The following is a 54102-nucleotide window of genomic DNA, read 5'->3' as shown; positions in this document are numbered from 1 at the left end:
GCTATGCCGGCGGGTTACTTTTTTTTTTTGGGGTAAATAAGCAGAATATAGGGGGGATGCTACAAAATGTTGTAGATTTTATATTAAGCCATGATGAATAAAAAGAATTGCAAGGTCTTTTTTGTGTTGCCCTGGGCTTGATAGAACACCCGACTTTGAGAATTTCTCCGAGGAATACGTAAGCACGGGCGACGGAAACTATTGTACCAAGGGCGGGAGTACCAGTTGTGGCGACATGATTCTTGAGAAGGGTTATCTCCATTATGATGCCTACCGGCATGCCGACCTCGTTCCTTATCATTATACTTGTGGAAATTTCCGTTCCAAAACGGGAGCCAAGGGAGATTGGTCCAATCCGGTCTACTACACTCCGGGGATGGTTCAAAAGAATCTTGTGTTCGCTCCGACGCCCGATGGCCGTTTAGATATGTATGATGGTGTCTTTATCCAGAAGGCAAATGACCTCTGCGACAATTCCAACTTCCACCAGTGGTATTCGGCTTAGCCTGCCTGTCTCGGACAAGCCGGGGTATTTCCTGGTTGACTATGATTATGGCAACGGGGGGGGGCTTCCCGCTGGACTCCATCGTCGGTGAACGGCGTGTCGGTTTTGGTTTCTGCCACTCCGAAGCCAACAAGGAAACGAACCCGACCTGTTCGCAGTGGGGTCCGCAGACGCTTTCTATCTACTGTCCGCCGTATGATTACCAATATGCAAGTAGCCAGACGGACAGGTATGGAGCTTCTACGGCGAACTTATGCAAGAACGGCTCAATAATGGTGGGCCTAGGGCCACGGACGCCGCTGCTGTTGCGGCAACCGCTTCCCCCGAGGGTATTAGGTTCCTCCGCACGAACCTTGCCGAAATCGCCCCGCCAAGATATAGTCAGAAATAAACACGGCGTTCCATGTTGTAATTCCTTTTTTTGGACGAAAAAAAGGAATTTGTGCCGGCGAAATCACGCTTTTTTGCATTTTTTTGGTGTGCTTGTCATACAATGGATGGTAAATGTGTTCTCTTGTGGACAAATTTACTACAAATTACTATCTTTGCTCACTAGTATGTTTGAGAAGGGTTCAATTAAGTAAGGATATTTTTATGAAAATAGTTTTGCCTGTTGCTGGTAATGGACTCCGCCTTCGTCCCTACACGGAAGACCGCCCCAAGTGCCTTTTGCCGCTTGCTGGCAAGACCATCATCGACTGGATTGTCGAGGATGCTTCATGCCTTAAACCTTCCGAAACCATCTTTATTACGGGCTACAAGGCCGAAAAGATGGACGAATACCTAAAGACTAAACCCGAATGGGGGAACGTCCGCACGGTGCTCCAGTCAAATCCGCAGGGCCTGGGCGAGGCGATTAGCCTTGCGCTTCCTTACGTAAACGACGATGAGCCGCTCCTGATTATCTTGGGCGACACGCTTTTCGAGGCTGACCTCTCCATCTTGAACGGCGCTCAGGAAAACATCCTCTACACCTACAAGGTCGAAGACCCCAAGCGTTTCGGTGTCGCGGTGGTGGGCGAGAACGGCCTAATTGACCGTCTAGTCGAAAAACCGCAGGAATTCGTGAGCGACGAGGCGATTGTCGGCATCTACTACATCAAGGACGTGAAGGCCCTGAAGGATGCGCTCAAGTATTTGATGGACAACGATATCCGCACCAAGAACGAATTCCAGCTTACGGATGCGCTCGAAATGATGATCGAGCAGGGCTGCAAGTTCAGGACTGCCCCCGTTTCGCGCTGGCTCGACTGTGGCCTTGTCGAAACCTTGCTCGATACGAACGCGCATATCCTCAAGAGGAACGACAATTCCAAGGAAATGGCCGCTCCTGGTGTTGAAATCATTCCGCCCTGCTTTATCGGCAAGGGTGCGAAGATTCACGGCTGCAAGATTGGTCCGTTTGTCGCCATCGGCGAGGGCTGCGAGCTCTCGGGAGTCGAAATCCGCGATGCTATCGTCTGGAACGGCGTGAAGATTTCGAACGGAGTAGTCAAGAACACGGTCGTCCACAAGTAAAACGGCAAATTTTTGGAACAAAAGCCCCGGCTTTGAGCCGGGGCCTTTGCGTTCCGGAGTGTGTTTTTGATCATATTTTGACTTTTTTTCGTATAGGATGTCCCTATATCGGTCAGTGTGATATATATTTATATTAAACTTAAAAAAGGAGTTCTTTTATGGTGTGCAAAAAAATTGCATGTGCTCTTTCCCTCGCCGCGGCGTTCGCTTTCGTGGCATGTGATGACGAATCCACGTCATTCTCTCCGAGGACCGAAGGCGATGAACAGGAACTTTCCAGCGATTCGAAGGACGTGGATGGTTCCAGCGAGTCTAAGGATGTGAATGGGGATGACGGGAAGGCGGTCTCCAGTTCGTCTGTCGCGGGCGGATTCGACGTGGATGAGATGAAGTGCGACGAGGAAGGCGCGAAGAAGACGGAATCGTACATGGGCCAGGAAATACCCCTTGTTTGCGAAGAGGGCTTCTGGATGCCCGACGAAGAGGCTATGGACGAAATGTACACGTGCGACGAGGAAGGCGCCACCAAGACTGATACGGTAACGATGGGAAATAACAGCATGCAGGTTGCTTATGTCTGCGTGGATGGCGAGTGGGAAGTTGATTCCGCGGCCACGGCCAAATGCGACAAGGAAGGCGATGAAATGGAAATCGACTTTGGTGGCATGGTCATGAAGGCGACCTGTGTCAATGGCACTTGGGTTCCCGATGAGGGGGCCATGGAAGAACAGTTCGTTTGCACGGCGGAAGAAGAAGGCAAAACCAAGGAAATTATGGGTATGCCGTTTGTCTGTACGGATGGCGAGTATATGCCCGATATGGATTTCGACTTTGGTGATTTGCCGGTCGACACGCTTGGCGTAGTTAAAGACTAGTTCCTTCGCCAATACCTTTACGAATAAGCAAAGAGCCCCGCAAGGTCGCGGGGTTCTTTTTTGGGATAAAAAGCCCCGTGCGGGGTGTTTTGGATCGCTTTTTTATATGCGTTAAATTTGAATTTACTTTAAGTTACGCAGGTGTAAGTTTCTCGGGACGTATATTTAGGGCGTATGGGAGACCGTTAACCAAAAAAGGAGTAAAAATGAATCTCAAGAAACTTGCTTTGGCCCTCTCCCTTACGGTGGCCTTCACTTACATGGGATGCGACGATTCCGCAAGTGCCTCCACGACCGGTGGCGACGAACAGCCGGCACTCTCGAGCGCATCGACCGGCGATGAAGGTGGCGAACCGGCCGCTTCCAGTGATGCTAAGGCTGAATCTGCGGATTCGGACGATGTACCCCCGGCAAGTTCTGCCGATGTGGGCCCTGGCACGATTCCGGGGATGGACTCGTCCTTCGTTTTTGACAGCACGGCCATTGCCGACATGATGAAGTGCGATGAGGAAGGTGCCACGCAGAACCAGATGGGAATCAAGATGACGTGCACCGACGGTCAGTGGACTGTTGATTCCTCTTCTATCGCCGACATGATGAAGTGCGAGGCGGGGGAGACCATGGAACAGATGGGCATGGTGATGAAATGCGAAGACGGTCACTGGACGCTGGATTCGGCCGCGACTGCGGCGGCCAACACGTGCGACGAGGAAGGTGCGACGAAAACCGAAAGCATGTCGATGGGTGGTGAAAATGGCTTCGAAATGACATACATCTGCAAGGACGGCCAGTGGGAAATGCAGATGCCTGATTTCGGCGGTATGTTCGGTGGTGACAGCACCGGCGGATTCCCGGGTGGCAATTTTAATTTCGGTGATTCCAGCTTCACGATGCCCGGCGGAGGTACGGGGGGCTGGGGCGCGAGGGATTCCTCTAGTACGCAGCCTGCCGGCGAATAAGTTTCTTTCATAACCAACCCCAAAGGCCCGCACTCATCGTGCGGGCCTTTTTGTTATATAATCGTTTGTGCAATCGACCGTTCGCCTTATTAAACTTGGCGCTCTGTCGAGCGCAAGCCTTTCGGCTCGGTCATGGACAAGCAAACTTGTCCGCAACTCTCGCCTTATTAAGCTTTGATGATCGTGTCCTTCGCTAGCACCACGATGCCGGATTCGGTCACGTGGAAGAGCTTCCTGTCGCGTTCCAGGTCGTAGCCGATCTGGAATCCGGCGGGAATGTGTAGCCCTTTCTCGATAATCGCGCGACGGACTTTTGCGCCCGGGCCGATGGTCACGTTCGGGAAGAGAATGGATTCCTCGACGAGCGCGTCCTTCTGAATGGAGACCCCGGGGGAGAGGATGCTTTTCACGACGGTGCCGCCGCCGATGATGCAGCCCGAAGACACGATGGAGTCTATGGCCGCTCCCTGGTGGGCGCTGCCGTCACCCGCGAAGAACCTTGCTGGCGGCTGGTTCCAGTTGAACGTGCGGATGGGCCAGTAGTTGTTGTACAGGTCGAACGGCGGGTTTTCGGAGCAGAGGTCCATGTTCGCTTCGAAGAAGGCATCGAGCGTTCCTACGTCGCGCCAGTAGCCCTTGGTAGATGCCTGTTCTCCGCGCACGATGTTCGTGTTGAAGTTGTAGACGTAGACGGGGTAGTCCTTGTAGAGGCGCGGGATGATGTGCTTGCCGAAATCGGTCGCACCTTCGTTTGCGCCCTTCAGGAGCTCGCGCACCAGGAACTTGCTCGTGAAGATGTAGTTGCCCATGCTTGCAAGGCACCAGCCCGGATGCCCGGGCATTTCCTTCGGGTTTTGGGGCTTCTCCTCGAATCCGATCATGCGGTTGTCCTGGTCCACTTCGATAATGCCGAACTCGCGCGCATCCTTGATTGGCACGGGAATCGCCGCAATCGTAAGCAGTGCGGCGCGACTCAGGTGGAAGTCAATCATCTGGTTGATGTCCATCTTGTAGATATGGTCGCCGCCGAAGATGGCCACGAGATCCGGACGTTCGTCGGTAATGAGGTTGATATTCTGGAAAATGGCGTCGGCGGTGCCCTTGTACCAGTCGTCTCCGGTGCGCATCTGGGCAGGTACCAGGTCCACGTACTGGTCGAGGCTAGCATTCAGGTTCCATGCGGCGGAGATGTGCTTGTTCAGCGAATCGCTCTTGAACTGCGTCAGGACCTTGATTTTGAAGATGCCCGAGTTGATGAAGTTGTTCAAAACGAAGTCGATGATGCGGTAGGTTCCGCCAAAGTGCACGGCCGGCTTGGCGCGGTCGCGGGTGAGGGGCTGCAGACGGCTTCCCTGTCCGCCAGCCATGATCATGCAAAGGATGTTTTTCTGATGTTCTCTAGAATAAGACCAACTCATAAAACCTCAGTTCGTGCTTAAAGCTCTATTTCTTGTATACATGCGTAATTTATGTAATTTTTTTTTGAAAAATCATTTTTTTTTGCAAAAAAACACGAAAAAATCGAAAAAAGTGATACCGCTGACCTCAGGTGCCGGATTGGGCGGCTTTTATATGCATTTTTTTGGTGTTGCCCTGCTATTCCGATTTTATTTTTGTAGATTTTACCGCGTTCGAAATTATCGAAACTTAACGTTAAACCAAACAGGAGCTCATAATGAGTCTTACCCTTAACGATATCAAGCACCCGAAGATCAGTACTTGGGTGAATGAAATGATTGCCATGTGCGAACCGGACAACGTCGTTGTCGTTGACGGCTCCAAGGAAGAATACGATGCCCTTATGCAGAAGTGCGTCAAGGCTGGCCTCGCCACGAAGCTCGCCAAGAAGGAAAACTGCTACCTGTTCCGTTCTCTCCCGTCTGACGTGGCCCGCGTCGAATCCCGTACCTTCATTTCCTCTGTGAAGGAAGAAGATGCAGGTCCGACCAACCACTGGATCGACCCGTCTGAACTCAAGCAGACGATGCGTAAACTCTATAAGGGTTGTATGCACGGCCGTACCATGTACGTGATTCCGTTCTGCATGGGCCCGCTCGGCTCCCCGATTTCCAAGAACGGTATCGAAGTCACGGACTCCGAATACGTTGTTCTCAACATGGACATCATGACTCGCGCCGGTAAGAAGGTTCTCGACATCTTCAATGCAGACGTGAACGCTGAATTCGTTCCGTGCCTCCACTCCGTTGGTAAGCCGCTCCGCGAATGCGAAAGCGACAACGGCATCTGGCCCTGCGCTGACGTTGAATACAAGTACATCACTCAGTTCCCCGAAGAACGCCTCATTTGGTCCTACGGTTCGGGCTACGGTGGAAACGCTCTTCTCGGTAAGAAGTGCTTCGCTCTCCGTATCGCTACCGTTCTCGCTCGCGACGAAGGCTGGCTCGCTGAACACATGCTCATCCTCAAGCTCACCAACCCGAAGGGCGAAGTCAAGTACGTGACTGGCGCATTCCCGTCTGCTTGCGGTAAGACGAACCTCGCCATGCTCATCCCGACTATCCCGGGCTGGAAGGTCGAAACCATCGGTGACGACATTGCATGGATGAAGTTTGGTAAGGATGGCCGTCTCTACGCTATCAACCCGGAAGCCGGCTTCTTCGGCGTTGCCCCGGGTACTTCTGCAGAATCCAACAAGAACGCTCTTATCTCTGCTGAAAAGAACACTATCTACACGAACTGCGCTCTCACTGAAGACGGCGACGTGTGGTGGGAAGGCATCGGCTACCCGGCCAAGGGCAAGCTCGTTGACTGGAAGGGCAAGACCCGTGACGCTCTCCCGAAGGACAAGGCTCCTAAGGGCGAAGAAATGGCTCACCCGAACGCTCGCTTCACCGCTCCGGCCAAGCAGTGCCCGTGCATTGCCAAGGAATGGGAAGATCCGGCAGGCGTGCCTATCTCTGCAATCCTCTTCGGTGGCCGTCGTCCGTCCACCATTCCTCTGGTTCACCAGTCCCTCAGCTGGAACCACGGCGTGTTCCTCGGCTCCATCGTGGGTTCCGAAATCACGGCTGCCTCTACGATTGACGCCTCTCAGGTCGGTAAGATCCGTCGCGACCCGTTCGCAATCCTCCCGTTCTGCGGCTACAACATGGGTGACTACTTCAAGCACTGGATCGAAATCGGTAAGAAGTCTACCGAAGACAAGCTCCCGAAGATCTTCTACGTGAACTGGTTCCGCAAGGATGCCAACAACGAAAAGCTTCCGGGTGGCTTCATGTGGCCGGGTTACGGCGACAACAGCCGCGTGCTCGCTTGGATCTTCGACCGCTGCAACGGTGTTGACAACGCTGTCGAAACTCCGATCGGTTACATGCCGAAGGAAGGCGCCATCAATACTGATGGTCTCGCTGACTACTATAAGGAAACTCTCCCGCAGATCACGAAGGTTGACGTGGAAGGCTGGAAGAAGGAACTCGCCGACGTTAAGGAAAACCACTATCCGAAGTTCGGCAAGCACCTCCCGAAGGAACTCTCCGAAATCATCGACATGATCCAGGATCGTCTCAATAAGGCTTAATAGGCATAACAGCCTAGTTTGTTAAGTTCTCCTCCTAACAAACAAGTCCCCGTGGCCGCAAGGTCGCGGGGGCTTTCCTATTTATAGCGGATATGGCGGTTCGAACGGTTTTAGAATGCTTTTTTTACATTTTTTTTGAAAAAAATCGCTCTTTCCCATTTTTTTTGAGTATATTCCAAGTTGGAATAGAAAGAGGTATTGAATGAACCGATATGACTTGGTCCTTCTGGGGCTTATTCTCGAACACGAAAGCAGCGGCTACGATATCATTACAGAAATCCGCGACCGCGAACTGGACCGTTGGGCCAATTTGAGCACATCGACCGTCTACAACCGCCTGGCGACCCTCGAAAAGCATGGCTGCATCGTCGGCCGTTCCGAACGCGATGGCAACCGCCCCGAACGTGTTGTATTCAATATTACAGACAAGGGAAAGGACACGCTCCGAAAGGAAGTCCTCAAGCACTTGACGGGGTTCAACGACGACCCGCGCACGCTCGGTTTTGCATTCCTCTATGGAGCCGAAAACAAGGAGCTGATTCGCACCCTGGAGGCCCATGAACGCCACCTCGTTCTCGAAATCGAGAACCTGGAAAAGATGATTGCCGAAGAACCGCGCCCCACGCTCTATCCGGAAGGCCCGTTCCTCAACTGCATGAGCCGCGACCATATCCTCGTGGAACTCAAGTACGTGCGTGCCGCTATCGGCATCCTGCGTGACCCCATCCGCAACAAGAAACTCGACGGCTACTTCTACATCAACTTCGGCAACCGCGACTTCGAGAACTTTAACCAGAAAGGTTAGACGAAAGAACGGCTCTGCGAGCCTGTAGACTATAGACGATAGATTTAAAATGACGCTTCGCGTGAAATAGAAAAGCTTTTCACCACTTTCTTTCGTCTTTCGTCTATCGTCTTTCGTCTAAAAATCTATATTTACCGCGTTAAATTTAACAACCCCCTCTTACGGAGATACAATGGCTACAAAACAGAAGAAGAGTGTCAAGAAGGTCGCCTCCAAGAAGGCTCCGGCCGCCCAGTACGGCTACTTCGATGACGCTGCAAAAGAATACGTGCTCACCACGCCGGCAACCCCGATCAAGTGGTGCAACTACGTCGGTACCTTGAATTTCGGCGGTATCGTGGATACCACCGGCGGTACCCTGGTTTGCAAGGGCGACCCGGCCCTGAACCGTATCACCAAGTACATCGCCCAGATGCCGTGCTCTGACTTCAAGGCCAGCACCATCTACATCCGTATCAAGGAAGCCAAGGGCTACACGGTGTTCTCTCCGTTTGTCGTTCCCACCCTCACCAAGATGGACAAGTGGGAATGCCATGTGGGCCTTTCTTACATGCGCTGGATCGCCGAATGCTGCGGACTCCGCACCCAGGTCACGATTTTCGTGCCGACGGGCTCCAACACTCTCCTCCAGGACATCCAGGTGACGAACCTCGGTGGTGCCGCCAAGGAAGTGGACATTATCCCGGTCTATGAATTCAGCCACTTCGAAGCTGAAAAGCAGCTCACGAACGCCGACTGGGTCCCGCAGACCATGACCCTCAAGGGCCACTGGGAAAAGGACGGCCACGTCGTTCTCGAACAGTATGCCTACATGAAGCGCGACTACGCCGTGAACTACGTGACCGCTAACTGCAAGGTCGGTAGCTTCGACGGTGACCGCCGCGTGTTCCTCGGCGCGAACGAAATGGGCTCCTGGGCCGCTCCGCTTTCCTTGGGCAACAAGGAACTTTCCAACAGCGAATGCGACCGTGGCGACAACATCGCCGCCCTCATGATTCACGGTGGCAAGATTGCCGCCAAGAAGACTTTCCGTTGCTGCACCCAGCTCGGTCAGGAACAGAGCCTCAAGGTTGCTGCCAAGGCCATCGCCAAGTACCGCGACCTGAAGAACGTCGACAAGGCTTTCGACGAACTTGCCAAGTTCTGGGAGAACTACCTCTCCACGATCCAGGTGAAGACTCCGGACGCATCGTTCAACACGATGGTGAACGTCCACAACCCGCGCCAGTGCCACACCACCAAGAACTGGAGCCGCTACCTCTCCCTGTACCAGCTGGGCTACGGCACCAGCCGCGGTATCGGTTACCGTGACTCCACGCAGGACTTGATGGGTGTCATGAGCCACATGCCGGAAGAAGCCTTGGTCCTCACCAAGAACCTCATCTCCGTGCAGCGCCCCGAAGGTAACGCCATGCACCAGTACGCCCCGCTCGCCCTCGCCGAAGACAACGGCAACGAAGCGAACGCCGGTGACTCCCGCGAAAAGGCTGGCGTCAAGGATGCCAAGGGCAATCCGATGTATGCCGATTGGTACGGCGACGACCACCTCTGGATCATCCTCACCGTGGCTTCTTACCTCAAGGAAACCGGCAAGATGGATTTCCTCAAGGAAGAGATTCCGTTCTACGTCGCCGGCAAGAAGCGCAAGGACCGTCCGAAGGGCACTGTCCTCGAACATTTGAAGCGCGCCCTGAAGTTCACCCGTGAACACCTCGGCAAGCACAACCTCCCGCTCCTCGGCTTTGCTGACTGGAACGACTGCATGAACTTGCCCCTCGGTGCAGAATCCACGTTCAACACCGCCTTGTACGCCAAGGCCCTGCTCGAAATGATGGACATCGAAGAAGCCCTCGGCGACAAGAAGGCCGTCGAAATGTACAAGGGCTGGTACGAAGACGTCAAGGCCGCCTTCAACAAGAGCGCCTGGGACGGCAAGTGGTGGACCCGCTGGTTCGACAAGGACGGCAACGGCTACGGTGTCGCCAAGGCCAAGTACGGCAAGATCTACTGCAACGGCCAGTCCTGGCCGGTTATCGCCGGCATCGCTTACGGCGACCGCGCCAAGCAGGGCATGGACAGCCTGAACAAGCTCCTCAACACCAAGTACGGCGTGAAGAGCTCTACTCCGGGTTACCGCGGCTTTGAACCGGCCGTGGGTGGCATCTCCACCTATCCTCCCGGAGCCAAGGAAAACGGCGGTATCTTCCTCCACACCAACCCGTGGGTGATGATTGCCGAAACCATCCTCGGCCGTGGCGACAATGCTTTCCAGTACTACAACCAAATTAACCCGGCTTCCAAGAACGACATTCTCGACGTGTTCGAGTCCGAACCGTACTGCTACCCGCAGAACATCCTCGGTGACGAACACAAGCAGTTCGGTATGGGCCGTAACGCATGGCTCTCCGGTACTTCCACCTGGACGTACCAGGCTGCCACGCAGTTCATCATCGGTATCCGTGCCAACTACAAGGGCCTCGTGGTTGATCCTTGCATCCCGTCCAAGTGGGATGGCTTCGAAGCAACCCGTAAGTTCCGTGGTGCAACCTACCAGATTACGGTGAAGAACCCGAAGCACATTTGCAAGGGTGTCGCCAAGATGGTGGTTGACGGCAAGGAAATCGACTCGAATATTGCCCCCATTTTCACGAAGGGAATCCACAAAGTAGAGGTTACCCTCGGATAAAAACGCATATAGCCGGCGCGATAGTTCGTCACACTCGCCCTCACGTACGTTAGTACGCTACGGGCGAGCGTTCCTGCTCTCGCTTGGCTCTCTGCATTTCTAGAAAGAGAAATAATATTTTAAAAGGTTCGCTTCTTTAGAAGCGAACCTTTTTTCGTGATTCCCCTACGCGAGGAATGTTGGATTAAAAGCGATTACTTAATTGAACAACTTTTTATGAGGACGTTTCCGAATTTGCCATCACAGGTGCCTTGAACGACAATTTGTTGTCCTTTCTGAAGGTTTGCTGCTTTTCCTGTTTCAGATTTATTAAGCATACATTGTACACTTAAGATGGCGTTACTTGTTTTTAGTGTTACATAAGGAGTGCCGACGATGTCTTCACCTATAGATTCAACTGCACCTTGAACAGCAATGTATTTTCCTTTATAGGTTTGATTAGCGCTTAATTCGTTTTCCATAAAAGCATTAAATAGCTCAAATGCAGATACTGTTAATTCTGGTTTTACATTTGCTGCTTGCTTTGAAGAAGATGCATCATCTGATGAATTGCCGTTGCTGCAGAATCCAATCATAATTAATACAAGGAAAAGGATGCCTCCAATGAGGCACACTTTTTTTATCTTAGATGATTTGGGTGCTGGTTGTGTGTTCTGCGAATTTAGAGTGAATCCGCAGGAGGGGCAAGAACTTGCCTTGTCTGAGATTTCTTTCCCACATTCGGGGCATTTAATCATGCTCATATATTACCTTCTTGGAATGAATGTTGATTATACCGTTTTAATTGTTTTTCAACTATTCCAAACCAAAAAAGGCGTGGAGTCGTCGGAACGCTTACCTAACTTCGAGACTCGCCAAAGCCTTTACAACAGATAAACGCAAACGACCCACGCCCCTAGATGGGACGTGAGAAGTTTGCTCCATTCTCGTTGTAATTTGAAATTTGGCGATTTCGAAGTTGAGATTAGAGCAAAAACTCAAAAAACGGGCGTTCGAAATCGTTAAATCTCGAACTATGTCGCTAGAAATATATATAAAGCCTTTTTTAATGTCAATAGATTTTTACATGCTTTCTCTTATTAGGGATTGTTGCTTGTTTGGAAATGGTTTTGCTCGATTCTAATCAAAATTTAAAGTCCGCTCCATTTGGGGCGGATTTTTTGTATATATTTCGAATAAATGTAAGGAGAAACCCTTTGTCCAGGCTCGTTCGTGTAATCTTTGTGCTTGCGGTGCTTTGCGTGTGTGGTCATGCAGCCGAAGACCAGTTTTTTCGCATGAACGCCGATATTGAAAAACTCATTGCCCCGTATATCGAAAAGGCTAGGGCGACGTTCCCTGCGGTCAAGAAGAAATACATCGCGGGCGACTATGTGCGCGAAAAGCGAGTGCTGGATGTACAGATTAATCTTGTCGACAAGGACGGGACGAAGGAGATGGTTTTCGTTTTTGTCACCCAATGCCTGGGAAATCGGTTCCAGGGAATTGTTACTAACGAAATTGAGCTCCTTAAGGAATACAAGAAGGGCGATACGGTCTCGTTCACGCAGGACCAGGTGAAGAACTGGGTCGTCGTGGATTCTCAGGGCAACGAGGAAGGCAATTATGTGGGGAAGGCCATCGAGGCTTTTGATTCGGGAATTGTCGGCGTATTTTTCGAGGGGGTGTTCAGGAAGGGCAAGTTCGAGTTCAAGTACCAGGATGCCAAATCGGCGAAATACCAGAACAGCATAGACGGGATTGTATCGCAGGAAACCATTGCGGAACTAGCCAAGCAACTGAAGGCTTTATTTGAAAAGAAAAGGCGCGAAGGGCAGAAATTCGAGGAAGGGAAGCCGTTCTTCACATACGGGATTTATGACTTCCGAACAGGTGAGATAAAACCCTGATTCCCCGGTCTAGAATTCGTCTGGCCTGATGACGTAGATCGAATCCCTCTTTGTCGGTAGAGGTCTGTAGGATTCGAGTTCCTTCCGTATCTCGTAGAAAAGGTTCCCCTTGAAGAATTGGTCGAGGGTCTTTTGGGAATGGACCCTTGTGAAGATTGCGAACTTTGTCATCTCGTGGTTGCAGACGCTTGCCTTGAGGTCGTAATCGATGTAGGAGGTGTCCTGGTTGCGCAGGTTGTTGCAACTTTTCACGAATTTCTTCAGGATATAGTCGAACTTGGCGCCGATGTAGTTGTTGTCATAGATGAAATGCGCTTCCTTGAGGGAAGGGTTGAAAAGGTAGATATCCGAGTTCCATGTAAAGTAGTTGGAATCGATGGCAAGCTTGCGGTTGACGTAATTCTGGATGCTGGAATCCAGCTTGAGGTCGATTTCTTCCCGGTCTGCGGGGAGGACCAGCCAGCACATGATGGGGTATTTTGCGGTGAGCGCTATCTTGTCTGCGGTACTGTACGTGCCTTTGCTGGTGTCCCAGAACATGACAATCTTGCTTATGGCGGACGGGTAAGCAAACCAGTTGACCGCAAAGAGGAACGTTATGAATATCAGGATAACCGCAAAGATGCGGGTGAACAAGTCCTGGAAGATCTGTCTCTTGGCATCGGGGCCATAGCCCGTGTCAAGTATGGGATACTCGGCCTTGAGCGCCTCCATTTCCTTGAGCTTGGATTCGAATTGCTCGGCGTTCAGGGGGGAGGAGCCCGTCTCCTTGAATTGGCGGGTCGCGTCCTCGAGTTCGGACTTCAGCTCAAAGTAGTGCTTGAAGTCGGCCTTCGTCTTTTCCAAGTCGCCAGAGGAGTCCTGTTTATTCAGATGGAACATATTCCCCAATATAACAATTGGGCTCCTTTGGAGGGTTTGAAGGAATCCCTAATATTGAAAATTGCTATATTATTCGCGGAAATTTTTAAAAAGGATAGACAATGTCTCTTAAACTTATTTCTCGTGGTGTCCTTACCGTGGCGCTTGCCGCGGGCATTGCTTCGGCGCAGCTCCTCAACAGCAAGAGCATGGATGTCGTGCGTGTCGAAAAGGTCGGTTTTTCTGCCGGGCGCATCGATAGCTTGACCCAGGCGCTTGCACTACAGCAGTTCCAGGGCAAGAAGGTGAGCGATGAGACCATGGCCCAGGTTCGTTTTGCTGTGATTGACAACCTTGTCGGGCAGGAACTGGTACGGCTCGAATGCAAGAAGCAGGGAATCAAGGTCCCGGCTGCCCGCGTGGATAGCCTTGCGACCCTCTTCAAGAAGCAGTTCCCGAGCGAGGATGTGTTCCAGAAACAGCTGAAGCAGAGCGGCCAGACGATGGCTCAGTTCCGTGAAAAGCTCGAAGACCAGCTCAAGAGCGAGGAACTCCTCAAGAAGAAGGTGCCCTATCCGAAGGACCCGACCGAAGAAGAAATGAAGGCCTACTGGACGCTCAACAAGAGCAAGGTCCCTGTAAACGATTCTATCAGCGGTGTCCGCATCTACATCAAGACGAAGGGCAAGAGCGCCCAGGACGTGTCGGATACGAAGGACATGCTGAAGGGTATGGCCGCCCAGCTTAGGAGCCAGATCCGTGCCAAGAAGGTTCCTTTTACTTATGCGGTGCAACTTTTCGCACAGCAGGCTGTCCAGAACAGCGACGATCCCAATGCGAAGAAGACGGGCGGTGCCATGCTGACCACGCTCAAGGGTAACGGGGCTGCGTTCGAAAAGGCCGTGGCCAAGTTGAACGTGGGTGACATCTCGGATGTCTATAACGACAAGGACGGTGTCGCCATCTTCATGCTCACGGGCAAGAACGATGGAAAGTTCGAAAGCTACCGTAACCAGATCGATACCGGACTTCGCATGCAGGCCGAACAGGAACGCCAGATGAAGCTCAAGGCTTACCTCGACGAACTTGCCAAGGTCTACAAGGTCCAGTACCTCGACAAGAAGTACACCCCGCCGCAGGCTATCGGGGGCAAGTAATGGCCTTCCAGACTACTCACACCGGGCTTATCGAACTGCGCAGCCGCATCGACAAGCTCTGGGGGTATCTTTGACTTAGAGGCGAAGACCGAAGAACTTTACGTCCTCGAAAAGGACTCCGCCGACCCGAACCTGTGGAACGACCAGGAAAAAGCGCAGTCGATGATGAAGAAAATCGGCAATCTGCGCGGCGTTCTGGATTCGTGGAAAGAGGTTTCGCAGAACTGCGACGACCTGGCTGAACTTTACGAGATGAGCAAGGCGGAAGAATCCGCCGACCTGACGGCTACTATTGAGTCCGATATCGCAGCCCTCAAGGCGCGCGTCGAGGAAATGGAATTCAAGAAGATGCTCAACGGGCCCGACGACGCCTGTGCATGCCTCATGTCTATCCATCCGGGGGCTGGCGGCACCGAGTCGCAGGACTGGGCGCTGATGCTCTTCCGCATGTACACGCATTTTTTTGAACGCGAGAACATGGACTTCAAGGTGGTGGATTTCCAGGAAGCCGAAGACGCTGGCCTCAAGAGTGCGACCATCGAAGTGACCTGCGAGAACGCGTACGGCCTGCTCCGTTCGGAGATTGGCGTGCACCGTCTGGTGCGCATCAGCCCGTTCGATGCGAATGCGCGCCGCCACACGAGCTTTACCGCCGTATACCTGTACCCCGAACACGACGACATCGAGTTCGACCTCGACATGGCCGACGTGCGCGTGGATACCTACCGCAGTAGCGGTGCCGGTGGCCAGTACATCAACAAGACGGATTCCGCGGTGCGCATGACGCACTTGCCTACGGGAATCATGGCGAGCTGCCAGACAGAACGTAGCCAGATCCAGAACCGCGAGACCTGTTACAAGATGCTCAAGACCATGGTGGCCGAGCACTACCGCTTGGAAGAAGAAGCCAAGCGCGATGCCCGCATGGCCGAGAAGAAAAAGGTCGAATGGGGAAGCCAGATTAGGAGCTACGTGCTGCAGCCTTACCAGCTGGTGAAGGACCTGCGCACCGGCGTCGAGACTTCGGATACTGCGGGCGTGCTGGACGGAAAAATCAAGCCGTTCATCAACGCTTACCTGCTGAGCACCAGCGAAGAGCAGAAGTAAGCTAGCTTAACAGTTTTTCCACTTCCGCAATAATGCGGTCGCGTTCCCCGCACCAGTCGGGGGCGATAAGCATGTCGCTCGGGCTTTCGCCGCTGAACCGCTCGATGGCGGTATCCGGCCCGATAATCTTTATCATCTCGGCGACGGCTGCGCAGTATTCCTCGAATTCCTGCAGCTTGATTTCGCCTGCGGAAAAATCTTGTGCCATCACAGTGCCCGCGACGATGTGCAGCGGGTGGATTTTCACGGCGGCGAGTTTCAGGTCGCGCACGACTTCGGCGGTATGCTTGAAGTCTATCAGGGTCTCGCCGGGGAGTCCAACGATGACGTGCGTGGTGATGGTGAGACCCGCCGCCTGGCAGCGCTTTACCGCGTCTTCGAAATCGGCGAGCGTGTGCCTGCGGTTGATGGCCGCAAGCGTGAGGTCGTTTGCCGTCTGCAGGCCGATTTCCACGATAATCGGCTTCTTGCGGTTCAGTTCCGCGAGGTACTCGATTTTCTCGTCTTCGAGGCAGTCCGGGCGCGTCCCTATCGCAAGCCCCGCAATCTCCTTGTGCTTGATAATCGGGTCGATAATCCCCTTCAGGTGTTCGAGCGGCGCATGCGTGTTTGTATATGGCTGCAGGTAGGCGAGGATGCCCGCGTTCGGGTATTTTTCGCGGAGCCTCGGTACGAACTTGTCGAGCTGTTCCTGAATGGAAACCTTCGCCTGGTCGAACACCGGGCTGAAGCTGCGGTTGTTGCAGTAGCTGCAGCCCGAGAATCCCTTGGTGCCGTCGAGGTTGGGGCAACTCATGCCGCCGTTGAGCGGGAGCTTGCGCACCTTGAGGTAGTTCGGGAAAATCTTGAGCAGTAAATCGCGGTAGGGTGTGTAGTGCATGGCGTAAAAGTAATAAAAGCGGGGCGTTCACTTGTTTTGACTCCCTTTTTTTATATTCTATTCATGCCGTTTTCAGAAGAATACCTCAAAGATTACGAAAATAAAATTCGGAAGCTCCCTGTCGATGAACTTTATGAAATACATGACACAATTCGTGATCATCTCTTAAAAGCAGATGATTCTCCTGAAAGAGTCCAGATTGTTGAAAAGCGCATTATTGAACTTACTGGCGACAAAGATTCTATTTTGTCTCGTGAAGAGTTTAATAAAAAAGTGGAACAGGAATATATCGAGAAGACAAATCCTTTGGCAGTCGGGCTTGAAATTTTTGGAGTTGCCCTAATTTTAATAGGAGGTGTGTGCACGCGAAATCCCCACCTTGCAGAAATCAGTTCGAATCCAATATCTCTTTTTCTCAGCGGTCTTGGGTGCTTAATTGTAGGATTATGCAATTTAATCGATGGAAAGATTAAGATATACCTAATAGGATGGGCGTTAATCCTGACAAAAAAAGAACATCCAAAAAAGTTCTGGTCTGTAGTGGGATTCTTTTGTATTGTCGGCGCTTTCTTTTTAGTTAGGGCATGTCAATGCTGGTAGGGTAAGTTGAATGTGTTGGGGGGCGCTATCAGTATGGCGAGATTGCGTCTCGCATCGGAATAGCGAGATGGACGCCTACGGCGTCCGCGGCTTCGGCTCAGTCATGTCGGCAAGCAAGCTTGCCGTCGCGACACTCGCCTTGCACGCTTTTGCCAAAACGTACACTTTGTTAGCATTTTGCCCTCAGGGTTACGCCTGGCGGCGTGCCTTTTTTTTGTGAAAAAATCCCATTGGGCGAATACGGATGTATATTATGAGTATTGATATTTGAGGATCTTTTATGAAACGACTGGCTTTGACCCTGGCTCTCGTGTTTGTGTTCTGTGCGGAGGGAGCCTTCGCAGCCCCGAAAAAGGGAACTATGACAGACGCTCGCGACGGCGAGTCGTACCAGACTGTAAGGATTGGTAAACAGATTTGGATGGCAGAGAATCTGAAGGTGAAAACCGAGGGTAGCTGGTGCTACGAGGATAAGGAATCGGACTGTCAGAAATACGGTTGGCTCTATAACTGGGACGCGGCAAAAGTTGCCTGCCCCGTAGGCTGGCACTTGCCCAGCAAAGAGGAATTCGAAATTTTGTTTAAGTTCGTGGGCGGGGCTCAGGAAGATGCTTGGAAATGGGAAAATGCGGGGAAAATGCTGAAGTCCACCAACGGATGGAATGAATATGAAGGAAAAGATGGCAATGGTAATGATGCTTTCGGGTTCTCGGCGCTCCCTGCTGGCTATAGGAATGGCAATGGGGATTTCAACAACGAGGGCAACCGCGCGTACTTCTGGAGTTCTACAGAGAGCGTTAGCGGCAGCGCGTACTACATGGGCTTGGACTTCAGCAAAGACGATGCGTTCCTGAACAGCTTCTATAAGACCCACGGGTTTTCGGTGCGCTGTGTGAAGGACTAGGCAAATTGGCTCGGAAAAACCATACAGCTCCCAGGACGGGAGCTGTTTTGTGTAAAGTTTTTATTTTTTGAAAACAACTCCGTATCCGCGGTACTTGCAAACAGTTTCTGTTTTCAAGACTAATGGACCTAAAATTAGCGATGTCGTTGTTTCTTCCGCGCGGATTCCAATAACTTCATCAAAAGCACCGCCTCTATAATCAATAAATTCCATAATGCCACAATTTTCGTTTTCTGGCTTGCTCGAATACGATATTTCTTGGTACGATGCATAATCAGAAGGTACGAAAATTCCTTCTTGCACCACAATTGGATGATGAATCACCTTTGTGCATCCAACAAGCATCAATGCTGTAATGCATAATGCGATGACGTTTTTGTTCATAAAAAACACCTCTAAAAAACGTTTATATAAATATACAAATCTTTTTGAAAGGAGTGGCTTAATAGCGAGATTGCCAAAACGTTCACTTCGTTCCGCTCCGCGGTAGTCGAACTCACGACTACGTCGCTCGTCCGGAATCTCTCGCTATTCCGGATATAAAAAGAAAACCACCCAGGAGGGTGGTTTTTCTTTTTATCGGAATAGCGAGATTGACAAAAGTTTCACGGTGTTCAACTTTTGCCCTCCGGGTTACGCCTGGCGGCGTAATCTCTAAATCGCCTAAATTCACTGCGTTCAAATGGCGATTTAGTCGAACTCACTTCGTGAGTTCTCATCTCGCGTATAATTCCGATACGAAAAAAGCACCCGCAAGGGGTGCTTTTCGTATCGGAATAGCGAGATTCGAACTCACGACCTCTTGCTCCCGAAGCAAGCGCTCTACCAGGCTGAGCTATATTCCGGTTTTGTGGGCACAATTATAGATAAAAAGTGCAGGTTTTCAAAGGGGTCGGGCGCGAAAAATTTGTAAAAATACCCAAAATTTACTTCTTTCGGGCGTTTTTCTTGGCCTTTTTGGGGTCGGGGCGTGCGGGGGCGTCGCTTTGGGCGGGTTTCCCGAGGACCATGATGCTCGAACCTGCGTTGTCGGGTTCGACCTTGTACAGGCGGATGCGGTTGTTCCATTCGGACCGGACCTTGCGGTCGATGATGCGCTTGACGTTCCCGTAGCTCGGGTTTCCGCCGCCGTGGATGACCCTCAGGACCTTGAGGCCCGCGATGTTCAGGTCATCGATGCGCCGCTCGACGGCCTCTGCGGCTTCATCGGCGGTCATACCGTGCAGGTCGATTTCGTCTTCGGGCATGGGGAGGTCCCAGGCCGCGGGGTTGCGGCGCATCTTGCGCCCGCGCGCAAGGCGGGCGGGGCGCATCACGGCGGCATTCTCCGCATCGACGCGCATCTGCTCGTCTTTGTCTTCCATGCGGTGGTTCATAATCCACTGCATCTGGAATTCTTCTTCTGCGTTCAGGGGCATCTCAAATCCTCGGACACAAATATAGAAAGCGGCTCCGTGGTTTGCGCTCTAGACGACGAAGTTCTGGTGGTAGTTCCAGCTCCACTGGTCGGGGTGCTCCGCTATCCAGTGCTCCGTCTCGCGGGCAATGTCCTTCACGAGGGCGCTTTCTCCGGCTTGGCTTGCGTCCTTGCCGGCAACGGTCTCGTCGTACTTGGGCGGGTAGTAGTTTTCGAACCGGATGACGATGCTCCCTTCGGGGTACTTGCTGTCGCGGGAGGGCGAGCCGCGCATTTCTGTCCAGGTGCGGAAGGTGACGATGCCTGCTCCCATCCGGTTGATTTTCTGGATGAGTCGCAGGTAGAGCGTGGTTTGCCGGCCGAACAGTTCGACGGTGTTTCCCTTCGTGTTTTTCCCCTGGTCATAGACCATCGCGAGGATACCCTTGGTGCGGAAGAGCTCGCGGATGAGCCTGCCGGTTTCTTCGGGGTGGTATTCTGTGAGGTGCGGGTCGCTGCGGAGTTCTGCAAGTACGTCGCGGAAGGCGGCATCCCCGACGGAATCGGTAATGAGGTGCACGTGTTCGCTGTAGCGGCAAAGCGCGCGGTGCATGAGTTCGAATGACCCCTGGTGGATGCTGATGCCCGCGATGGGGGCGCCTTTTTTCGCGCATTCAGCGACGGCGTCCTTGATGATGCCCTCGTTCTCGAACACGATGCGGCGTTCCACGCTCTTGAAGCGGGCGAGGCCGCGGTAAGAATCCAGCGCGTTCCAGAAAATGCCGCGGAACATGTCGCGTGCAGTCACTTTCTGCAAGGGGCCGGCGCAGTTTAAACCCGAAGCCGCACCGTTTAACCCCGGCGCACTGTTTAACCCCGGCGCACAGTCTTCATCTTGCGTTGCCAAATACTCCCTAGCCGCATCCAGATGCTTTACGACACGACCGTAAGCGCGCTCGGTATGTATCGCCTTGTAAACGGGGAACGCAATGGTGAAAAGGAACGAGTAGAAAAAGTCCGGCAGCCGCAGCAGGATGTTGAGTAGTAATTTATATGTAATTACCTTGAGCTTGTACATGGGGCTGCGGCGCCTGCCGATTAGGAATTACGCGTCCTCGAATTCCAGGATATTCCTTCCGAGTTCGCGCTCGAACACGCGTCGCGAAAGGCCTTCGCCTGCATAGCTGATTGTGGGCGAGACCTCGTAGAGCTTGCCGGGCTTCACCTCGACATGCGCCTTCACGAGCCATTCGCGGTGGAGCTTGCCGATCATCGTGCGGGCCGTCTTCGGGCTGTCCGTGCCTTCCGCGTTCTTGACCGGGCTAAATTCCTCCTCGCGGATGACACCGAAGGGGAGCATGGTGCCGAGTTGCGGGAAGGCGTCGAAAAGGAACTGCTCGAACTTGAAGCAGTTCTCGATGCCGCAAACCGTCTTGCGGGCCGTGTGCCACGGGAGTTTGCCGGTCTGCAACTTGCGCAGGGCCGAGACTTTGAACAAATGAATGGCGAGGTTTCCGCCGTCAAATACCAGGCTTCCGTCCGGGTTTGTCATGTCGCGGTATTCTTCGGGCAAGTCGCTGTATTCGACCACGCCGGGCTTGTTGTTCTGGAAGGCGAAAATGCCCACGCGTTCCCGCGCGTTCGCCTTGTGAACGACCTTTGATGCGCTGGCCATCATCCCGTTGTCGGCGAGAGCCCCGATGAATGCGGGGTCGCAGATGCGGCAGAGCGCATTGTCGACGCTGTAGAGAAACACGTATTCTATGCCCTTTTCGACGAGCCATGCGAGCGAACCGCTTTGGGCGAGCGCGCGGAAGCACCCGCCGTTGCCATCGGGTACGAGAGCGAGCCTGTCGCCGTCGAGCACGGCCTTGCCATCGGGCGTAAGCGCGCAGATGGTTCCCTGCTCAAAAAAGCGGATGTTGTCGCGGTCCATCCCGAAGAAGTTGTGTTCGGTAAAGAAGTTGACGGTCGCCTCGTGGTTCAGCGGGCTCGTCATGATGCACCACGGAATCGGGTGGCCTACGCGAGCCGCGAGGTTCTGCAAGCGCTCCGCCTGCAGTTGGAACAAACTCTTGTGGCTCGGGAGCCCGATATCGAACATTCCCTTCGGGCCGTCGAACCCGAGGCGCGAACCCTGGCCGCCCGCGACGAGGAACGCCGCCACCTTGCCCTTCCCGAGCAGCATCTCTCCGATTTCTTTCCAGTAGTCGTATTTCAGGTTGTCTTCCGCAATCCGGAAAGGCATGGGCTTCAGGTCGGCAGAAACGTTGTCCGCCTTGCTCGCGCTTGACTTTTCGGCGTAGAGCGCCTTCAGTTCTTCCCAGTCCTGGCTTAGAATGTCGCGTTCGAGGAGCTTGCGTGCATCCCCGGAGAGTGTTTCAAGGTGCGCCGCCAGTTCCTGCTGGCCGGCTGCATTTAACGTTTCGATAATGTCTTTTTCCATATTATCTCAAACCGAAGAATATCACCATGCTCACGATGAGCGCGAAGATGCTCACGAGGTGCATGCGCCACACAATCTTCGAGTTCATCAGGGGCTTGCTCGGGAAGCGGCCTTCCCACTTTTTCTGGTAGTGGTGGTGGAGCGGCGCGCAAAGGAAAATGCGCTTGCCCGTGCCGGTTGTTTTTTTGGTGAACTTGAACCAGAGAATCTGGAGCAGCACCGAGCAGGCCTCGGCGATGATGATGATGCAGACGATGGGGAGGAACAGCCCCGCCTGCACCAAGATAAACATGATGCCGATGGTGGCGCCGAAGCCCACGGACCCAGCGTCGCCCATGTAGATTTCGGCGGGAGGGCTGTTGAACCACAGGTAGGCGAGCAGTGCGCCCGCGATGGCCATGGCGATGGGGAAGAGTTCATCGCAGCCGGGCAGGTACGGCACGTGCAGGTAGGTACTGAAGATGAAGTTGCCGCTCACGTAGGCGACAAGCCCTACGAAAATCATGCTGGTAAGGATGGGCACGGAAACGAGGCTGTCGAGACCGTCGGTAAAGTTCGTCCCGTTCGCGCTGGCCGCGATGACGAACGTCATGAAGGCCACGAAAATCCAGTTGGGGAGGTGCAGCTGGAACACGTCGATGGGGCAGAAGGGGATGGTCAGGTCGCCCTTGAGCTCGGGGATGAACTTGTAGCAGAAAATCGCGACGATAAGGCTGAACAGGAAGTAGAGGAACAGGCGCAGGCTGCTGGAGATGCCGTCGGCCTTGTCCATGTAGTCGGCGGCCTTGAGCTTGCCGAGCTTGATGAGGCGCTTGGCGCGGACCTTCGCGATGTCGTCGATGGCGCCCACGGCGGAGAAGGCCGCGAGAATCACGAGCGTCGAAATGGTGTAGCCGTTCATCTTGCAGACGAGGAGCGAAACCACCTCGACCACCACCACCAGGAGGAGCCCGCCCATGATGGGGGGAGACTTGGTCTTGCCGTCCTTGTCGAAGTCGCTGGTGGCGTCGAGCCCCTGCAACAGGCGGATGTACTTGGGCATGAAGAACAGCACGAGGATGATGGAGAGCATGGCGGCCGAGCCTGCGCGGAAGAGACGACCATCGAAAATGTCCATGCTGGTAACGTGATAAAGCCAATGACAGAGCATAGTTATAAAATCTTAGATTTTCCCGGCGAGGGGTCGTGTCATCCTGAGCGGAGGGCGCAGCCCGTAGTCGAAGGATCTGGTGTTTAAACTTGTGTTTTTTCTTTGCAAAGATAAAATATTGTGCCTGCGTTGGCTTTGGACTGCCCGAAATTTCTACATTATGGGGCATGAGTGAATTGCGTATCGATTGCCCCCACTGCGGGTCCACTTTCAACGTCATGCTGGACGGGGAGCCCTCGTCCATGATGGTCTTTGCCTGTGCCAAGTGCAAGACCCCGCTGATGCACATGGCCGGAGTGACTTCGGAACTGGACCGGGAGGAGTTTGCGCGCCTCCGCGAACGCCTGAACCGCGTGCTGAGCGCCGTCATGAAGCGCGAGGGCGAGGTAAGCGAGGTCGCTGCGTCCCTCAAGAAGCTCGTGGACGAGTCGAACGCCCGTGCCGAGGAGCGCGAGTCCGAACCCGCTGTCGCGATATCCGACGAGGCGCTAGCGGAACTGCAGAAGGGCCTCGACGAGATGGATGTGGACAGCTTCCTGGAAAAATTGTAATTCATGTTAAACTTTTTCATAGCAGCCCTCGTGGTGGCGCTTGCCCCCGGCCCCGACAACCTGTTTGTGCTTGCCCAGAGCGCAACCCACGGAGCGCGTGCTGGATTTAGCGTGATTTGCGGGCTGTGCACGGGAATCTGCGTGCAGACGGTGCTCCTGATTGTGGGGGTGTCCGCGCTGATTGCGGCTAGCCCGATTGCATTTTTTGTGTTGCAGTGCTGCGGGGCGGCGTACCTGCTTTACCTCGCGTACAAGAGTTTCCAGGTCCGCGCCGGAGTGGTGAAACTGGACGCGGGTGATGCTGGCGAGATGCGCGTGGGCATGGAAGGCGCGGGCCTTTCGTTCCGCAGGCTCTACCTTCGCGGCATCATCATGAACATCACGAACCCGAAGGCGGTTCTTTTTGCGCTTTCGTTTATTCCGCCGGCGGTCGACATGAGCCGTGACATGAGCCCGTCGCTCCAGATGGTTGTTCTCGGGGCGGAATTTGTGACGGCGACCTTCATCGTGTTCGGCTCCATCGCGCTACTTGCGGGCGCCGTGAAGAAATTCATGCTCAACAGCCCGAAGGCGAACCGCAATTTGAACTGGTTCAGCGGCTGCGTGTTTATCGCCCTCGCCATTGCGCTGTTCGCGCTCTAACGGTCATCCCCGCTATACGATACTTGGCAACTTGTTGCCATAGTAGAGTTATCCTCTTTGGGGAGAAGGCGGGGATCTCCATTTAGGTGAGTTGCTTCTGCACCAATTCGAGGATCTTTTCAATCGCCACTTCGGGCGCGTCGCTGGTGTCTCCGCCGGCGGCACGGGTGTGGCCGCCACCGCCGAATTCGCGGGCAATCGCGTTCACGTCCACGATGTAGTTGCTGCGCAGGCTAATCTTGTACTTGCCGTTTACGGGGTATAGGAACAGCGCCACTTCGGTGCCGCCGACTTCGCGGATGGTGTCGATGACGTTGCTGAGTTCCACGGGCGTGACGCCGAATCGTTCCATGTCTTCGGGGGTGATGTGGGCGTAGACCACTTTACCCCCGAGCCCGAGCTTGCAGTTCTGCATCACGAACCCGGTCACGAGCGTCTGCTTGTAGGTGCGCGTGTAGTACGTCTCGTTCACGATTTTCGCGAAGTCGATTCCCTTCTCGATGAGGTCGCCGACCACCTGCATGGTGCGCTTGCCCGTGCTGCTGAACTTGAAGGCGCCCGTGTCGTGCACAATGCCCAGGTACAGGCTGTTCGCGGTCTCGCGCCCGACCTTCGCCTTGTCGAGATTCACGTACAGCACCTCGCATGCGGAACTCGCCTCGGGTTCCACGAGGTTCAGGGTGCACAGATTCAGCGGGTTAGAAATGTGGTGGTCGATGTTTATCGTTTTTTTCGCGGCACGGATGCACTCCGCGCCGTTCGCCCCCACGCGCTCGAAACTCGGGGTATCCATGAGGAAGGCGAGGTCGTAGGGTTGCCCGCCGTTGCAATCCGCGGTGTAGGCCTCGCGCGCATCGCTTGCCCCGCGCAGAATCCGGTAGCTCTCGGGGAACTTCTCAAGGAACAGGTCCGCGCGGATTCTCGGGAAGTTGTCGCGGATGTAGTTGTAGATTGCCGTGGTGCTGCCCACGCAGTCGCCGTCGGGCCTCACGTGCCCGAAAATCGCCACCGTCTTCGCTTCGCCCAGGAATTCGTCAATCGTCATGTTCAATCCTTTTTTGCGGGGAATATAATAAAAAGCGCTAGGCGCTTTCGTGCGCGAACCCGTAGGTGCCTTTTTTTCGAAAATTTCACGAATAATGCCCCAAAATTCCCTCCTTTTAGCGCGGTTCCCGCTTCTAAAACCCCATTGCCAGCCAGCCAAATTACTATATTTCCCCCCAAATTGCATTTTTGACTGGGTCCTGTGACCAGATTCGCCAATTCCACTGGTGCAAGAGCAGGGAAACTCGGACAAAAACATGTAATGAAACAACAATCAAAAAAAGGAATGGCTATAATGGCTACTATCACTAAGGAAAAAGCTGCAGAACTCACCGCCAAGTTTGGTGCAAACGAAAAGGACACCGGTAACGTCCGCGTCCAGATCGCAATCCTCACGGAAAAGATCAAGAATCTGACGGAACACATCAAGAGCCACAAGAAGGATTTCCACTCCCTCCGTGGTCTGTCTGCCATGGTTGCCAAGCGCCGCAACCTCCTCAAGTACTACGGTGAGCAGGACATTCTCGCTCAGCGTGCTCTCATCAAGGAACTCGGTCTCCGCGGCTAATCTGCGGACTGGAGATAATCTATGTCTATTGACGCATACCATCAAAAATACGGCAAGATGCTCGACCCGAAGGAAGTGTCGGTTACGCTCCCTGACGGCCGCGTCATCACGTTCGAAACGGGCCGTATTGCCAAGCAGGCACGCGGTGCCGCAGTCGCCAAGATGGGCGACGCGTTCGTGCTCTCTACTGTCTGCTACGGCGAAGAGAAGGAAGGCGATTTCTTCCCGCTGACCGTCGAATATCGCGAAAAGGCCTACGCTGCTGGTCGCCTCCCGGGCGGCTACAACAAGCGCGAAGCCGGTCGCCCCTCCGACGAGGAAACTCTCTCTGCCCGTATCATCGACCGCCCGATTCGCCCGATGTTCCCCGAGAACTTCACGCGCGAAGTCCAGGTGATTGTGCAGGTTCTTTCTGCTGACCGCAAGTTTGCACCGGATGTGCTCGGCGTGTCTGCGGCTTCCCTCTCCATCGGTCTTTCTGAACTGCCCTTCGAACAGCAGGTTGCCGCCGTGCGCGTGGCCGTGGTCGATGGTCAGAACATCGTGATGCCCACCTACGAACAGATGGCCTGCGCCGATCTGGACCTGGTGGTCGCCGGTACCGAAGATTCCGTCTGCATGGTGGAAGGCGGTGCCTACGAAGTGTCCGAAGACACGATGATTAACGCAATTCTCGCCGGTCACGAAGCCATCAAGCTCATGTGCAAGGCCCAACAGGAACTGGTGGACCGCTGCGCTAAGCCCAAGATGGAACTCAAGCCGCAGCACGTTGGCGAAGCCCACGAAAAGCTTCTCGCCACGGTGAAGGAAGTCGTGTGGGACGAACTGAACAAGGACGTCCACTCCAACATGGTGAAGACCGACTTCTATCCGGCTATGGCAGACCTCTGCGCGAAGATGCTCGAAGACGAACGCATTCTCGCTATCATCGGCAAGGACGAAGAACAGGATCCTGCTCTCGTCGCCGACGCGAAGGCAATCTTCAGCGACTACGAACGCACTGCCATGCGCGAAATGATCCTGAACGAAGACGTGCGTCTCGATGGCCGTACTACGACCGAAGTCCGCCCGATCGAAATCGAACTCGGCGTTCTCCCGAGCGCTCACGGTTCTGCGATCTTCCAGCGTGGCGAAACCCAGGGGCTCGTGGTCTGCACGCTCGGCTCCAAGGCCGACGAACAGCGCTACGAAAGCCTGCAGGGCGAAGGCTCCAAGAGCTACATGCTGCATTACAACTTCCCGCCGTACTGCGTGGGTGAATGCAAGCGCCTCGGCATGAGCCGCCGCGAAATCGGTCACGGCCACCTCGCCGAACGTTCTCTCGCTGCCGTTCTTCCGCTGCCGGAAGACTTCCCGTACACCATCCGCGTGGTTTCCGAAATTCAGGAATCCAACGGTTCTTCTTCCATGGCCTCTGTTTGCGGTGGCTGCCTCAGCTTGATGGACGCTGGCGTTCCTATCAAGGCTCCGGTTGCAGGTGTCGCCATGGGCCTCATCTCCGAAAAGGGTTCCGTCAAGGAAGGCGGCAAGATCAAGATCTTGACCGACATCACCGGTACGGAAGACCACCTCGGCGATATGGACTTCAAGGTGACGGGTACTGCCGAAGGTATCACTGCCTTCCAGATGGATATCAAGATCCGCGGCATTACGCCGGAACTCATGCGCGAAGCTCTGGAACAGGCACGCCAAGGCCGCCTGCACATCCTCGGCAAGATGGCTGAACTCGGCCTCGCCGCTCCGCGTCCGAAGGTTTCCGAGAAGGCTCCGACCATGATCAAGATGCGCATCCCGACCAACAAGATCCGCGACGTCATCGGTTCCGGTGGCTCCGTGATCAAGGGCATGCAGTCTCAGACGGGTTGCACCATCAACATCGACGACGATGGCAACATCGACATTGCCGCCCCGAGTGGCAAGGCCGCTGCAGTTTGCCGCCGCATGATCGAAGAACTCACTGCCGAACCCGAACCGGGCCGCAAGTACAAGGGCAAGGTCAAGACGATCCAGCCGTTTGGCGCATTCGTCGAAATCCTCCCGGGTCGCGACGGCCTCGTGCACATCTCCGAACTTGCCGACCACCGCGTCGAGAAGGTCGAAGACGTCGTTCACGTCGGTGACGAAGTCGAAGTGCTCTGCCTCGGTGTGGACCCGAAGGGCAAGGTGAAGCTTTCTATGAAGGCGCTCCTCCCTCCGAAGGCCGCCCCGGCTGAAGCTCCGGCCGCCGATGCCGCTCCTGAAGCACCTGCTGCTGAAGCTCCGGCTGAAGCCTAATTCGTTTATACGAAATTGAAAGCGCCCGGCTTAGCCGCCGGGCGTTTTCGTATATAGGCACCGAAGGTGCCCACGAAGGGAAACACACGAAAATGTCGCGCAAAACAAGTTTGCGCTCCCGTTCATACTGCGTATGAACGCAGAACCCGCCTTAGTTGTTATTTCGAGAATAGGTGCTTGAAGGCTGCCCCGAGCCCCTGGGCCTTCATGTCGGACCAGAAGGTGGTCGGAACGGCGAGCAGTTCTGCGATGGGGCGCGGGAACTTCTTGAAGATGTACTGCCTGCGCTTCATGCCGATGCGGATGTTCTCGGGGCGCCAGTTGCTTCCGAAGTGGTGGATGCTCACGGTCTCGTCGGCGGTATTGATTGCCCCATCCAAGAAGCGCTTGGGCGAGAAGTACCATTCGGGCAGAATATCCAGCCCGTTGAACTTGTCGCAGGCGTTCGCGAGAATCTGCGGGAGCACCAGTTGCTCCACCTTCTCCTCGCTGTATTCGTAATGTCTTTCGGTGTAGTACTTGAGCGCCTCGCCGATGATGGGCGAGCCCTTCTCCGCCCCGAGGAACGAGGGCTCGATTCGCTTGGAACCGTTCTCGTACCCGAGGATGTACTTGCGGTCGAGCAGTTCGTTGGGCGACTTTAGCAGTTGCACGTCGGAATCCAGGTAGATTCCGCCTTCGGTGTAGAGCGCGTACAGGCGCACCGCGTCGGCGGCAAACGCCCAGTTGCCCTGTTCCATGGCTTCAAGAATCCAGGGAATGCCTGTCGCCTTGGCCTTCTGGTAATCCCAAAAAATGCAGTTGTAGTCGCCCAGGAACTTTTCCCAGGATTCCATACAACGTTGAACCTTTTCCGGAAAAGGTTCGTTCGAAAGCCAACAATAATGAAAAATCTTCGGGATCATAAAAATTCTCCGTCTACACCCTTATTTTAACATTTTTTTCGTCAAATGGAATGCTTTTTTTGCGATTTTATATGAATAATTAGGCATAAAGGCGGAAAGAACGTCTTTTTTGTTATATTTTTGTAACAAGGATTGTGATGGGACCGTTCTTATTGACATTGGCGTTTGCTCTTTCGATAGTGAATTTCGCTGTCTTTCTGCTTTTATTCCGGAAGCAGCAGAACAATTACATGTTCTTTACGTTTGTCGCTATCGTCGTCAGCTGTTTCGGTCACTGGCTCCTGGGGTTCTCGGAATCGGTCGACGGGGCCATCCTTGCAAATAAGATAAATTACCTGGGCTCGGCGTTCTTGCCGATGCTCATGTTCTTTACGCTCGCGGAGGTTTGCCGGCTGAGGATTCATCCGGTGGTGCGGGTCCTTCTGATTGCCTTTAGTTGCTTTGTCCTTTTCCTCTCGTTTACAGTCGGCTACAGCCAGATATACTACAGGACGGTAGAGTTTGTCGTTCAGAGCGGGGCGGGCAACTACGTGGCGACATACGGCTGGGGTCACGATGTCTTCAATGCGATGATCCTGTTGTATGGGGTGCTCGATATCGGGGTGATTGTCCATGCCTGCCTTATGCGGAGGCTGGTCTCGCTCAAGAATATCTTTGCGATGTTTGCTCTACAGCTCGTGACGGTTTCGTCGTTCTTTGTTTCGAGGTACATGGAAAACGACATGCTCTGCATGCCCTTCGTGTATCTCGCCGACCAGTTCTTCTTGCTCTACATCAGCTTGAACGTAAAGTGGTACGACATCGCAAGGAGCGTGATGCAGTCGCTCGAAAAGGACAATACGAACGCGTTTGTCTCTTTCACGCCTGATGGCGAATACCTTGGCTGCAACGAGATTGCGCTTGCCTTTTTCCCGAAGCTTGCGGTGTGCCGCGTGGATGTGGCGATTCCCGACGAAAGCGAGATGGGGGCGGTGTTCAATCCGCTGCTCAAGCAGGTCGAAAGCGGAAAATCGCGGAATGCGTTCAAGTTCTGGTTCGGCAATCGTCATTTCAGGTGCTCGGCACGAACGATTCCTCTCTGGAACGTGATGCAGATTTGCCTTTTCCGCGTCGAGGATGATACGAGCGTTCAAATGTACGTGGACACGCTTGGCAAGAGTCATAACCAGCTGGTGAAGGTGGTCGAGCAGAATGCGCAGGCGGTGAGCGCAATCCAGGAACAGATGATTGTCGGCATGGCGAACATGGTCGAAAGCCGTGACGGCAATACGGGAGGCCATATCAAGCGCACGAGCCAGGTGATTCGCATACTGGCATCCGAGATGCGCAAGGACATGGCCTACGGGAGGATGGATTCTTTCTACGACGCGCTGATTTCTGCCGCTCCGATGCACGACCTCGGTAAAATAGCTATCGATGACGAAATCTTGCGCAAGCCCGGACGATTTACCGATGACGAATATGAGCAGATGAAGACCCATGCCGAGAAGGGTGCGGTGATAGTCGAAAACCTGCTGACAGGAATAGAGGACCCCTTCTTTGTGCAACTGTCGAAAAACGTGGCCCATTACCACCATGAGCGTTTTGACGGTACGGGCTACCCGCAAGGCTTGCGGGGCGAGGAGATTCCCGTGGAAGCGCGCATTATGGCGGTCGCGGATGTCTACGACGCGCTGGTGAGTAGCCGCTGCTACAAGGAAAGCATGTCGTATGACAAGGCGGGGGATATTATCCTCTCCGGGATGGGGACTCAGTTCGACCCTGTCCTCCAGAAATATTTTATTGACTGCGAACCAAAACTTCGCGATTACTACAGGACCGTGGAGCACTAGCGTATGGAAAACATGGTGATTTCTTACTTGGTGCTGATGTGCGTGGTCTCGTTCCTGAACCTGTTCGCGCTTGTGCTGTTGTATCGCAAACAGTTGAATTTCTATTTCGCGTCTATCTTTGTCTCGGTACTTGTTGCGAACGTCGGCTACTTGGCCGGGGCCCTTTCCGAGACGAGGGAGACGGTCATCATCGCGACCAAGCTTTGCTACCTGGGGTCCGTTTTCGTGCCGATGTTCGAGTATTTCATTATCCTCCGCATCTGCCGCTTCAGGTTCCCGGACTGGGGAAAGCTTTTGCTGGGGCTTTGTTCTGTAGCGATACTCGTGCTCGCTTGCACTATCGGATATAGCGATATCTATTACAAAACGGTCACCTACACGCACATGTACGGGGTGGGCTATTGCTCTTGCGAATATGGGCCGACGCATATCCTGTGGAACATAGTGCTGGTGTGCTACACGCTTGCTAATATCGTGACCATTAGCTATGCGGCGCGTACGCGGATCAACGTGAGCTACAAGAACCTGATTGCCATTGCGTGCATGACTCTGATTTCCATTATATCGTTCCTTGTTTCGAGAAAGGTCGGGAGCGATACGATGGTGGTGCCGACGGTGTTTGTCATTGACGAATTTATTCTCTTTTTCGTGTGCCTGCGCGTAAGGATGAGCGATATTTCGGATTCCGTCCTTGAATCGCTCGAGGCGGAGAACCAGAATGCCTATGTGGCGTTTTCGGACAAGGGAATCTACCTCGGGTGTAACGACATCGCCTTCAAGTTTTTCCCGGAACTTGGTGAATTCCGTGTGGATGAGACGATGCCCGAGGGGCTCGAAATCTCGAAGCATTTTGGCTCGCTGATGGAATCGTTCGTGAGGAAGGATTCCCCGAGCGACAGCTATTTCGCGTATGGACGGCGCAACTTCAGGGTGTGCGTGCGGAAGGTCGCCCGCAACAAGATTTCGCATATCGTGCTGTTCCGCATCGAGGATGAGACCAAGCTGCAGCGCTATATCAAGAAACTCGATACGCACAACACGAAACTCAAGGACGTTATCAAGGATAACGACAGGCATATCCACGCCATCCAGGAGCAGATGATTGTGGGCATGGCGAAGATGGTCGAAAGTCGCGACAGCAATACGGGCGGCCACATCATGCGCTCGAGTGCGGTCGCGGGAATCCTTGCCGAAGAACTTCGGAAGGATGATGGCTTTGGGCGCACGAAGGAATATTACGACGCGCTGATTGCGGCGGCGCCGATGCACGACCTCGGGAAGATTGCGATTGACGACAAGATCCTGCGCAAGCCCGGCAGCTTTACGCCCGAAGAATTCGAGGTGATGAAGACCCATGCCGAGAAGGGGGCCGCCATCGTGGAGAACCTGCTTGCCGAAATCGAGGAGCCCTTCTTTGTGGAAATTGCGAAGAACGTGGCGTGCTTCCACCACGAGCGTTTTGACGGAAGCGGTTACCCGTACGGGCTCTTTGGTGCGAACATCCCGTTCGAGGCGCGCGTCATGGCGATTGCGGATGTCTACGATGCGTTGGTGAGCAAGCGCTGCTACAAGGAGCAGATGTCCTTTGAGGATGCTTACAATTTGATTATAGATTCGATGGGGACGCATTTTGATCCGAGGCTCAAGGCAAGTTTTGTCGCGTGCCGCGAAAAACTCGAGAACTATTACAGGAATAGCCCCGGCTGGGAGTCCAACGAAAAGTAAAAATAGCCCGCTTTGGCTTTTAATTTTCTATCTTTGTGCGCATGACAAAGTTTAGCGAATTCCCATACGTTGCCGACCGCTTCAACGCCGTCCGCAGGGAAACTGTACAAGTCCGCGTTGGCGAGGCTTTGATAGGGGGCAACGCCCCCATTTTAGTTCAGTCCATGACCACCACCAAGCCGAAAGACGTCGAGAAGACGGTGGCCGAGACGCTTGCGCTCGCCAAGGTGGGCTGTGGCCTGGTTCGCATTACCGCTCCGACATTTGCAGATGCTGCCGCACTCGAGGAAGTGATGAAACAGGTGCGTGCCGCCGGCTGCACGGTGCCGGTTTCCGCCGACATCCACTTCCAGCCGAAGGCCGCGTTCGAGGCGCTCAAGTGGGTCGAGAAGGTCCGCATCAATCCGGGTAACTTCGTTGACACAGGCATTTTGACGCTGGACCAGCAGACGGACAAGTCTTTTGAAGAAGGCAAGGAAAAGGTTGCCGAGGCTTTCACTCCGTTTGTGCAGGAGGCCAAGCGCTTGGGACGCGCCATCCGCATCGGTGTTAACCACGGCTCGCTCTCTGCCCGCATGATTTACCGCTACGGCGATACGGTGGAAGGCATGGTGGAAAGCGCCATGGAATACCTGGCCGTGTGCGAAGCCGAGCATTTTGACCAAGTTGTTTTAAGTTTGAAGAGCAGCAACCCGCGCGTGGCGATTGCCGCCTACCGCATGCTCGCTGCCCGCATCAAGCAGGAAGGCTTCAAGCCGTACCCGTTCCACGTGGGTGTCACGGAAGCGGGCGCGGGTGCCGACGGACGCTTGAAGTCTGCGGCCGGCATCGGCGCCTTGTTGCTTGACGGTCTCGCCGACACCATTCGCGTATCACTCACCGAAGATCCTGTGGCCGAAGTCCCGGTGGCGCAGGAGCTTATCAAGGCCTGCGCTTTGCCTGCTGCGCCGACGGCATACAACGTGCCGGTTCTCGAGAAGGACCCGTACCATTACGAGCGCCGCGCGACTTCTGTCGTGAATGTTTCCGGCGTGGAAATTGGTGGCAATAGTCCGGTGAAGGTCGGCGTGAAGGCCGATGCGATTGCACTTACCGGCGAACGCCGCAACGCGGAATTTGCGCTGCCGAGTTTGGATGCCGCCCCCGTGGTACAGTTCAAGGACGCGATAGACATCGCGGGGTTCGCCGCGAATCCGGCGAGCGTGCCCGCAGGTTCCGTGTTCTGCTATACCGGCGCCGAGATGGTCGCTGGCGTGCGCGCCCTTGCTGCCGCATTGGATGCGGCAGGTCGCCAAGACCCGATTTTGCTTTACGCCAAAATTGGTGACTCCGAAAAGGAAACACTCCGCGTGTCCGCCGATATCGGTAGCTTGGTAACCGACGGTCTTGGCGACGCCGTCGTTATCGACGGCTACAAGGGCGCGAAGGAAAGCGTTCTCCTTGCATTCGACATTTTGCAGGCCGCCTACTGCCGCCGCAGCAAGACGAACTTTATCAGCTGCCCGAGCTGCGGCCGCACACTCTACGACATTCAGCAAGTCATGGGCAAGATCAAGGCCCGCTTTGGTCACCTCTCCGACATTTCCATCGGCATCATGGGCTGCATCGTGAACGGCCCGGGCGAGATGGCGGACGCCGACTTCGGCTACGTGGGCGGTGGCCCCGGCCGCATTACGCTCTTCGAAGGCAAGACGGCTGTCAAGAAGAACATCCCCGAAGAAGACGCCATCGAGGAACTGGTGAACCTTATTAAAGAAAGAGGTCGCTGGCAGGAACCTTAAGAAGATCCCCGCCTTCGCGGGGATGACACAGAAGAAAAGATTTTAAACATTAACAAAGGACATAAAAATGGCAACTATTAAGACGATGAACAACATTTCCAAGAAAGGCTTGAGCCTGTTTGGCTCGTTCTACCAGGTTTCCGACTCCGTCGAGAATCCGGATGCCATCTTGGTGCGTTCCGCCCAGGTTGATACAGACAACTTTGACGGCCTGCTGGCTGTCGCCCGCGCCGGCGCCGGCGTGAACAACATCACTATCGACAAGGCTTCCGCGAAGGGCATCTGCGTGTTCAACACGCCGGGTGCAAACGCCAACGCCGTTGCCGAACTCGTGATGACCGTGCTCGGCATGGCCGTCCGTAACGTGGACAAGGCCGCTGCTTGGGTCAAGAACCTCGACACCACCGACCCGGACCTCGCGAAGACCGTTGAAAGCGGCAAGAAGAAGTTCGCCGGCATGGAACTCGCAGGCAAGACCCTCGGCGTGATTGGCCTCGGCAAGATCGGCGTGCTCGTCGCCAACTATGCCCGTTGGAAGAACATGCGCGTCATCGCTTACGAACCGTATCCGAACGCCGCCAACATGCACGAACTTTCCAACAAGGTGGAAATCGCCGACCTCGACACCGTGATTGCGAAGTCCGACTTCCTCACCGTACACGTTCCGTTCATCAAGGGCGTTACCGAGAACTTGCTCAACCGCAAGAACCTCGCCGGTTTCAAGGGCAGCTACATCATGAACTTCGCCCGCGGTGGCATTGTGGAAATGGCCCCGGTTAACGAGATGCTCGCCTCCGGTTCCCTCCAGGGCTACCTCTGCGACTTCCCGGACGCCGACCTCATCAAGAACGACAAGGTGACCTGCTTCCCGCACCTCGGCGCCTCCACCGAAGAAGCCGAAGAAAACTGCGCTGTGATGGCAGTCGAAGAATTGAAGGACTACATCGAATTCGGTTGCGTTCGCAATTCCGTGAACTTCCCGGCCCTCGTCGATCACCCGCATGCCGGCGTCAAGAGCCGCGTCGTGGTCATCAACCAGGATGTTCCGAACATGATTTCCGAAATCACGAAGGTGTTCGGCGCCGAAGGCATCAACATTGCCAGCTTCAGCAACAAGAGCAACGGCAAAATCGGTTACAACCTCGTTGACGTCGAAAGCAAGGTGGATGACTCCATCATCGAGAAGCTCTCCAAGCTCGACAAGGTCATCAAGGTCCGCGTGATCCACTTCTAAGGACTTCCCCTTTAGAAAATTAGCCTCCGCATTGTGGAGGCTTTTTGCTATTTTAGGCAGAAAGGCAATAATTAGGAGGAAATTTCCATGAAAAACTTTTTCATTGTATCCGCTCTTGCGCTGAGCGCGTTTCTTGTCGCCTGTGGCGATGACGATTCGTTCTCTCCGCGTCCGAGGGACATCTCTGACGAGGAAGAGCTCGAATCGAGTTCATCGTTGGTCTCTAGTTCGTCTGTAAGGTCAAGTTCGTCCATATCGTCGAGCTCCGCAAGGTCGAGTTCTTCGCTATCCTCCAGTTCGTCTCTACGTTCCAGCTCGTCCGTCTCGTCTAGTTCATCTGCCGCGTCCAGCAGTTCGGTGGTGTCCTCCAGTTCTCAAGCGAAGCTCACGGATGAGAGCGTGTACGATTCGACGGCCAACACCCTAACGGATTTGCGCGACAATAAGGTCTACAGGACCACGACCATCGGTGATCAGGTCTGGATGGCGGAGAACCTGAACTATGTGTACTTGAAACCGACGGCCACCGAGGATTCTTCAAGCTTCTGCTACAAGGATTCCGTTAAATACTGCGATACTTACGGCCGCCTGTACTTCTGGAGCGCTGCCGTGGATAGTCTGGGTCTGTTCAGCGCGGACTGCAAGGATTGTGGCGATGGAAAAGAATGTAACCCCGAAGAACCCATCCGTGGCTTGTGCCCCAAGGGCTGGCATCTGCCCAGCAAGGCGGAATTCCAGACCTTGTTGGATGAAGTGGGTGGCAAGGCTATCGCGGGAAAAAAGCTGAAGGCTACCAGCGGCTGGAAAGACGGTGCCAACGGTGACGATGAATTTGGCTTCTCGTCGCTGGGTGGCGGAAAAATGTACATGGACGCCTTTTTTAACGGATTCGGCACTGACGACGTTTTCTGGGGCACGACGGAGAATTCAGCCGTCGGTGTCTATGGCCTGTTTATCGATGATGATGACAGCGCGATGATAGGCAATGTCTATAAAGACGGCGGGTCTCCCATCCGTTGTCTGAAGGACTAGCGTGCTTCTGGCATGAGAAATTTTTCTAGCTTTTCCGCAGAAAAAAGGATAGTCCCTATGAAGATTCTTGTGACAGGTGCGGCGGGCTTTATCGCCTCGAAGATCATGGCGATGCTTTCGGCCCGCGGGGACGAGGTTGTCGGGCTTGACAACATCAACGACTATTACGATGTGCGCCTCAAGTACGGGCGCCTGTGGGAAAACGGTTTCCGTACTCCCGAGGGTGGGCTGCTCGACAATCTGCCTTTCGGTTATATGCTCCAGAGCGATACTCTTTCCGGTGCGCGTTTTATCCGCATGGATCTCGCCGACAGGGAATCTATCGACAAACTCTTTGCGACCGAGAAGTTCGACAAGGTGGTGAATCTCGCGGCACAGGCGGGCGTGCGCTATTCCATCACGAACCCGTATGCCTACATGCAGAGCAACATGGTCGGCTTCCTCAACATTCTCGAGGCTTGCCGCCACAACCAGGTAAAGCACCTGCTCTATGCTTCTTCCAGTTCTGTTTATGGCTTGAACGCGAAGGTCCCGTACAGCGAAGAAGACAATGTCGACAGGCCTATTAGTTTGTATGCGGTAAGCAAGAAAAGCAACGAACTGATGGCGCATTCCTATGCGAAACTTTACGGCATCCCGATGACGGGACTGCGCTACTTTACGGTCTATGGCCCGTGGGGGAGGCCCGACATGAGCCCTATGCTGTTTGCCCGCGCCATATCGAAGGGCGAGCCCATCAAGGTGTTCAACAACGGCGACATGATTCGCGACTTCACCTACATCGACGACATCGCCGAGGGTAGCGTGCATGCGCTCGACCACATGCCTGTCGCGGAAAAGTGCCCGAACGGCGTTCCGTACAAAGTATACAACATCGGCTGCAGCCACCCGGTGAAACTGATGGACTTTATCGCCGAAATCGAGAGCGCGTACGGCGAGCCCGCGAAGAAGGAATTTTTGCCGATGCAGCCGGGCGACGTTTACCAGACGAACGCCGACACCACGAAGCTCGAGGCGGAATGCGGCTACAAGCCCCACTGGAGCCTGCACGACGGCATCGCCGAGTTCATGAAGTGGTACAAGAGCGACAAGAATCCACTGAGGTAGATGATGCGCGGTTCACGGGCGGTTGTTGCGGTACTGTTGCTTGTCTGTGCGCTTTTTGCGGCGGACGTCTTTGTGCTGCCTGCCGTAACGCCCGAACTCAAGGCGAAGGCTTTGGAATACTATAACAACGAATGCAAGGGCTGCCACCGCTGGGCGCGCAAGTTCGCGGCCCCGCCCATGAAGGATAACGTGGCGCAGTATGCGCAGAATCCCGAGGCCCTGGTGCAGTACCTGATGAAACCGGAGCCCAAGCACCCCGACCAGTGGGATCCGATGGAAATTGCGCCCATGAGCGAAGCCGACGCGAAGATGATGGCGTCGTGGCTGCTGTATATTCTGGAGCACCCGGACGACCCCGGAAGGCCTAAGTAGCAGGAGTTGTTGTTGAAGTATTGGATGGGTGGCATTTTTGCGGTCGTGTGCGCGTTCTTTCTGGCGGATTTCCTCTTTTGCCAGAAGGCGACTCCTGTGCGAGTGGGTGCCGATGCGGGCGGCCCGAATTCGATAGCCTTTTTGCACGAACTTCACGGCGAAAACATCGGGCTCGATTGCAGCCACTGCCATACGGGTGCTGTTTCCGGGGCGCGCGCATATATGCCCGCAAAGGCGGATTGCATGGATTGCCACCGCCTGCCGCTCACCGAAAATCCCGGAATCGAGAAGCTGGATTCGGCGCTGGCCGCCGCTCCGGCATACCCCTGGAAGCACGAGTCCGCGTTGCCGGGGCACGTGGTGTTCCACCACGGGGTACACGCGGCCGCCGGGGTGGAGTGCGCGGACTGTCACCGCAATTTCGCGGGCGGTTCCGGCGCGAAAGCAAAATCTGTCGCGCCCCTTTCCACGGGCGCGACCGGAGCTCAGCCCGGCGCTGGGGCCGACGTGTACGGCGGCGAGAACTTCAGCATGCAGATGTGCATCGCCTGCCACAGGGGCGAAACGTTCAAACAGAAGAATTTCAGGCGGGCGGCCACGTACTGCGCCGCGTGCCACAGGTAGTTTATGGATAGGCGCGAGTTCTTGAAAATCCTTTCGGCGACGGTGGCGGGTTTTGCGCTGTTCGGGTGCCGCGACGGCTTGCTCGGCGACATGCCGGTCAAGGGCGCGCGCCTCAAGCTTGCTGACTTCGAGAACGAGGTGAAACTCGCCCTCTCGAAGATGAAGCCCGGTATGGAACTCGTGCGCGTGCCGATGCCCGCAGCGCTCAAGACTCCCGGTGCCTCGCAGGAGAACCGTTTTGGCATGGCTATCGACCTGGATGCTTGCGATGCCTGCGGCAAGTGCGTGCTTGCCTGCATCCAGGAGAACAACATCCCGCTTAGTGCTCCCGAGCGTGCGAACCGCGGGCAGTTCATGCACTGGATAGAGATGTGCGGCGGTGCGCCCGCGATGTGCTTCCACTGCGGGGATGCCCCCTGCGAGAAAGTCTGCCCGACGGGGGCCGCGAACCACACTCCCGATGGCGTCTCTGCGATGATGTACAAGCGCTGTACCGGGAGCCGCTTCTGCGGGGCGAACTGCCCCGTGCATGCCCGCAAGTTCAATTTCGATGACCCTGTGGCTTCGGGCCGTTCGCTCAAGTTTAACGCTGGCGTTCCCGTGCGCGAGAAGGGCGTGATGGAAAAATGCTCGCTGTGCCTGCAGCGCCTGCAGGATGCGCGCCACGACTTCAAGGCGCTACATCCGGGAGAAAGTTTCCGCGGGCGCGGCGTGACCACCGCCTGTGCCGCCGCCTGCCCCAAGAACGCGATTATATTCGGCAACTGGCTCGACGAAGGTTCCCCGCTGGTAAGGGCCGCGAAGAACCGCGTGCTCTATGCCCCGAAGGCTATTGCGGCGCTTGACCCGGCTATCGTCTACATGAGGGGGCGTCGTTGATTTTCCGCATCCTCCTATATGCGGGGCTTGCGCTCCTGTTGCCCGGCCTTGCCGCGCTAGGGTATTCCCTCTGGGAAGGCCCTGCCGTGTGGTCGCTGGACGCGCATACCTTCTGGGGGACACCCATAAGCCTGTTCGTTTTCTGGATAGGCATCGCCCATGCGGGTACGCTCATTTCGGCGATTCTTCTGGCGCTAGGTGTGCCGCTCGATCGTCGCACCTCGATGCTTGCCGAACTCACGACTCTCTGCGCGCTCGTGGTCGCCGCGATATACCCGCTCATGCATCTCGGTGTGGTGGAAAACTTCTATATGGTCATCCCGTTCCTGGATGCGCGCGGCAACTTCGCTAATGTGGGCTCCCCGCTGGTTTGGGACTTCTGTTGCATCGCCATCTATGCGCTGCTCTCGCTCGTGTTTTTCGCGATTCACCTGTTTGCGGATAGGTCGCAGGCGCTGGAAGATGTGCGCCGCCCGATGGCATGGCTACTCTTCCCGCTGGTGCTCTGGGTGCACACGATTGTGAGTCTCGATTTTGCGGTGACGTTCGTGCCTGAGTGGCGCGGGGCGTTTTTCCCGCTGTACTTTATCGCGGGCGCCATCTATTCGGGCCTTGCGATGGTGAACGTGCTGCTTGTCGCGGAAGGCTGCCGCGTGCGCCTGCTCGAAAAGCTCATGATGGTCGGCTCCTTCGTGATGCTCGTATTCTGGGCTTGGAACTTTGCGCTCAAGGGGGACTGGAACTTCTCGGTGTTCGCGTTCGGGGCGCTGTTACCGCAGCTCTGGTGGGTGTCTGCCGTGCGCGTGAGCCCGTTCGGGCGGCTTGCGGTTTCGCTCTCGGTGCTGCTCGGGCTATGGCTGGAACGCTTCTATCTGGTAATGCCCGCCGAACCGCGCGGCTTTGGGTATGTCGATGCGGGCCTTGTCGCTTTTTCCATCGGGTTGTTTACAACGTTGCTTGTGATTTTGCGTGTAAAGTTGCGTAAGCCCATCGAGGGCGGGGAACTTCTTTTCGGCGAACTGGAAGAGGCTTCTGCGCCGGTTGTGGAACCCCATACGGAACCGCTCACGAGCCGCGAGTTTATCGTGTTGCGCTTCCCGTTGTTGCTGGGCGTGCTCGTGGCGCTTGTCTACACGCTCTGGGCGGTGTCGCAGCCCGTGTTCGATACGGTGGCGGTCGCTATCCCGAACGTTGCCCCGCTATTCTACCCGATTGTGGCGCTGGTGGCCGCTATTGCCCTATGCATACGCCCGGTATGGCAAGCGGTTTCGGCGCACAATGCAGATGGATGCGGTTCCCGTTACCTGAAAATCGCATTTGCTATATGTGTACTTATGTTTGCATTTTTTGCGGGAGTGTTTTATGCGGGCGGTTCGTCTGCGTCCTCGAAATTCACGAGCTATGCGCAGGTCCCGGGGGAGGCGGACGGTGGCGCGTTTGATACGCTGCGGACGCGCGCGGTATGGAACGCGCGATGCAGCGGATGTCACGGGACGGACGGCAAGTTCAACGCGAAGTTTGTCCGCGAGTTCTACCCGGTTCCGCAAAAGTTGACTGCGGCTCGTCTCGATTCCCTCGGGGAGGATTCCCTGGTACACGTGATTATGTACGGGCGCACGAACATGAACCCGTATGGTGACCGCATTACCGAGGCTGAAGCCCGCGCCCTCGTGCGATACATGCGCTCGCTTGCCCCGGCGGACATCCCGGTGCCCGAGATAAAAGATTCTGCACCCGAGATAAAAGAGTCAGCGGAGGTGGTCCCATGATCCCGCTGATGAACGCTGTTGCCTGCCTCCTCGCGCTCGCCATGGCCCAGTTCTTCTGGCGCCGCCCCATCCGCCTGTTCAAGGAGGCGTTCTTCTTGCTTGCCGCCGTAGTCGTGTTCTGCGTCTACGCCTACTTCTCGGGTGACATGAACGACCCTGCGATGGAATCTTACCCCTTCCGCATGTTCGCGCTGGCCCTGTGCTTCTCTACGACGGCCCTGCCCGTCAAGCGCCGCCGTTACCTGCTCATGGCTCAGGTCATGTGGTTCTGGGTCGAGTTCTTCGGCTCCGTGTCGCTGTTCTACCACGGCTTCGACATGCCGTGGACACGCCTCTTGGCAATCGCCGTCTCCGTGTTTGGCTCCACGTTCCTCTCGCGCATCTCGCAGGGCATGGAGTTCGCCCTGATGGCTTACTGGATTGCCGTCTGGGTGTTTTTCTAGTTGATTTTGCTCTGGGTGCCTACGGGTCGAGCAACTCGCCGCGGATGACTTCGACGTTCCCGCCGATGAGGCTTATTATGTTCGTCGGGTTAATCTCAATGGGGCCGCAGTCGACCATCATTTCGACGGAGTGTTCGAAGGTCTTCCAGATTTCGTCGGGCTCGAAGATGTCCTCTTCGCTGAGTTTCGCCGCCGTGCTGAGGATGGGCTTGTCGAAATGCTGGAAGAGTTCCTTGAAAAACGGGTGCGTGGGCATGCGGATGCCGATTTCGGGACGCTTCACGTCGAGCCGGCGGGCAATGTGCGGGTCGGCGGGCAGAATGAAGGTGTAGGGCCCGGGCACGCGCGGCTTCATGATGTTGAACGCGAAGTTGTCGATGCGGGCATATTCGGTCGCGCTGCGTATGTCGGGTACGATGAGCGCCATGAAGAACTTCTTCATAGGCTTCTTGAGGGCGTAAAGCTTGTGGATTGCCTTCGGGGATTCTGCATTGCAGCCGATGGCGTATCCCGATTCGGTAGGGTAGAGCACCAGCGCGTCGTCTTCGAGGGCGGCTGCGGCGAGTTTCACGATTCTCGCCTGCGGGTTGTCTGGATGTACTTCAAAACGCATGGCGATAATATAAAAATATGGCTGGATTTTGCATCGTCATCCTCGCGACTTGTGCTGAGTTTTGTCGAAGCAAGGCGAGGATCTTTAGGGCGGATAGTTTATCTCGCTAGCACTGCGGAATCACTTGGGTGCCTTCGAAAGCGTTCTTGATGTGTGCGAATTGCACGGGCGTCTGGTACATGCGCGCGGTGAGGACGTCGAAACGGCATGGCTGGTCAAAGCCCCTGGGCGCTTCTTCGCGGTGTGTGTGCAAAAAGTGGCACGCCGTCTGCCAGATTTTCCGTTGCTTCTGCACGTTCACGCGTGCGGCGGGATTCCCTTCGCCGGTTTTCCATACGGATTTTACCTCTACGAAAACAATCGTTTCGCCCTGCTTTGCAACGATGTCGAGTTCGCCGCCGCGATAGGCGTAGTTACGGGCGAGGACACGGTACCCTTCTCGCAAGAGGTACGCGGAGGCGTGTGTCTCGACGAGGTTTCCTTTGGATTTGCTGTTCAATGGAGCTCCATGCCGAGCAGGCGCATTTCAGAAATGGCGAAGTCCTTGTTTTCGGCGTCGTAGGCTTCGTCGAGGTAAATCTTGATTTCGCTGGTTTCCATCGCCTGGATTTTCGGATACTGCATGCCCTTGATGTTTTCAAGCGTCACCTTCTGCTTGAAGCCTTCCTTGGTCTCGAAGGTGAGCGTCTTCGGCTTCTTGAAGATGCGGAAGCGGTCGCCGAATGGGTCGTCGACCGATTTCTGGTAACCTACGGCAAATCCGACGTGCGTGATGAGCGTGATATTGTCGAAGAACAGCGTGAGTACCGGGTTCTGCGGCTTGGCAGGCATGGCGTTGAGCCAGGCCGTCTTGAGGTCGCCATCGGTGAGGTTGTCGATGGGGTAGCCACCCGAGATGTCGGCTTCGATGGCTGCGGTCTCGTGGTTGCCCATCGCATCGTCCCATTCAATCTCCGTAAGCATCCTCTCGGGCTTGTGCGTGAGCATCAGGAGAACGAGGAGCAGGATGATGAGCGGGAACAGCGAGATGGCAAGCGCGGTTAAACGCCTGCGGATGACGCGTACGTGCGATGGGAGGCGGGTGGCCGCTTCGGCAATCGAGGCGGGACCGTGCCGCAGCAGGGAGCCCTTCTTGCCGATCTTTACGCTTCCGTGCGTTTCTTTTTGCGGGAAAACCTGGTCGCATTCATCGAGGAATTCCTGCATGTCGTGGAAGCGTTCGTTGAGCTTTTTCTTAAGGCACTTGAGGATGAGCTCGGAGAGTCCCGGTGGCATGTCGGGGCGGAACTGTTTGGGATCCGGGGGAGGTTCCTGAACGTGCTTGAGCGCAATTTCTACGGGTCGGCTTCCGTTGAAGGGGAGTCTTCCGCAGGTCATTTCGTACAAGATAACGCCCATGCTGTAGATGTCCGACTGGAGCGTCACTTCGTCTCCGTGACATTGCTCGGGGCTCATGTATTCCGGCGTACCCATGGTAACGCCCGTCTTGGTGAGCCTATCCTTTTCCATCTCCTGGATGTACGAAATCCCGAAATCCATCACGTAGACACGGTTGTCGCGCGTGAGCATGATGTTCGAGGGCTTTACGTCGCGGTGGACGATGCCCTTGCTGTGGGCGTAGAGGAGCCCGCGCGCAATCTGGCGGATGATGACCTCGATGGCGTCGAACGGCAGCTTGCTTTGCTTCTGCAATACGTCCGAAAGCGAGAATCCCTGCACGTAGGTCATCGCGATGAACAGCTGGTTGTTCTGCTTTCCGAAGTCGAATACGTGGACGATGTTCTGGTGGTCCAGTTCCTTCATCGCCTGCGCTTCCAGGTAGAACCTCTGGATGGCTTCTTCGTCGGCGGAGGCGTCGAGAATCTTGAAGGCGACTTCGCGCTTGAGCTTTTTGTCGAGGGCTTTGTAGACAAGTCCCATGCCGCCTTTGCCGAGGGTGCCGATAAGGTCGTAGTTCTCGTTGAAGGGCCTGGGAAAATTCTGTGATGCAGGTTCTGTCATTTTGCTTTCTTGGACCGGTAAAGAATCGTTGCGGTAATTATACAAAATAATGCGGCGAGGAGTAGGGCCGCTCCTTTGTTCCAAACGTCATCGGGATGTTCGAGCAGCGTGTTCAGCAGCGAACTTTGGCTATAGCGTGACCAGACGATGTAGGAAAGCCATTTGCCCACCTGTTGCATTTGGTCGAAGGGAACCAGGGCCCCGGCGAGCGCCACTTGCGGGATGATGAGGAGCGGCAAGAAGGCGTTCGCTTGTCCCGAATTGCGCGATAGTGAGCTCACGAGAAGCCCGATGGCGATGGCGGGAGTTGTTGCCGTAACGGCGATTGCCAGGAGCTCGGGAATGTCGTGGTGGATGGGAATGCGGTAGGCGATAAAGGCGTATACAATGACGGTCTGCAGGATGGATACAATCGTGGGGAGGATGAATTTGGCGGAGAGGTAGGGAAGTATGCGGGCCCCCTTGCGGAATTCGCCCTTGATTGTATTTTTTTCCTGAACGATTTCGCGGATGGAAAGCGATAGCGAGAACCAGTTCGCGCAGAGCACGATGGCGAATGCGACTGTCCAGAGCGAGGATGTCCGCGAGAAAATTTGCGAAAAGAGAAAGCCGATGATGAAGGGCTGCAAAAGAAGTGCGGCTAGCTTCCCCTTGTCACGAACCCATTGGCGAAGCATGAGCGCCATGTTGTAGAATAGCGAACCCTTGTGCCGTTGCTTGGTGAAGTAGTAGTGGCTTAGGTTGTTCGAAACCGTGTCCTTGCTGATGATTCCTGATTTTTGCCAAATCGAAGATGAATCCGTAGAGAGGTTCGAGAGGATTTCGTCAGGATTGCTTGTCTTGAAGAACTGGTATGCTCCTTGCGGGCTGCCGTAGAAGCACTGTTCGCCTTGATGGATGACGAGCACTTTGTTCGCAATGCGGAGCGCCTCGTAACTGTGCGTGGTGAGGATAATTGTGTGCCCGAGAAAGGCGAGCTGCTTCAGGTGCGAACACAGGATGCGGGAGTTGAATGGGTCGAGACCCGAAAGCGGCTCGTCGAGGATGATGAGACCTGGGCTTCCCATGAGTTCCGCTGCGAGGGCGACGCGGCGTATCTCGCCGCCGCTGAGCGTCCTGATGCGGCTCTGCCGCCTGCCGCTCAGCCCGAAAAGTTCGCAGAACTTTTCGAGTCGCCCGTCCGCGCTTTCGCGAAAGTCCTTTGCGTCAAGCGTAATGCGGGCGCCATGGCGGAGCGTTTCGTCGACGGTCAGGTCGCTGCGGAGTGGCGGATCCTGTTCGAGAATGGCGATGCGTTCGCGAATCTGGCTGTGGCGGTAGTCGACGCCGCCTATGGTGACTTCGCTTCTTTCGCCCTTGCGGTAGGTGCCTTCGAAGAGTTTCAGTAGGCTTGATTTTCCCTGTCCCGAGCGTCCGATGATGGCGAGGATTTCGCCGGCGGGGAGGTCGAAGTCGATACCCGACAAGAGCTGCTTCTTCCCCGCGTATACGTCGAGGTCCCGGACGTGCAATTCGAACCCTGCTCCCGCTTTTCGCATGAAGAGCTTCCCATCCCTGACGCTCATTTCCGTCTGGTCGAATCGGATTCCTTCGCCGGGGCGGAGCCCTATTTTTTTCCTGCTCTTGCCTTCCTCGTCTATGATGGGGTGCTGGAAACGGATTTCGGCGCCGTCTCCGTCCTTGCGCACTTGGATGGGTTTTGTCGAACCGTCCTCGCCTAGATCCACCATGCAGAATTTGTCTTCGAGCGGTTGCTCCTGGACTTCGTCGTTGATGTCGTAAAGCAGGAGGGAAAGTTTGTCTTCCTTGATGTCGACCCTCAGCCTCTTGACCCCGATTCCGATGATGTCGCCGTCGTGAAGTTCGCTTTCGTTTATCTGGGCTTCGTTCAGGAGGGTGAAACTGTTTTCGGTAAGGCTGCGGATTTTCCAGACGGTTCCGTTCGGACCTTGCTTTCGTTCAATGACGGCATGTTCCCTGGATACAAAACGCTCCGAGAAGCGGAGGTCGCTTCCTTCTCTGCGCCCGATGGTGAAGGGCTTGCTTGTATCTGGCGTAATGATTCTGAACATGGCCGCTTACCGCCGCATTACTTGAGCTCTTTGATTCCGTTCTCGAATCTTTCGCAGGCTTTTGCCAACGTCTCGTCGCTTGCCGCATACGAGAACCGCACGCAGCTGTCGTCTCCGAAGGCGGCTCCCGGCACGATGGCGAGTCCCTGTGTCTCGAGCAGGTATTTGCAGAAGTCAATCGAACTGTTTACGGCTGCACCTGCGGGAGTTTTTTTGCCGTAGAGCTTTGCGACGGGCGCGAACAGGTAGAATGCGCCTTCGGGCGCGGAGATGCTTTCGCCGAGGATTCTCGAAACCTGCGATACCATGAAGTCGCGCCTCCTGCGGAATGCCGCGCGCATCTTATCCACTTCGCCCATGCCCATGCGGAGAGCTTCGAGGGCTGCATATTGCGCGATGTTGCTCGGGTGGTGTGTTGCCTGTCCCTGAATTTTGCCGATTATCTTTGCAATCGGAGCGGGGGCGGCGTCGTATCCGATTCTCCAGCCCGTCATGCAGTGCGATTTCGAGAACCCGTTCACGACGATGGTTCGTTCGGCCATCCCGTCGAAACTCGCAATGCTTGCGAACTGTGCGCCATAGACGAAGTATTCATAAACCTCGTCGGAGATGCAGTAGATGTCGTTCTTGACGATGACTTTAGCGAGGCCGGCGAGTTCTTCGTGCGAATACACGCTTCCGGTCGGGTTGCAGGGGTTGTTGATGAGGATCGCCTTCGTCTTTTCGGTGATGGCGCTCTGCAACTGCTCCGCGGTCATCTTGAATTTGTTCCCGATGGTGGTCGGCACGAACTTGGGAACGCCGCCGAGCCACTTCACGAGTTCGGGGTAGGTGACCCAGTAGGGGGCGGGAATGATGATTTCGTCGCCCGGGTTTACGAGGGCCGCGAGTGAATTGAACACGGCGTGCTTCGCACCGCTAGTCATGATGATCTGTTCGGGAGCGTAGTCGAGGCCGTTGTCGCGCTTGAGCTTGTTGCAGACTTCCTTGCGCACCTCGAGAATCCCGACGGGGGCGGTATAGCGCGTCTTGCCATCGGTAATCGCCCTGGTGGCGGCATCGCAGATGGGCCTTGGAGTCGGAAAGTCGGGTTCGCCCGCGCCGAGGCTGACCACATCCTTGCCTTCGGCGATCATTTGCTTGGCGAGCGTATCGATGGCGACAGTGAGCGATGCTGCGATATTTTCTGTTCGTGTCGAAAGGGGACGTGTCATTTTGACTCTTTCTTCTTTTTCCAGATTCGGTAGTTGTCGAGGATTCCGGCAATCAGCGGGAAGGTGGTGAACTGTGCAAGCGCAATGCAGGCGAGCCCCAGTAGCAAGACCTGGCCGATGCTGCGGAGTCCGGGATGGGATGATATGATAAGGCTGAAGGAGGCGATGAACGATGCCGCCTGGCTCAGGAGGATGCCGAAGAACTTTGTCTGGAGGACCGTGATGGCTGTCCCTGCCTGTTTCGTGTAGAAGGCGCTCCAGAGCTGCAGCGAACCGTCGACGCTAGCCCCGATGATGAGGGGGAATGCGAGCGAACTGTAGAACGAAAGCTCGATGCCGAGCAGCCTAATGAGGATCAGCAGCCAGCTTATGGCGAATACCGAGGGGAGGAGGGTGAATATGGCCCTGCTGAATCGGTTGTAGAACATGAGCAGGAAGAACCATACGAGGAAACTTCCAATCCAGAGGGTCTTGTCCAGGTTTTTGAGGATGAGGTCGAGGACGGTTGCGCGGACGACGGGTTCCCCGGTCATCAGGATACCTTCCTTTTCCGGGCCCCTGATCTTGTCGAGGTTCTCGTTCAGCCTGCGGCACGCGAGTCCGTCGTCTGGATCGATATTGTGGAAAATGAAAGAGAAAACGCCGCGGTTCCCGTTCTTGTCGCTGAACTTGACTTTCACGTTGTCGGGCAGGTCCTCGTCGTCGACCTTCCTGTTCGAAAGCGCCTCGGCCATAAAGTCGTAGGCTTTCTTCTGCTTTTCGTCGAGATCCTTGACGTCGATTCCTTTCGCGAAAGCCTCCAGCGTGTCGAGTTTCTGTTCGCGAGAAACGCTTGCGTGCGGAACAGTCTTGGCGAGCGTGTACATCTTCTGGACGTTCGGGATGGCGCCTTTCTTCTTTAGCTGCTCGAAGTTGCGGTAGAGCTCCGTGCTTGCCTCTGCGCTTGTTGTCTCGACGATGATGGGGTCGTATTGCGGGAATCCGGTCTGGGCGAGGAGGGAATCGGCCGTGCCGGTTGTCTTCTTGATTTCGGTCTTGCTGAAATCGTAGAAGAACTTGAGATTTGACCCTCCGTAGACAAGGCATACGAGGCTAATGATAGACACGATGGCGATGAGGACGACATTGAGCCTATGGGGGAGAAGCGTCACTTTGTGCGAGGACGGATTTATTTTGAATGAGTTGACCGAAAACGGACGGCTCTTCTGGAATACGCGCAGGAGGGCGGTGGCGACAAGGAGGGTGACCATCCAGTTGATGAGTGTCCCGAGGCTCCCTAGGATGGCAAGTTCCTGCAGCCCGGGAAGCGGCACGAACATCATGCATGCAAAGAGGGAGGCCATGATGCACGAGGATGCGCATGTGGAGGGGCCGATGCCGAGAATAGCGCTCTCGATGCAGAGTTGCGGGCTCAGGTTGCGGGCGCGTTCTTCGAAATAGCGCTTGTAGACGTGGTTCACTATCTGGCATGCCTGGCCCGGCAGGATGATGGCGAGGAGCAGGGTGTATAGGTTGATTCTCCCGTAGAGGAGCGATGCGAGGGCGAGCGTGTAGACGATTGGGAGCGCCGTCGCCACCGACGAGATAAATATCAGCTGCGGCTGCCTGTAAAAATTCACGACAAAGAGGAGCAGGATGATGAGGGCGGTAAGTCCGCCCGCTAGCTGGGCTTCGGGAAGGAGCGTCCGTCCGCGGCGGATTGTCTCGAAAACCTTTCCGGTAAAGTAGGATTGCACGTCGCCGCCCTGGATGATTGCGGAGAGGTAGGTGCTGGTCTGCGACAGGAGTTCGCGGCTTGCCTTGAGGTCCGTTAGCGGGTGCGTGGGGTATATCTCTACAACCCGGATGGTGCCGTCGGGATTCGAGTGGCTGCGGTTCATGATTCTCGCGTATTTTTCCTGGAGGTCGTTCACGCGGAATTCGATTTCCTTTTCCGTGGAGGAATCGAGGCCGGCGTCCAGGTCGACGTAGAACGGGTTATTCCTGCTGATGAACTTGTCCCGTATGGGGCGGATGCGGTTGATGGTGGAATCGAGGTCGCTCTCGTCGATATAGAGAAGGCAGTGCCGCGTGTAGTAGTCGGTGTCGGTTTCGAAATCCACGAAGTGGACCAGCGGATCCTTGCGCAACATCTGCGCTAGACTTTTCGCGGTGGTGTAGTTCTGGAGGCTGTCCTTGGAATGCAGGACGACAATGAGGCTCCCGAGCCCGCCGAAGTCGCTTTCGATACGCTTGTAGTCGTTGTTGGACTCGTCGCTGAAGGAGAGCGTGTCCTGCAACTGGAGGTCCCACCGCAGGTTCATGATGGGAAACGCCGAAAGAATGGCGAAAATGGTCCCGAAAAGCAAAACGGCTACAGGAAATCGTGTAAGTCTTCTGGTTATTTTGCTGATTAGGGAAAACATCGGCTATAATATAATTATAAATTAGGGTTGAGATGATTCGCTTGCGGCTTTGCATAATCGCCTTTGCCCTTGCGCTGGCCACATCCGCCTTTGCCGAGGCGGATTCTGTGGCCGTTGCCGACTCGATGGCGCACGGTCCCGATTCTTCGGCTACAGTCGAAGAATCCTCCTCGTCGTGGAAACGTTTTTTCACCTGGCCTTTCGAACATATCATCCAGCCGGTGCTGAACGCGGCGGTCTATCCGATAGCGCAACCCCTGCATTACGCGTTCGACAACGGGGTCATCGAGACGGCTGTCGACCTGATTACGTTTGGCGAGAAACGGAACATTCTGCTTTATCCCATAATGAACCTTAAACCCGGCAATTCCACGATGCTAGGGTTGACCTACCGCCACAGGAGCCTGTTCTTTGGCAAGGATTACCTAGTCCTTTCGCCGCAGTATTTCGCGAACGGCGATTTCTTCGTCGACCTGCGCTACACGAAGCACGAACTTTTCGGGACCGACTTGTTTGGGGGCATTCGGCTTCGTAAGTTCTGGGACCGCGACGGGTTCTTTGTCTATCCGGGGACGCGAGAGGACTTTGTCATGCCGGATTCCTCATTCACCATCGACTTGCAGGCGGGCATACCCCTTACGAGCGATGGCCGTTGGAGTCTCGAGCTGCTGGGCACGGTGGATATCGTGGACCGTAGCCTTCCGGGAAATTCGCAGGACAGCATCCTTGTCAGCCGTGATTTTTCCATCGACGACCGCGGCCTTTACCAGTCGTTCCTGATGTTCCCTGTCGGGCTCTCGGTCTTGTTCGACAATCTCGATTTTCCCTTCGCGCCTTCGCGGGGGAGCCGCATGCAGCTGCTGGCCCGTTACTTTTTTGTTGGAAAATACAGCGGGATATCCTTCGATAATGCGGAGGAGCCGGGAAATCGGCCGACAAGGTTTGATTTCGATGATAACGGCATGAACCACGACTTCGTGCGGACGGAATTCGTGTTCCAGCATTATTTCTATTTTGGCAAAGCGCAAAAGTTCCACCTGACAAAAAAAGAGGCGCGACAGAATCGGCGCTTTTACATGGACTTCAACTGGAATGACGCCCTTCGCATGTGGCGGCCCGACAATGTCCGTGAAACCCTGTTCGAAAGGAGGGTGATAGCGCTTCAGTTCAGGATGATAGACAGTTGGGAAATAGAGGAGGGGGGAGCCCCGTTCAAGCTGTATTCTCTCGTCGGGCCGAGGTTTCCGCTGCGAGGGTTCCAGGATTACTATGCGGCCCAGCATGTCATGAGCCTGAGCATGGAATACCGCTGGCCTATCGATTATTATGTGGACGGCGTCCTGTTCAACGAGTATGCGATGTTTTCGCCGACATTCAAGGACTGGTCGGTTCACCGTCTCAACAATTCCTGGGGGTTCGGCGTCCGCGTCCGCAAGCCGGACATGTACTGGTTCCGCGTGCAGCTTGGTTTTCACGGGCTCCATGGCGTGAACCTGGTGATGACCATCGCGCCCGAATTCAAGTAGGGGCATGGCCCCCGCGTCGCCTAGAAAAGTTCAATCTGGTCGCTTGGTACTTGTTTCTGCGGAATATCGCGGTGGAGCATGGCGTAGGCGTTGCGCGTGGCGATTCTCCCTCGCTGGGTTCGGGAAAGGAGACCTTTCTGGATGAGGTACGGCTCGTAGACTTCTTCTAGCGTGTCGGGCTCTTCGCCCATCGCGGCCCCGATGGTTGTTATGCCGACTGGCCCGCCGTCGAACTTGTCGATAATGAGCCCGAGGATCTTCCGGTCGGTAGGGTCGAGCCCCTCGGTGTCGATTCCGAGCATCTGCAGTGTGCGCTGGGCGGCTTCGAGGTCGATCGTCCCGTTCCCGCGTACCTGGGCCACGTCGCGGCAACGGCGCAGCACCCTGTTCGCGATGCGGGGCGTCCCGCGGCAACGTCCGCCGAGCAGCCTTGCGGCGTCCTCCTCGAGCCCGACGCCCAGGATCCGCGCGCTCCGGATAAGGATTTTGACGATGTCGTCCTCGTTGTAGAGTTCCAGCCGGTACTGGAGGCCGAATCGGTCGCGGAGAGGACCCGTGAGCATGCCGCTGCGAGTGGTTGCTCCGACGAGGGTGAAGTGCTTGAGCGGGAGGTTGACGCTACGCGCCGTCGGTCCCGAATCGAGCATGATGTCGAGCCTGTAGTCTTCCATGGCGGGGTAGAGGTATTCCTCGACCACGCGGTTCAGCCGGTGGATCTCGTCGATAAAGAGGACGTCGTTCTCCTGCAGGCTTGTCAGGAGGCCGGCCAGGTCGCTAGCCTTGTCGAGGACGGGGCCGCTCGTGATGTGGATGTTGACGCCCATTTCCTTCGCGATGATTCCTGCGAGGGTCGTTTTGCCGAGACCCGGAGGGCCGGCGAAAAGGCAGTGGTCGAGCGAATCGCCGCGGTGTTTCGCCGCTTCGATGGCGATGGAAAGACTTTCCTTGATGTCTCCTTGTCCCGTGAATTCCGCGAGGCTGGGAGGCCTGAGCGTACGATCCACGTCGTCGCCTTCACCGATTCTTTTTTCGGGCGAAATAATCCGCTGGTCGTCCATGAAAAAACATTCCTCGTTTGTGGTTTGCGATCAAAGATACTTCAAAGCTTCGGGTATGAGGGTCGCCGCATCGGCGGAATCCCCGAGAATTTCGGCCGCCTTGACAACGGCTCTCTCTGCCGCAGGGTCTTTTACGCCGAGAGTGTGAAGGGCGAGGACCGCCTCCATCTTCGCGCCGGTAAGGACGCCCATGCCGGTAATGCCCGAGCCTTCGACATCGCCGAGCGCCTGTAGCATCGACCCCGCCTTGTCCTTGAGGGTGAGGACCATCTGCTCGCAGGTCTTTTTGCCGAGACCCTTGATTTTGCCGAGGGCGCTTTTGTTGTCGCTTGCCACCATGTTCAGGAGGTCGGCTGGCGAGACTCCGCTCAGGATGCGCTGTGCGAGCTTTGGCCCCACGCCGTTCACGTCGATGAGCATCAGGAACGTGTCCTTTTCGGTCCTGTCCGCAAAGCCGAAGAGCGTCATGGAGTCTTCGCGGACCACGAGATTCGTGTGGAGAGTCACCTCGGAGCCTTCTTCGGGCAACTTGCCGGCCGTGTAGGCTGAAATGTTTACTCCGTAACCGACACCGTTCACATCAACGATGACGAAGGTGGGGGATTTTTCGATAAGGATTCCGCGAATGCGCTCAATCATAAAAACTCCGAATATGCACTTTTGTGCTACTGCACAAATATATACTAATTCATGGGCTCTGTCAAGTCATTCCGTATTTTTTTACAAGGCTGCGGGTTAACTGCATTCTGGCTGTATGTTGGCTGCGGTTTCGGGGGCGGGCTAATTGGCCAAAATAGCCTAAAAACAGCATTTCTGGGGCAAATTTGCAGGTTTCGAGGGGCTGACGGATTGGGAAAGTTTTGCTAGCCCAGGGTTGGCGTATAAAATGACTTGACAGAGCCTATAAGACTTCATCTGCCACTCTTACTGGTTCTGAAACTCGTAAAGTGACTATAAGCCCTTATGGTATTACATTCTATAAAATCAACAGCAATCAAGATGGATGGGAACGATTAAATAGCATTGTTCCAAATGGTTAAAAAATCGCCTTTCATTTTGTCTCATGAAAGGCGATTTTTTGTCTCACAATAACCGCGCCGTTATATTCGCGCTTTAAACTGCCCCGGCTAATGATGTGAACCCCGAAAGTTGGAC

Annotated in this window: 47 protein-coding genes and 1 tRNA gene; 28 read left to right on the top strand and 20 right to left on the bottom strand. The window is 55.1% G+C overall.

Annotated elements, in window-relative coordinates; translation table 11 throughout:
• Window positions 1-235: 235 nt before the first annotated feature.
• The 4 genes from B4A77_RS06480 to B4A77_RS06465 all read left to right on the top strand — a co-directional run bounded on the left by B4A77_RS06480 (window position 236) and on the right by B4A77_RS06465 (window position 3857).
• Window positions 236-505: a hypothetical protein gene (locus tag B4A77_RS06480; RefSeq protein WP_290733932.1), complete on the top strand. Its 270-nt coding sequence runs from the start codon at window positions 236-238 to the stop codon at window positions 503-505.
• Between the two features lie 594 nt (window positions 506-1099).
• Window positions 1100-2023: a sugar phosphate nucleotidyltransferase gene (locus B4A77_RS06475; protein ID WP_290724476.1), complete on the top strand. Its 924-nt coding sequence runs from the start codon at window positions 1100-1102 to the stop codon at window positions 2021-2023.
• A 158-nt stretch (window positions 2024-2181) separates the two neighbouring features.
• Window positions 2182-2898: a hypothetical protein gene (locus B4A77_RS06470; protein WP_290739342.1), complete on the top strand. Its 717-nt coding sequence runs from the start codon at window positions 2182-2184 to the stop codon at window positions 2896-2898.
• 206 nt (window positions 2899-3104) lie between these two features.
• Window positions 3105-3857: a hypothetical protein gene (locus B4A77_RS06465; protein WP_290739339.1), complete on the top strand. Its 753-nt coding sequence runs from the start codon at window positions 3105-3107 to the stop codon at window positions 3855-3857.
• Window positions 3858-4024: 167 nt separating this feature from the next.
• Here B4A77_RS06465 and glgC read toward each other — a convergent pair whose 3' ends face one another.
• Window positions 4025-5275 (bottom strand): glucose-1-phosphate adenylyltransferase, encoded by a 1251-nt coding sequence (gene glgC / locus B4A77_RS06460; protein ID WP_173366430.1) that lies wholly within the window; start codon window positions 5273-5275, stop codon window positions 4025-4027.
• Window positions 5276-5532: 257 nt separating this feature from the next.
• On the opposite strand from glgC, the gene B4A77_RS06455 reads away from it, so the two are divergent.
• The 3 genes from B4A77_RS06455 (at window position 5533) to B4A77_RS06445 (ending at window position 10886) form a co-directional block, all read left to right on the top strand.
• A complete protein-coding gene (locus B4A77_RS06455) occupies window positions 5533-7395 on the top strand; it encodes a phosphoenolpyruvate carboxykinase (GTP) (RefSeq protein WP_073114279.1) in 1863 nt (620 codons plus the stop codon).
• A 202-nt stretch (window positions 7396-7597) separates the two neighbouring features.
• A complete protein-coding gene (locus B4A77_RS06450; protein ID WP_173382884.1) occupies window positions 7598-8200 on the top strand; it encodes a PadR family transcriptional regulator in 603 nt (200 codons plus the stop codon).
• 172 nt (window positions 8201-8372) lie between these two features.
• On the top strand, window positions 8373-10886 hold the full coding sequence (locus tag B4A77_RS06445) for a GH36-type glycosyl hydrolase domain-containing protein (RefSeq protein WP_290739336.1): 2514 nt from the start codon (window positions 8373-8375) through the stop codon (window positions 10884-10886).
• Window positions 10887-11080: 194 nt separating this feature from the next.
• Here B4A77_RS06445 and B4A77_RS06440 read toward each other — a convergent pair whose 3' ends face one another.
• Complete coding sequence (locus tag B4A77_RS06440; RefSeq protein WP_290739333.1) at window positions 11081-11629, bottom strand: OB-fold protein; 549 nt, start codon at window positions 11627-11629, stop codon at window positions 11081-11083.
• 453 nt (window positions 11630-12082) lie between these two features.
• On the opposite strand from B4A77_RS06440, the gene B4A77_RS06435 reads away from it, so the two are divergent.
• Window positions 12083-12775: a DUF2314 domain-containing protein gene (locus tag B4A77_RS06435; RefSeq protein WP_290739331.1), complete on the top strand. Its 693-nt coding sequence runs from the start codon at window positions 12083-12085 to the stop codon at window positions 12773-12775.
• Between the two features lie 9 nt (window positions 12776-12784).
• Here B4A77_RS06435 and B4A77_RS06430 read toward each other — a convergent pair whose 3' ends face one another.
• The gene (locus B4A77_RS06430) at window positions 12785-13657 is read right to left on the bottom strand and encodes a hypothetical protein (RefSeq protein WP_290739328.1); all 873 of its coding nucleotides are present in this window, start codon (window positions 13655-13657) and stop codon (window positions 12785-12787) included.
• A 101-nt stretch (window positions 13658-13758) separates the two neighbouring features.
• On the opposite strand from B4A77_RS06430, the gene B4A77_RS06425 reads away from it, so the two are divergent.
• Together B4A77_RS06425 and prfB are read left to right on the top strand one after the other, a co-directional pair.
• Window positions 13759-14793 carry a peptidylprolyl isomerase gene (locus B4A77_RS06425; RefSeq protein WP_290739325.1) on the top strand — a complete coding sequence of 345 codons (1035 nt, stop codon included), beginning with the start codon at window positions 13759-13761 and terminating at the stop codon, window positions 14791-14793.
• Window positions 14793-15900 (top strand): peptide chain release factor 2 gene (gene prfB, locus B4A77_RS06420; protein ID WP_290739322.1). Its coding sequence is split into 2 segments (ribosomal slippage): window positions 14793-14864 and window positions 14866-15900, totalling 1107 coding nucleotides; the frame shifts between segments, so codons are not numbered across the junction. The genes B4A77_RS06425 and prfB overlap by 1 nt, the downstream gene beginning before the upstream one ends.
• A 1-nt stretch (window position 15901) precedes the next feature.
• Here prfB and B4A77_RS06415 read toward each other — a convergent pair.
• Window positions 15902-16780: a TIGR01212 family radical SAM protein gene (locus B4A77_RS06415; RefSeq protein ID WP_290739319.1), complete on the bottom strand. Its 879-nt coding sequence runs from the start codon at window positions 16778-16780 to the stop codon at window positions 15902-15904.
• 63 nt (window positions 16781-16843) lie between these two features.
• Here B4A77_RS06415 and B4A77_RS06410 point away from each other — a divergent pair, with 63 nt between their 5' ends.
• The gene (locus B4A77_RS06410; protein WP_290739316.1) at window positions 16844-17380 is read left to right on the top strand and encodes a hypothetical protein; all 537 of its coding nucleotides are present in this window, start codon (window positions 16844-16846) and stop codon (window positions 17378-17380) included.
• 280 nt (window positions 17381-17660) lie between these two features.
• Window positions 17661-18284 carry a fibrobacter succinogenes major paralogous domain-containing protein gene (locus B4A77_RS06405; protein ID WP_290739313.1) on the top strand — a complete coding sequence of 208 codons (624 nt, stop codon included), beginning with the start codon at window positions 17661-17663 and terminating at the stop codon, window positions 18282-18284.
• Window positions 18285-18344: 60 nt separating this feature from the next.
• Here the strand turns inward: B4A77_RS06405 and B4A77_RS06400 are convergent, their stop codons facing one another.
• The 6 genes from B4A77_RS06400 to mraY all read right to left on the bottom strand — a co-directional run bounded on the left by B4A77_RS06400 (window position 18345) and on the right by mraY (window position 23276).
• The gene (locus B4A77_RS06400) at window positions 18345-18668 is read right to left on the bottom strand and encodes a hypothetical protein (protein WP_290739310.1); all 324 of its coding nucleotides are present in this window, start codon (window positions 18666-18668) and stop codon (window positions 18345-18347) included.
• Window positions 18669-19055: 387 nt separating this feature from the next.
• Window positions 19056-19129: transfer RNA gene (locus B4A77_RS06395), tRNA-Pro, on the bottom strand.
• Window positions 19130-19210: 81 nt separating this feature from the next.
• Window positions 19211-19702 (bottom strand): Smr/MutS family protein, encoded by a 492-nt coding sequence (locus B4A77_RS06390; protein ID WP_290727997.1) that lies wholly within the window; start codon window positions 19700-19702, stop codon window positions 19211-19213.
• Between the two features lie 48 nt (window positions 19703-19750).
• Window positions 19751-20758, bottom strand: a complete 1008-nt coding sequence (locus tag B4A77_RS06385; RefSeq protein WP_290739307.1) for a lauroyl acyltransferase — start codon at window positions 20756-20758, stop codon at window positions 19751-19753.
• Between the two features lie 27 nt (window positions 20759-20785).
• Window positions 20786-22126, bottom strand: a complete 1341-nt coding sequence (locus B4A77_RS06380) for a UTP--glucose-1-phosphate uridylyltransferase (protein ID WP_290739305.1) — start codon at window positions 22124-22126, stop codon at window positions 20786-20788.
• 1 nt (window position 22127) lies between these two features.
• The gene (gene mraY / locus B4A77_RS06375) at window positions 22128-23276 is read right to left on the bottom strand and encodes a phospho-N-acetylmuramoyl-pentapeptide-transferase (protein ID WP_290739301.1); all 1149 of its coding nucleotides are present in this window, start codon (window positions 23274-23276) and stop codon (window positions 22128-22130) included.
• 167 nt (window positions 23277-23443) lie between these two features.
• On the opposite strand from mraY, the gene B4A77_RS06370 reads away from it, so the two are divergent.
• Both B4A77_RS06370 and B4A77_RS06365 read left to right on the top strand, forming a co-directional pair.
• Window positions 23444-23827, top strand: coding sequence for a hypothetical protein (locus tag B4A77_RS06370; protein ID WP_290724442.1), 384 nt, complete (start codon window positions 23444-23446; stop codon window positions 23825-23827).
• Between the two features lie 3 nt (window positions 23828-23830).
• A complete protein-coding gene (locus B4A77_RS06365) occupies window positions 23831-24469 on the top strand; it encodes a LysE family translocator (protein ID WP_290739298.1) in 639 nt (212 codons plus the stop codon).
• A gap of 82 nt (window positions 24470-24551) precedes the next feature.
• On the opposite strand, the gene B4A77_RS06360 is transcribed toward B4A77_RS06365, so the two are convergent.
• A complete protein-coding gene (locus tag B4A77_RS06360; protein ID WP_290739295.1) occupies window positions 24552-25514 on the bottom strand; it encodes a DHH family phosphoesterase in 963 nt (320 codons plus the stop codon).
• Window positions 25515-25808: 294 nt separating this feature from the next.
• Between B4A77_RS06360 and rpsO the strand changes: the two genes are divergently transcribed.
• Both rpsO and pnp read left to right on the top strand, forming a co-directional pair.
• Window positions 25809-26081 (top strand): 30S ribosomal protein S15, encoded by a 273-nt coding sequence (gene rpsO / locus B4A77_RS06355; RefSeq protein WP_072810239.1) that lies wholly within the window; start codon window positions 25809-25811, stop codon window positions 26079-26081.
• 21 nt (window positions 26082-26102) lie between these two features.
• Window positions 26103-28355, top strand: coding sequence for a polyribonucleotide nucleotidyltransferase (gene pnp, locus B4A77_RS06350; RefSeq protein ID WP_290739292.1), 2253 nt, complete (start codon window positions 26103-26105; stop codon window positions 28353-28355).
• 158 nt (window positions 28356-28513) lie between these two features.
• On the opposite strand, the gene B4A77_RS06345 is transcribed toward pnp, so the two are convergent.
• Complete coding sequence (locus tag B4A77_RS06345; protein WP_290724429.1) at window positions 28514-29260, bottom strand: glycosyltransferase family 32 protein; 747 nt, start codon at window positions 29258-29260, stop codon at window positions 28514-28516.
• A gap of 137 nt (window positions 29261-29397) precedes the next feature.
• On the opposite strand from B4A77_RS06345, the gene B4A77_RS06340 reads away from it, so the two are divergent.
• From B4A77_RS06340 to B4A77_RS06290, 11 genes are all read left to right on the top strand, one after another.
• Complete coding sequence (locus B4A77_RS06340; protein WP_349678383.1) at window positions 29398-31092, top strand: HD domain-containing phosphohydrolase; 1695 nt, start codon at window positions 29398-29400, stop codon at window positions 31090-31092.
• A gap of 3 nt (window positions 31093-31095) precedes the next feature.
• Window positions 31096-32817, top strand: coding sequence for an HD domain-containing phosphohydrolase (locus B4A77_RS06335; RefSeq protein WP_290739286.1), 1722 nt, complete (start codon window positions 31096-31098; stop codon window positions 32815-32817).
• 41 nt (window positions 32818-32858) lie between these two features.
• Window positions 32859-34598, top strand: coding sequence for a (E)-4-hydroxy-3-methylbut-2-enyl-diphosphate synthase (gene ispG / locus B4A77_RS06330; RefSeq protein ID WP_290739284.1), 1740 nt, complete (start codon window positions 32859-32861; stop codon window positions 34596-34598).
• Window positions 34599-34665: 67 nt separating this feature from the next.
• On the top strand, window positions 34666-35832 hold the full coding sequence (locus tag B4A77_RS06325) for a phosphoglycerate dehydrogenase (RefSeq protein ID WP_072810253.1): 1167 nt from the start codon (window positions 34666-34668) through the stop codon (window positions 35830-35832).
• Window positions 35833-35919: 87 nt separating this feature from the next.
• Window positions 35920-36864, top strand: a complete 945-nt coding sequence (locus B4A77_RS06320; RefSeq protein WP_290739281.1) for a fibrobacter succinogenes major paralogous domain-containing protein — start codon at window positions 35920-35922, stop codon at window positions 36862-36864.
• Between the two features lie 57 nt (window positions 36865-36921).
• Window positions 36922-37971 (top strand): NAD-dependent epimerase/dehydratase family protein, encoded by a 1050-nt coding sequence (locus B4A77_RS06315; RefSeq protein ID WP_290739278.1) that lies wholly within the window; start codon window positions 36922-36924, stop codon window positions 37969-37971.
• A 3-nt stretch (window positions 37972-37974) separates the two neighbouring features.
• Window positions 37975-38343, top strand: a complete 369-nt coding sequence (locus tag B4A77_RS06310; RefSeq protein ID WP_290739275.1) for a c-type cytochrome — start codon at window positions 37975-37977, stop codon at window positions 38341-38343.
• 12 nt (window positions 38344-38355) lie between these two features.
• Window positions 38356-38967 (top strand): cytochrome c3 family protein, encoded by a 612-nt coding sequence (locus B4A77_RS06305; protein ID WP_290739272.1) that lies wholly within the window; start codon window positions 38356-38358, stop codon window positions 38965-38967.
• A 3-nt stretch (window positions 38968-38970) separates the two neighbouring features.
• Window positions 38971-39846, top strand: a complete 876-nt coding sequence (locus tag B4A77_RS06300) for a 4Fe-4S dicluster domain-containing protein (protein WP_290739269.1) — start codon at window positions 38971-38973, stop codon at window positions 39844-39846.
• Window positions 39843-41615: a c-type cytochrome gene (locus B4A77_RS06295; protein WP_290739267.1), complete on the top strand. Its 1773-nt coding sequence runs from the start codon at window positions 39843-39845 to the stop codon at window positions 41613-41615. The genes B4A77_RS06300 and B4A77_RS06295 overlap by 4 nt, the downstream gene beginning before the upstream one ends.
• A complete protein-coding gene (locus B4A77_RS06290; RefSeq protein ID WP_073115869.1) occupies window positions 41612-42058 on the top strand; it encodes a hypothetical protein in 447 nt (148 codons plus the stop codon). The genes B4A77_RS06295 and B4A77_RS06290 overlap by 4 nt, the downstream gene beginning before the upstream one ends.
• Window positions 42059-42077: 19 nt before the next feature.
• On the opposite strand, the gene B4A77_RS06285 is transcribed toward B4A77_RS06290, so the two are convergent.
• From B4A77_RS06285 to B4A77_RS06260, 6 genes are all read right to left on the bottom strand, one after another.
• Window positions 42078-42671 (bottom strand): L-threonylcarbamoyladenylate synthase, encoded by a 594-nt coding sequence (locus B4A77_RS06285; protein WP_290725921.1) that lies wholly within the window; start codon window positions 42669-42671, stop codon window positions 42078-42080.
• A 106-nt stretch (window positions 42672-42777) separates the two neighbouring features.
• Window positions 42778-43170, bottom strand: coding sequence for a YraN family protein (locus B4A77_RS06280; RefSeq protein ID WP_173366218.1), 393 nt, complete (start codon window positions 43168-43170; stop codon window positions 42778-42780).
• Window positions 43167-44672 carry a serine/threonine-protein kinase gene (locus B4A77_RS06275; RefSeq protein ID WP_173366219.1) on the bottom strand — a complete coding sequence of 502 codons (1506 nt, stop codon included), beginning with the start codon at window positions 44670-44672 and terminating at the stop codon, window positions 43167-43169. The genes B4A77_RS06280 and B4A77_RS06275 overlap by 4 nt, the downstream gene beginning before the upstream one ends.
• Entirely contained in the window at window positions 44669-46744 is a 2076-nt protein-coding gene (locus tag B4A77_RS06270; RefSeq protein WP_173381946.1) for an ATP-binding cassette domain-containing protein, read from the bottom strand. The genes B4A77_RS06275 and B4A77_RS06270 overlap by 4 nt, the downstream gene beginning before the upstream one ends.
• A 17-nt stretch (window positions 46745-46761) precedes the next feature.
• Complete coding sequence (locus tag B4A77_RS06265; protein WP_173381947.1) at window positions 46762-47958, bottom strand: pyridoxal phosphate-dependent aminotransferase; 1197 nt, start codon at window positions 47956-47958, stop codon at window positions 46762-46764.
• On the bottom strand, window positions 47955-50261 hold the full coding sequence (locus tag B4A77_RS06260) for an MMPL family transporter (RefSeq protein WP_290739262.1): 2307 nt from the start codon (window positions 50259-50261) through the stop codon (window positions 47955-47957). The genes B4A77_RS06265 and B4A77_RS06260 overlap by 4 nt, the downstream gene beginning before the upstream one ends.
• Window positions 50262-50395: 134 nt before the next feature.
• On the opposite strand from B4A77_RS06260, the gene B4A77_RS06255 reads away from it, so the two are divergent.
• A complete protein-coding gene (locus B4A77_RS06255; protein WP_173381949.1) occupies window positions 50396-51889 on the top strand; it encodes a BamA/TamA family outer membrane protein in 1494 nt (497 codons plus the stop codon).
• Window positions 51890-51909: 20 nt separating this feature from the next.
• Here B4A77_RS06255 and ruvB read toward each other — a convergent pair whose 3' ends face one another.
• Together ruvB and ruvA are read right to left on the bottom strand one after the other, a co-directional pair.
• Window positions 51910-52947, bottom strand: a complete 1038-nt coding sequence (ruvB, locus tag B4A77_RS06250; protein WP_173366224.1) for a Holliday junction branch migration DNA helicase RuvB — start codon at window positions 52945-52947, stop codon at window positions 51910-51912.
• 30 nt (window positions 52948-52977) lie between these two features.
• On the bottom strand, window positions 52978-53586 hold the full coding sequence (ruvA, locus tag B4A77_RS06245; RefSeq protein ID WP_290739258.1) for a Holliday junction branch migration protein RuvA: 609 nt from the start codon (window positions 53584-53586) through the stop codon (window positions 52978-52980).
• Window positions 53587-54102 lie beyond the last annotated feature (516 nt).

Origin of the sequence: Fibrobacter sp. UBA3718 (assembly GCF_002371935.1) — a bacterium.
GTDB lineage: Bacteria > Fibrobacterota > Fibrobacteria > Fibrobacterales > Fibrobacteraceae > Fibrobacter.
The sequence above is the reverse complement of the archived record's forward strand: the minus strand, read 5'-3'. Positions and strand labels throughout refer to the sequence as shown.

What these genes read in the sequence shown, in the direction of transcription:
- B4A77_RS06365 (WP_290739298.1), top strand. Translation starts at nt 23,831, where the DNA reads ATGTTAAACTTTTTCATAGCAGCCCTCGTGGTGGCGCTTGCCCCCGGC.
- B4A77_RS06470 (WP_290739342.1), top strand. Translation starts at nt 2,182, where the DNA reads ATGGTGTGCAAAAAAATTGCATGTGCTCTTTCCCTCGCCGCGGCGTTC.
- B4A77_RS06370 (WP_290724442.1), top strand. Translation starts at nt 23,444, where the DNA reads ATGAGTGAATTGCGTATCGATTGCCCCCACTGCGGGTCCACTTTCAAC.
- B4A77_RS06275 (WP_173366219.1), bottom strand. Translation starts at nt 44,672, where the DNA reads ATGACAGAACCTGCATCACAGAATTTTCCCAGGCCCTTCAACGAGAAC.
- B4A77_RS06320 (WP_290739281.1), top strand. Translation starts at nt 35,920, where the DNA reads ATGAAAAACTTTTTCATTGTATCCGCTCTTGCGCTGAGCGCGTTTCTT.
- B4A77_RS06380 (WP_290739305.1), bottom strand. Translation starts at nt 22,126, where the DNA reads ATGGAAAAAGACATTATCGAAACGTTAAATGCAGCCGGCCAGCAGGAA.
- B4A77_RS06315 (WP_290739278.1), top strand. Translation starts at nt 36,922, where the DNA reads ATGAAGATTCTTGTGACAGGTGCGGCGGGCTTTATCGCCTCGAAGATC.
- B4A77_RS06425 (WP_290739325.1), top strand. Translation starts at nt 13,759, where the DNA reads ATGTCTCTTAAACTTATTTCTCGTGGTGTCCTTACCGTGGCGCTTGCC.
- B4A77_RS06260 (WP_290739262.1), bottom strand. Translation starts at nt 50,261, where the DNA reads ATGAACCTGCGGTGGGACCTCCAGTTGCAGGACACGCTCTCCTTCAGC.
- ispG (WP_290739284.1), top strand. Translation starts at nt 32,859, where the DNA reads ATGACAAAGTTTAGCGAATTCCCATACGTTGCCGACCGCTTCAACGCC.
- B4A77_RS06255 (WP_173381949.1), top strand. Translation starts at nt 50,396, where the DNA reads ATGATTCGCTTGCGGCTTTGCATAATCGCCTTTGCCCTTGCGCTGGCC.
- rpsO (WP_072810239.1), top strand. Translation starts at nt 25,809, where the DNA reads ATGGCTACTATCACTAAGGAAAAAGCTGCAGAACTCACCGCCAAGTTT.
- B4A77_RS06325 (WP_072810253.1), top strand. Translation starts at nt 34,666, where the DNA reads ATGGCAACTATTAAGACGATGAACAACATTTCCAAGAAAGGCTTGAGC.
- B4A77_RS06385 (WP_290739307.1), bottom strand. Translation starts at nt 20,758, where the DNA reads ATGTACAAGCTCAAGGTAATTACATATAAATTACTACTCAACATCCTG.
- B4A77_RS06415 (WP_290739319.1), bottom strand. Translation starts at nt 16,780, where the DNA reads ATGCACTACACACCCTACCGCGATTTACTGCTCAAGATTTTCCCGAAC.
- B4A77_RS06340 (WP_349678383.1), top strand. Translation starts at nt 29,398, where the DNA reads ATGGGACCGTTCTTATTGACATTGGCGTTTGCTCTTTCGATAGTGAAT.
- B4A77_RS06360 (WP_290739295.1), bottom strand. Translation starts at nt 25,514, where the DNA reads ATGACGATTGACGAATTCCTGGGCGAAGCGAAGACGGTGGCGATTTTC.
- B4A77_RS06335 (WP_290739286.1), top strand. Translation starts at nt 31,096, where the DNA reads ATGGAAAACATGGTGATTTCTTACTTGGTGCTGATGTGCGTGGTCTCG.
- B4A77_RS06270 (WP_173381946.1), bottom strand. Translation starts at nt 46,744, where the DNA reads ATGTTCAGAATCATTACGCCAGATACAAGCAAGCCCTTCACCATCGGG.
- B4A77_RS06285 (WP_290725921.1), bottom strand. Translation starts at nt 42,671, where the DNA reads ATGCGTTTTGAAGTACATCCAGACAACCCGCAGGCGAGAATCGTGAAA.
- B4A77_RS06345 (WP_290724429.1), bottom strand. Translation starts at nt 29,260, where the DNA reads ATGATCCCGAAGATTTTTCATTATTGTTGGCTTTCGAACGAACCTTTT.
- B4A77_RS06465 (WP_290739339.1), top strand. Translation starts at nt 3,105, where the DNA reads ATGAATCTCAAGAAACTTGCTTTGGCCCTCTCCCTTACGGTGGCCTTC.
- B4A77_RS06390 (WP_290727997.1), bottom strand. Translation starts at nt 19,702, where the DNA reads ATGCCCCTGAACGCAGAAGAAGAATTCCAGATGCAGTGGATTATGAAC.
- B4A77_RS06475 (WP_290724476.1), top strand. Translation starts at nt 1,100, where the DNA reads ATGAAAATAGTTTTGCCTGTTGCTGGTAATGGACTCCGCCTTCGTCCC.
- B4A77_RS06450 (WP_173382884.1), top strand. Translation starts at nt 7,598, where the DNA reads ATGAACCGATATGACTTGGTCCTTCTGGGGCTTATTCTCGAACACGAA.
- B4A77_RS06430 (WP_290739328.1), bottom strand. Translation starts at nt 13,657, where the DNA reads ATGTTCCATCTGAATAAACAGGACTCCTCTGGCGACTTGGAAAAGACG.
- mraY (WP_290739301.1), bottom strand. Translation starts at nt 23,276, where the DNA reads ATGCTCTGTCATTGGCTTTATCACGTTACCAGCATGGACATTTTCGAT.
- ruvA (WP_290739258.1), bottom strand. Translation starts at nt 53,586, where the DNA reads ATGATTGAGCGCATTCGCGGAATCCTTATCGAAAAATCCCCCACCTTC.
- B4A77_RS06300 (WP_290739269.1), top strand. Translation starts at nt 38,971, where the DNA reads ATGGATAGGCGCGAGTTCTTGAAAATCCTTTCGGCGACGGTGGCGGGT.
- B4A77_RS06410 (WP_290739316.1), top strand. Translation starts at nt 16,844, where the DNA reads ATGCCGTTTTCAGAAGAATACCTCAAAGATTACGAAAATAAAATTCGG.
- ruvB (WP_173366224.1), bottom strand. Translation starts at nt 52,947, where the DNA reads ATGGACGACCAGCGGATTATTTCGCCCGAAAAAAGAATCGGTGAAGGC.
- pnp (WP_290739292.1), top strand. Translation starts at nt 26,103, where the DNA reads ATGTCTATTGACGCATACCATCAAAAATACGGCAAGATGCTCGACCCG.
- B4A77_RS06455 (WP_073114279.1), top strand. Translation starts at nt 5,533, where the DNA reads ATGAGTCTTACCCTTAACGATATCAAGCACCCGAAGATCAGTACTTGG.
- B4A77_RS06265 (WP_173381947.1), bottom strand. Translation starts at nt 47,958, where the DNA reads ATGACACGTCCCCTTTCGACACGAACAGAAAATATCGCAGCATCGCTC.
- B4A77_RS06440 (WP_290739333.1), bottom strand. Translation starts at nt 11,629, where the DNA reads ATGAGCATGATTAAATGCCCCGAATGTGGGAAAGAAATCTCAGACAAG.
- glgC (WP_173366430.1), bottom strand. Translation starts at nt 5,275, where the DNA reads ATGAGTTGGTCTTATTCTAGAGAACATCAGAAAAACATCCTTTGCATG.
- B4A77_RS06445 (WP_290739336.1), top strand. Translation starts at nt 8,373, where the DNA reads ATGGCTACAAAACAGAAGAAGAGTGTCAAGAAGGTCGCCTCCAAGAAG.
- B4A77_RS06290 (WP_073115869.1), top strand. Translation starts at nt 41,612, where the DNA reads ATGATCCCGCTGATGAACGCTGTTGCCTGCCTCCTCGCGCTCGCCATG.
- B4A77_RS06405 (WP_290739313.1), top strand. Translation starts at nt 17,661, where the DNA reads ATGAAACGACTGGCTTTGACCCTGGCTCTCGTGTTTGTGTTCTGTGCG.
- B4A77_RS06310 (WP_290739275.1), top strand. Translation starts at nt 37,975, where the DNA reads ATGCGCGGTTCACGGGCGGTTGTTGCGGTACTGTTGCTTGTCTGTGCG.
- B4A77_RS06400 (WP_290739310.1), bottom strand. Translation starts at nt 18,668, where the DNA reads ATGAACAAAAACGTCATCGCATTATGCATTACAGCATTGATGCTTGTT.
- B4A77_RS06480 (WP_290733932.1), top strand. Translation starts at nt 236, where the DNA reads ATGATTCTTGAGAAGGGTTATCTCCATTATGATGCCTACCGGCATGCC.